Origin of the sequence: Methylobacter psychrophilus, from assembly GCF_025583945.1 — a bacterium.
In the GTDB taxonomy this organism is placed as follows: domain Bacteria; phylum Pseudomonadota; class Gammaproteobacteria; order Methylococcales; family Methylomonadaceae; genus Methylobacter_C; species Methylobacter_C psychrophilus.
On record NZ_JAOEGU010000021.1, the window covers coordinates 1 to 57,671 of the forward strand.

Below are 57,671 nucleotides of genomic sequence, written 5' to 3' on the forward strand. Positions count from 1 at the left end.
AAATAGAGGGAACCAACAAGGGCAGTATGCTGGATTTGAAAACCATCTTCAGAGCCCGAAAATACACGCAGCGGATTATTAATTCGCTGGACAAAAATGATGACACATTTTTAATCGACGACCGTATCTTCCAAGCCGCAGAAATTGGCAGGATTCATGCGAGAGCGGCTTAAATTTTGACGAAGGTATTGTTAGGTAACTCGCAATAAATAACCCCCACCCTATCGTTTCGACGCTCCGGCGTCACTGCCATTAAGTTAAGCGTTGAAATACCTTTTACATGGAGTACAAACCTAGGTTTGTACTCCAGCAGTCACTATATAATGGGGAGTCAAAAAACATGTTTTTTGATTCCTTATTTCTTAACTTAATGGCAGTGACTGCGGAGCGTGGGAACTAGGCGGATTCTGGGCGGGTATTTTCTGCGTACTGCCTTACGTCGTGAATTAATTCAGATTGGCAGTGTGCTATGAATAACTATTACACTGAATAGCCTGTAAGTTTCTTATATCATCGATATTTATTTTTGCTTCGATGAATTTCCTGAAAAATATTACCCTGACTTAGTAACTTATGCGTGTCTTTACCCTTTTTAATTTATTGGTGGCTGCGTTGTCGATGGTATTGATACCAATAACAGCAGTCGCTAATGAAGTCGATGGCGGTTATCGGCTGGGTACTGGCTATTCGGTGGGTGAAACCGGATTACGTGTTGGTGGTTATGCCAGTACACAAATCAACGTACCACGATCAGCTCCCTGGAGTTTCGAGGTGAGCGATCTTAGTTTGTTTCTGACCTGGGATAATGGCTCACGACTGCATTTTTTTTCGGAATTGGAAGCGGGCGAGTTACTGAGTGCAGGTAGCCATCAATCGTTGGGTGTACAGAATGCCCAATTCGATTTTGAACGGTTTTATCTCGACAGCTTGGTGAATAATAATCTGACTGTGCGACTGGGAAAGTTTCTTACTCCTGTCGGCGAATGGAACCTGATTCATGCAGCTCCATTGGTTTGGACTACCTTTCGCCCGGTTGCGACTCAAAATTTATTCTCCACCCATGCCTCAGGCCTCATGTTGCATGGCTCTGTTAATGTTGTTAATCGTCAATTTGAATATAGTGTTTATGGTGATGTCACTGATAACATTGATCCGCACCGATCAAAAAACTCTTTTGACAATGCACTGGGGGCACATTTACGTTACTTCTTGAATGACACGTTGCAGATCGGCGCTTCTGCTGCTGATTTTGTTCTGCATGATTTACAGTCTACCCGTTATTATTTGGCCGGACTTGATGTTGCGTGGTCTTATAAGAAATTTGAGCTTAGTAGTGAATTAGTTTACCGCACCAGTGATCATGCCAATATTCCAAGCACTGGGCAAGGTTTTGTCCAAAGCGTAGCTCCTATAAGCCAACATTGGTTTATAGTGGGGCGTTATGAATTTTTTGAACAAATACAGAATAAAACAGGACAAGTCGGATTGTTAGGATTGGCTTATAGACCTTTGCCTCCGATTATTTGGAAATTAGACTATCAGCTGGGCTCGCATAATGAAACACTAGCGCCCGACGGCTTCTCAGCGTCGTTTGCCATACTGTTTTGATGAACATGTGCATCGCCTACGCGCTACTTGTTACTATATTGAGTGCCTGGTTTCCGGTAGGCGCTGTGGAACCTATCGCGGTAATAACCGCTGTAAGTAACCCGCTTAATACACTTTCATTTGATGCATTAGGCCTCATTTATCTGCGTAAAAGTCAAATGGACATGGAAGGAAATCGTTGGGTTCCATTAAATTTGCCAGTCAATGATCCCTTGCGACGCAGCTTTTCATTAGCTCTTTTCTCAATGTTACCGGAAGAGCAGGACGATTATTGGAATATTCAATATTTTAACGGTATTAGTCCTCCTAAGGTAATGGCTTCTGAAGAAGCCATCTTGCGTTTTGTGGCATCAACCCCTGGATCTATAGGTTATGTGGGTAAACAAAAAGTGGATGGTCGGGTAAAAATGCTGCTACTCATTACTTCGCCACCTCCAAAATAAACACGGTCATATTAGTGTTATAGAGTCCTGGAATTAGTTAAGCAGAAAGGGCGTTGTGTGTCTTGGTTTTCAAGGCGTACACGGCACGCCTAAAGGGAATAATGTAGCTTAATCAACCAAGGTGTCTATAAACCAAAGACTTTCTATTATCTGTTCTTTAATTACCAACACGATTCGAGTTGCACCGGGGTTATTTCTGCATTTTATTATTAAATAGCGTATCCAGCTTTTTATTGGTTTGTTGGTTGTACTGATTTGAACGATCAACTATAGCGGTCTTTGGTGTTGTCGCTACAGGTGTTGGGGTTGGAGTTGCCTGTGTTATAGGGGGTTCTATAATCGATTGATCTGTTTTTTTTGTGTTATCGAGACGCAATACTTCACCGTAAGTTGTATCCATATCAAAATCATCCCAAATATAAACCGGGTGTGCAATCGGTTGGGTCGGTATTGGCAATGTTATTAAATCAGCAATGCCGCAACCTGCTCGTCCCAAGGTGTTAACCAGACCTTTTGTAAACCCGCCAAATACACCATAAAAAAAATTGCTTTGATTTATGGTGTTAATGATATCTTTGGGTATTTCCAATGGGCTGGTAGCTAAATTGGCAAAGGCATTTAGTGCTTTATTACCGATTTTTTCACCATAGCTTGATTGCTGTAAGCTGGCATCAGCTTGATTGCTATAGCTTTGTTGCGGGCTATCTGCCTGAGCTATTGGCATATGGGCCATAAACAGGGAGATGAAAGGAAGAAAAATGTAAAAGTGATTGAATTTAATCATATCAAATCCTGCGGGTATGTTAATAAGATTCAAGCTCTAGCAGAGCTATTGTTATTTACTTTTTAAATGCTTTTGCAAAGGCATTAGCCATTAAATTTTGCGCTGGCACTTGTTGTCGGGGTTTATTAACCGGTTTTTGGTTATTTCGTTCAGGTCTGGCTTCAACGGTATCGGTATTGGTTTTCATGGATAAGGAGATACGCTTGCGTTCGATATCCACTTCCAGTACTTTAACTTTCACCATATCACCGGTTTTTACGGCCTCTCTGGGATCCTTGATAAAAGTATCTGATAAGTGAGAGATATGTACCAAGCCATCCTGATGTACGCCAATATCAACAAAGGCTCCAAAGTTAGCGACATTGGTCACTACTCCATCCAGTCTCATACCCGGTTTAAGATCGGACATTTTCTCGATACCGGCTTTAAATTCTACGCTTTTAAATTCCGGCCGTGGATCGCGTCCCGGCTTTTCCAGTTCTTGTAGAATATCAGTAACAGTCGGTAGACCGAAATGCTCATTGGTATAGTTTGCAGGATTTAGTGTGCGTAAAAAACCGCTTTGGCCAATAAGGTCACGGATAGATTTACCCGTACCAGCTATGATGGCTTCAACAACCGGATAGGCTTCGGGATGGACTGAAGAGGCATCCAGCGGGTTATCCCCATTCATGACACGCAGAAATCCTGCGGCTTGTTCATAAGCTTTATCGCCCAGTCGGGGTACTTTTTTCAATTGCTTGCGGTTAATAAAAGGGCCGTTTTCATCGCGAAAAGCCACGATATTTTCACTCACACTGGCTGACAAACCGGAGACCTGTTTTAACAAAGCGATGGAGGCTGTGTTGACATCGACACCGACGGCATTAACACAATCCTCAACGACAACATCAAGCCCTCTGGCTAATTGAAACTGATTGACATCATGCTGATACTGACCAACACCGATGGATTTTGGATCAATTTTAACCAGTTCTGCCAGCGGATCCTGCAAGCGTCTGGCAATAGAAACTGCACCACGCAGTGACACATCCATATTGGGAAATTCTTTGGCAGCAAGTTCGGAGGCTGAATAAACCGAGGCACCGGCTTCTGAAACGGTTATTTTGGTAAACTTAAGTTGACTATGCTGTTTCATAACATCCGCAACCAGTTGATCCGTCTCTCTTGAACCCGTACCATTACCGATACTAACCAGATCAACACGGTATTTTTGGATCAGTTTTGCCAGGGTTGCCATTGCTCCATCCCAATCTTTACGTGGCGGGTGTGGGTAAATAGTCTCGGTGGCTAGCACTTTTCCGGTAGGATCAACAATGGCAACCTTAACACCGGTACGTATGCCTGGATCAAGTCCCATCGTGGCTTTGGGGCCGGCAGGGGCAGCCAACAACAAGTCTCTTAAATTACTGGCAAAAACGCGAATAGCTTCCAGTTCAGCGGCTTCACGGAGTCTGAGCTTTAAATCCAGATCAATGCGGGTAAATAGTTTAACTTTCCAGGCAAAGCGGGCCGTTTCTGCCAGCCAGGCATCAGCCGGTTTTGATGTGTCCTTAATCGCAAGATGTTTGGCAACAAACTGGGCGCAAAGTGTATGCTCTTCTTTATCTTCTGCACCGGGTTTGAGCGTTAGTGACAATAAGTCTTCATTACGTCCCCGGAATAAAGCCAATGCCCGGTGCGAAGGAATTTTATTGATAGCTTCCTGATAATCGAAATAATCCTTAAATTTTTCGGCAGCCTGTTCTTTACCCGTAACGACGGTGGCGTGAACAAGTCCTTTTTGCCAGACCCGTTCGCGTAGTTCAGCCAATAATTCGGCATTTTCAGAAATGCGTTCCATAATGATTTGTCTTGCGCCATCCAGAGCGGCAGCAGTCTCCGTTATCCCTTTGTCGGGATCAATATAAGCGATAGCGATGTCTTCCGGAATCAGGTTACGGTCGTTAAGAATGGCATCAGCCAGCGGCTCAAGCCCTGCTTCACGGGCGATTTGTGCTTTGGTGCGGCGTTTGGGTTTGTAGGGCAAATATAAATCTTCCAACAGTGTTTTGGTATCAGCCTCGGTAATGGCCTTTTCCAGTTCAGGTGTCAGTTTATCTTGCGAGCTAATACTGGCGAGAATAGATTTGCGCCGTTCGTTGAGTTCGCGTAAATAACGTAAACGTTCCTCCAGTTGCCTTAACTGAGTATCATCGAGTCCCCCGGTAATTTCCTTTCGATAGCGGGAAATAAAAGGCACGGTAGCGCCTTCATCAAGCAACGCAACGGCTGCTTTGACTTGTTTGCTATTAACAGATAATTCTTCGGCAATACGTTGGATGACGTCCATTTTTAACTTCTGGTCTGAGTTTAAATGGAGCTATTGTAGCCGGATACACCTTTTTTTAGAATTCTTGATTTTATGGTTATCAGATAGAATTAGCCTTTTCGCTTAAATAGTCGACAATTTACTTGAGGTATAGCTGTAACCAAACAGGCCTGAGTTTATAACATAGGGTCTTAAATACAAGGCAGGGCAGGAGTGGACAAGATAAATTTCAATAAGTATAGTAGGTTATGCTAATATTGTTTTTATTGCCGGTTGTAAACTTAACGACCTGGCAGACTTGATATTAACTTTTACTTTGAGATAGTCATGGAAAATTTTACGCCTTTTTCGGCATTAGGCGGCGGTGCATTGATTGGCATCAGCGTTACTTTACTTTTACTCTTTAATGGCCGTATAGGGGGAATTAGCGGTATCATGAACGGTGTCTTTTTTGCGCCAAAAAACGATCGGATGTGGCGATTGATTTTTTTGTTCGGACTGATTCTTGGCGCTGTTATTTTTCAACTGGTGATGCCTGATTTTAATGTACCCCGCCAAAATTATCCGCTGTTTTTATTGGGGGTAGGTGGTATTCTGATTGGTATTGGTACGCGTATGAGCGGAGGTTGTACGAGTGGACACGGTATTTGTGGTATTGCCAATTTATCGATTCGTTCATTAATCGCCACACTGACCTTTATGATGACAGGCATGATAACGGTTTATATTATTCGTCATAGCTTGGAGCTTACCCTATGAAGCAAAATCTAATCGCTTTACTCTGCGGCATACTATTCGGTATAGGCCTGTCACTTGCACAGATGATTAATCCAAATAAAATAATCAATTTTCTTGATATTACCGGTAACTGGGATCCCAGTCTTATATTTGTCATGGTGGGTGCATTGGCTGTTGCTTTTATTTCTTTCCGATGGATTCTTAAACGCCCAGCTCCATTATTGGCAGAGAGTTTTCACCTTTCAAAAAAATTGTCGGTTGATAAATCACTGGTATTCGGTACCGTCATTTTTGGCATTGGCTGGGGTATGAGCGGTTATTGCCCCGGCCCTGCTGTTACCGGACTTGGCTTATTGTCATTGGAGCCGGTTATACTGGTGGTGACAATTTATTTGGGTTTTTTTGTCTATAACTTGTTTGAACGAAAATAATTTATTGTTTTTTGATGTGAACCGGGTTGTTTTGTAAGTCTTGCTTTACCAAATCAGGCTATCATTGTCAGTCCGGATAGATAACATCCATCAAAGAGATGTTATCTATAACGTAACCTCATTTTTTATTCTCGGTATTTATGAAATGAAGTACGGACAAGACATTAGCTTTGGTCACTAAAGCGCTTTTTTAAGAAGACTTTCAACGTGGTTAACAGGTATTGCATAAGAAATTCCACTAGGCTTTGATAAGACGTTTTCTTTGCTTTCCTGTACGAAAACCTTATTAATGACGCCTATAACGAGTCCCGTATCAGGATCATAAAGAGGACTGCCACTATTTCCAGGATAAGCCGTTGCATCTAACTGAAAGACATTGTACGGATCTTGCAGTCGTTTGAGTATTTTTGCATTGATCTGTTCTGCTCTGATCATCGGTATCACATTGGGGGTGATTGCCGAAACTATGCCTCGATGAGTAACCGGATAAAGCCCTAAAACCATACCGATAGGAAAACCGGTAAAAGCATACAATTGTCCTTCGCGCACTGATGACACGGAGCCTAATTTAAGAGGCGACAAGCGCTCTTCAGTAATTTTTAAAATTGCCAGATCATGTTCTTTATCCATCGCTATCGCTACTGCCGTGATAGCTTTATCGTTATTATCTTTATGATAAAAAACCGCTAGTTGTTCCATATGCTCATTGTCAATCTTGTCTGGAACGACATGTGCGTTGGTAACAATCAGGCTGCCGTCACCTACTGCAAACCCCGTAGCCAGAAAAACTGCCTTGGGATTGCGTTTTGGCATATAGGTTCCCACTGCGACGATACCCGGTTTTAGGGCTGCCAAGGTATTTGCAAGAGAGGGTTCTCCACAGCTGTTTTTAGAAATACAAAAAGCCATAAAAGCTATTAAAGCCAGGTTGATTGGCAATTTATTAAGAAATTGAATAAATTTTTTGTTAAAACTCATTGGCAAAGCTACCTTGATTGTTGAGACAAATTTTAAACGATAAGACTGATATTACCGGGTTGATGTCAGTTTTTATGTACATGCTTATTTTTTATAAAAATATAAGGCTTAAGCATTATGTAAATCAAATTGCATGACCTTCTTTTGGTATTATTGTTTTTATCTGAAAATAAATGCTCTTTAGATGGGTTGTGATTTACTCTGTAAACCTTGTTGCTATAGTCTTTCAGAAATTAAATTTCCAATAAACGTCGCAGTAAGCTCTTACGGATACCATCCCTTCAAGGGATGGTATCCGTTAATATCGAAATTATTTATCTGAAAATCTGTACATAGCAAACGGTGCCTATAAAAATGTCTTTCTTATCGGTAACAATTTAGCCACTTGCACGGCAATCGTCTACTTACCTTTCCTTGCTGATCAAAAAGCAGGGTATAGTTGGCGTTGGAAATATAAAAAACAATACGTCATACAATATTTAATGTGGAAAATTTCAAGATCAATGAGAATAGCACCATTATTAATGGTGCTAAGTTTTATCGCACCTGCTATTTTTGCAGAAGTAAATATTTCGGGGCTTAAAGGTAACGTTAACGATAATGTTCGCCTTATGTTGTCCATGGAAAAGGAAAAGTGCGAGGCACCGGAATGGAAAATACGTCGCTTATATGTCAAAGCCAACCAAGAAATTGATCAAGGGTTACGGGCATTAGGTTATTACCATGCGGTAGTTAAAAAATCATTGGCTTTTGGTGAAGCGTGTTGGACTGCTGATTTTACTATAGATCCAGGTCCACAGGTTTATATTGCTGATGTTGATGTCATTATTAATGGCGCTGCCCATGACGCCCCTGAGTTTCAAAAATTGCGGGATAAACTTGTTAAAATAACAGGGAGTCCTCTTGATCATAGCCAATACGAAAAGATGAAAAGTCGTATTGAGGCATTGGCCCTGGAAAAAGGCTATTTGAAAGGGACGTTTACAGAAAAAAAATTGATCATTGATAAACAGCTCAATCAAGCGCAAATCAAGTTAGTATTTGACGCTGGACAACGCATGGCTTTTGGCAAGATTGTCATTAAACAGGATATTTTGAATCCTGAGTTTGTAGAAAAATACATTTCGATAAAAAGCGGAGAATTTTACACCAGCGAACAATTGGCTAAAACTCATAACAATCTGTCGAAAACCGGTTATTTTGAGATGGTAGACATAGATCCCGATACTGACACTATTGATGGACAAGTGCCGGTTACCATTAACCTGCAGCCTAAAAAGAAGCATCATTATTCATTTGGAGTCGGTTTTGATACCGACATCGGCCCGTTGTTGAGTGCGTCGTATATTAATCGACGCTTGAATCGTAAAGGCCATTTTCTTACCTCAGAGTTTGACCTTTCACCAGTATTATCGACTGCCAGCGTAGAATATAATGTACCTTTAAATGATCCGGTCAGCGATTTTTTCAGCTTTGGCGGCGGACTCAAGCGTGAAGATACTTCCAGTTTCAAGACAGCTTCAGTGATAATCTCGGGGCGTTTAAAAAATGCTCTGGACAGTGGCTGGAAGCAGACGCTTTTTCTCGATCTTGATTATGAAGACTTTACGATAGGGACAACAGCAACCCAGACACTATTATTGGTCCCCGGTGGTAGTTGGCTTAAGTCGGTCTCGAATAATTTGTTACGTCCAAATAAAGGTTATCGGGCAAAGTTTGATGTCAGTGGCAGTTATAAAAATCCATTGTCCGAGGTCAGCTTTTTTCAAGGCGATTTGTCTGCGGTATGGATGTACCCGTTACCCTGGCGTAGCACGTTTATTGGACGAACAGAATTGGGTGCAACACTGGTTGATCAGTTTGATAAATTGCCGACAACCTATCGGTTTTATGCCGGTGGTATTAACAGTATTCGCGGATATGGTTATAAAGAACTGGGGCCAAAGGATAGTCAGGGGTATGTCATTGGTGGCAAGTTTTTAACGGTACTCAGCCTTGAATATGAAAAGGCTGTTTTTGATGACTGGGGGGTTTCTGCTTTTGTCGATAGTGGTGATGCCTTTAATCTGGGTAATATCGTGTTAAAAACCGGTGTAGGCATCGGTGTGCGCTGGTATTCGCCCTTTGGCCCGGTTCGGGTTGATTTTGCCATGCCCATGAATGAATCGAATTCTTCCTTTCAGATCCATTTTGCGGCAGGTGCAAGAATATGAAAAAGCGCTTGGCTCTCTTGATGATTATCTGGATAGTACTGGTTGTTCCTGTTGGCTTATTGGGCTTGATGAGTAGTGAAGCTGGTACCAACTGGCTATTACGAAAGGTTTTTCTGGTTTTGCCTGCACAGGTTTCAGTTACAACAATAGCAGGCCGGTTGCTGGATCGTGTGTCGTTGACCGGTTTTAATTATCAGAGTGCTACGGAAACAGTCGCTATTGATAATTTTGTTTTTGCCTGGCAACCTGTCCAACTTTTTTCGGGTACTTTAAAAATTATTGATGTAGTAGTTACTGATGTAAATGTGAGTGTTACCGGAACAAAAGAGCCGCAAGAAAAAAGTACTTTTGATTTGAATGCCAAATGGCTGATACCGGTACAGATTATTGTCGATAATTTTCTGCTCACGGATATGCAGTTTCATCAAAATGATGCTGTGCAAAAACTTGAAAAGTTCCAGCTAGCGCTGGCGACTGAAGGTGATCAGCTTAAAATCAGTGCACTGACTGTTAATGCACAAGCTATTGCGGCAACAGTAAAAGGGCAGATGACGTTAGGTAAAGGTTTTCCTTTTGGCATAACGTCTGATTGGCAGGTTAATGCTCAGCAAAACGGCTTATGGCAAGGTTCAACAACGATTACTGGTGACATTAACAAGCTTTTGTTCGACAACCGGTTATCCTCGCCTTTTAAAGTGACTTTAAAAGGTCATTTGGATGATTTGCAAACCAGACCGCAAATAGCTGCGCGTGCCGATTGGAGTAAAGTTGCCTGGCCAATTACCGGTCCTGAACCCCAGATAAAAAGTGAACAGGGTAGTGTTGAGTTGGAGGGTTTGCTTGGCGATTACCAGGTGATCTTAAATGGGCAATTAACCCAGCAGTATTTACCTGAGGCCAGTGTGTCATTTAAGGGTAAAGGTAGCCAGACTGCTCTTGCCATTGAAAAATTGGCACTACAATCAAAGACCGGATTATTTCAAATCAGTGGCGATGTCTCCTGGCAGGATTCGCCCTTTTTTGATTTACTTGCAACGGGACAGGATTTTAATCCGGCAATATTACTTCCCGAATTGCCCGGAAACCTGACTTTCAATAGTCATGTTAAAGGTCAATTGGATGCCAAGGCGTTACAAATTGACGCCACTATAAACAAGCTGTCGGGGCAATTACGTGGCAAGCCGGTTAGCGCAAATGGCAATTTAGTTATAAATGGTGATGTGCTCAAGGTTGATGCGTTACACATTAATTCAGGTACCAATAAAATTGCTGTCAACGGCACCATGGGGCAAGAGCAGGCAAAGCTTGAACTGTCTATTGATACTCCGGATTTACAGGCGTTGTGGCCAACTCTCGGTGGTAGTCTGAAAGGTGATGGGCAATTTCAGGGGGTATGGCATAACCCGAATGTAAAATTTCAGGCTCAGGGCAAGCGCTTGCGTTTCGCTGAGCACAGTGCAGGGGAGCTAGCCATCAATATTGATTATTCTCAGGAACCGCAAAAAACGTCGAAAATTCTGTTGTCAGCAAGTGCCATAAAAAGTGGTGCAGTGCAGATTAGTTCAGTTCGGCTTGATGGTTTGGGTACACAGTTACAGCATAGTTTTAAAGCGGATATTAACTCTGTCGACGGAACATTATCGACAGTATTAACCGGGAGTCTTAAAGCGGGTAACTGGCATGGTGACTTTTCAAAGCTGGATTTAAATCCCCGGGATTTAGGTTCTTGGCGACTGAAAAAAAATCTGGTTGTTAATATGACTCAAAGTCCTTCAGGACTTGATGTGGTTTTTGATGAAGCCTGCCTGATTCAAAAAACTGCTTCACTTTGTACGCATGGAAGTTATCCCGGTAACGGCGATCTTAAACTTGCTCTTAAAGCCATGGCATTACCTACGACGCTAATGAAGGCTTATTTACCTGAGCAGATACAGCTAAATGGCACAATTAATGCCAATACGGAAATACAAAAACAAAAAGGTTTGTTGACCGGTGATTATCAACTTGAACTGTCACCGTCCCTGCTTTTATTTCAAGGTAAAGAACTCGCATTAAATGTATCGAGGCTGTCAGGAAAACTTAAAAATGATATTGTTTCCGCAGATATTGATTTGGCGCTGGCAGGCCAGGATTATGTACGTAGTCAGTTACAAGTGGATACCGGTAAAAGTCAGTCTGTTAGTGGTCAGATATCAGCATCACTACGTGAATTTGCCCTGTTGGAAGCGTTTGTTCCACAATTATCAGGGACTAAAGGCTTATTAACCGCAGATTTAAGCGTGAAAGGGTCTGTAAAAAAACCACTTATATCGGGCCAGATAGACCTTGCCAATGGATTTGTTGATATTACCGGGCAGGAGATTGGTCTTCGTGATATTAATCTTCATGCGATTGCCTCAGGCGGGCCAGTCAATCGCATTCAAATTAACGGTTCTGTATTACCTGCGTTACTAACGTCAGCCAATTCATCTGAACAATTGCAGTTAAACGGCCTGGTTAATATCAATGCAGATCTACAGCAGCAAGAAGGACTGCTTTCCGGAAATTATCGAATCGATAGTCCGCCGATGACGATTTTATCAGGCCCCCGTGGCGCGGTAACAAAAATTCCCTTAGGTGCATCATCTCTATCAGGGATTATTAATGGTGATAAGGTATCGGCAGATATCGATATGAAGCTGGTCGGTCAGGATTATTTACGAGCCCAAGTACAAATTGATACCGGCAAGACGCAAGCTTTGTCCGGTCACATAACGGCATCAATGCATGAATTTGCATTACTGAATCCTTTTGTACTCCAGTTATCGAATATTAAAGGACAACTGAATGCAGATTTGGCTTTACAAGGCACATTGAACAAACCGGGAGCCAGTGGCGCAATAAGTTTTACAGAGGGCGGTGCCGATGTTGATGATTTAGGTATCAGCCTTCGTGACGTTAAACTTGAGGTATTGGCATCGGGTGAAAGCAGTGACCGCATGCAGATAACCGGTACGGCAAAGTCGGGTGAAGGCTTAATTAATCTTGATGGTTTTGCAAATTTGCAGGCGCAAGCAGGCAGTCTTGTTGAGCTAATACTGAAAGGTGAAAAATTTGAGGTTGCCAAGTTGCCTGAAGCGCAAATAGCTGTTTCGCCGGATTTAAAACTGGTATTTGCTGATGGACAAGGGATGGTTAGCGGGAAATTAAAAGTACAAAAAGCAGTCATGTTGCTGGAGGATATTCCTGAAAATGCCGTAAAAGTCAGTCCGGATGAAATTATACTCGGGCAAAAAATAGTTGAAGGAAATGTACCTGTCGCTATCCGTATTGATACCAATATAGCTGTTGATCTTGGCAAGCAGGTCAGTTTTTCCGGACAGGGACTGGTAACCAACCTGACCGGTAATTTAAATATTGTAACGGCTGGCGAGAAAATGGCCATGCGCGGTAATGTTGATATGGTTAAAGGCCGGTACAAAAGTTATGGGCAGGATCTTACCGTACGCAAGGGCCGCTTTATATTTAACGGTCCTGTTGATAATCCCTGGCTGGATGTAGAAGCCATTCGTGTGTCTAAAAGTAAAACAGTGACTGCCATTCTTGAATTGACCGGTTCACTGAAAGCGCCGCAAACCCGAATATCTTCAGAGCCCGTATTACCGGAATCGGAAGCACTGGCTTATTTGGTTACCGGTGGGCCATTAAATCAGGTAAGCCAGTCAGAAGGGAATATGCTGGCTGCAGCGGCAATATCCTACGGTGGCGGGAAGGCTGCCTGGATTACCGATAAGCTGGGGATAGATGAGTTTGAAGTTCAAGAAGGCAAGACACTACAGGATACCTTGGTTGCTGTTGGTCAATATCTGACCCCAAAATTTTATGTGGGCGCCAAGGTAGGTTTGTTTAACAAACAGGGAGGCATGGTATCAAAATATAAAATTACCGAGGCCATAAATATTGAAACCCAAGCGGGTACCTCGCAACGAGTAAAAATAAATTACGACATTGATAGGGATTAAGTTGATGGTAGATATGACTTTCCAATTATTAGCCATCGTATTTTTTGTAAAAACCGTTAGCAGTAAGTAATCGGCATTAAAAAAGTATAATTTGGAATATCTTATCTATTGGCTTTCTGTATCCCAATTTACATCACACCAGCCTGTTTATTCTACTGGCTATAACTCATATGATAATTTAATCTTCCAAAACTACACAATCAAAACTGCCTATCTGCCTGTGTTCGGCTTGTGGATCAGGAGTGCTGTCTCTGGTTAACCATAAAGTTTGAAAGCCGGCGGCTTTGGCAGCATCCAACTCTTCTTTGATATCCGATAAAAATAATAGCTGATTTGTCGAAATACCTATCTGCTGGGCTATTTTTTCATAGGATTTCGTTTCTTTCTTACCACCAATATGGGTATCAAAGTAATCCGAAAACAAGGGTGTTAAATCGCCATATTCAGTATGCGCAAATAATAGTTTTTGCGCCTGCACGGAGCCGGATGAATAGATGTATAAATTTAGTCCCTTGGCTTTCCATATCTTGAGGCAAGCTGCGGCATCCTGATAAATATGGCCTTTGAAATCACCTTTTTGATAACCTGCTTCCCAGATTAAACCTTGCAACGATTTTAATGGCGTTACTTTTTTATCTTCATCGAGCCATTGTATAAGCTGTGCAATTATCTGTCCGGTATCAAGTTCTGTACCTGCTTCCCGGCAAGAATCTGCCAGCAATGCTTTAACCTTTGGCTCTTGTGCATGACGGTGGATATAATCAGCCAGGTTTGCCCGTGCATAAGGAAACAGTACTTCTTTGACAAAAGCCAATGATGAGGTTGTGCCTTCAATATCGGTGATGATGGCTTTAATCATAAGAGTTCGGCAACGTATTCGTCAAATGTCGGGAATGTTTTGGCGATTTCGCTACCGGTAAAATTGGCTACCCAGCCATCGGCTGTGGTGAACAGGCGTATACAGGTAAATCGAGGATTTTCACCCATATCAAACCAGTGAGTGGTATTGGCAGGTACGCTAATTAAATCACCTTGTTCGCACAATACGGCATAGACTTTATCTTCGCTGTGTAAATAAAATAGTCCACGGCCTTCGACAAAAAAACGCACTTCAAAGTCGTCATGGATGTGTTCGGGCAGAAATTTTTCTCGAAAGGCAATTTTTTCCGGGTGATCCGGCGTTAGCTTCATTACATCTACGGATTGGAAGCTGCACTGATGTTTTAATTTGTCTATGGAATCAGCGTAAGCTTCAAGTATGGACTTCTGATCGGCAGCGTCAGGTAGTGTAAACTTGGCTTCCCAGCGTTCAAATTGCACACCTATATTGCCAAGTTGTTTTTGGATAGAGTTAAAGTCGGTGTATTGTTCGCCGTATTGGGGCTGGTTATCAGGATAAATAGTTAATGCGCTCATCAGTTTTTGACTCCATGTAGTCGTAGTTCACAATCAAATAAAAAGTCCAGCGCCTCAAGATGACGAAGCGTTTCTTGTACCGAATTTCCCCAGGTATAAAGTCCATGTCCGGCAATGATATAGGCCTGGCAGTCTCCGTGGCTATCCAGGTAATGCTCTACAAGCTCTGCCAGGCGAGGTATGTTTTGGTCGTTAGGGAAAATCGGCACTACAAATCGGGATTCATGTGTGGTAATACCACGCAGCGCTTTTAATAGTTCATAATCTTCCAGGACGATTTCAGATGTAAAAATTCTTGAAATCAGGGTAGCATTCAGAGAATGCGGGTGCAATATTGACTGGATTTCTGGAAAACGTTTATATAAGGTGGTATGCAGTACCGTTTCTGCCGACGGTTTTTTCCCGTCCAAAGAATTGGCCTCGGTATCAATTTGCATAATATCTTCAGGTTTTAACTGGCCTTTATGTCTGCCGGAAACGGTAATCGCAATAGTCCCGTTAGGCAATCGCGCGGAAAAATTACCACTGGTTGCCGGAACCCAGCCTTTACTGTCAATAAAGCGTCCGGCATCAATCAATTGCAGGGTGGCGTAAATAAAAGCGTCGTTATCATTCATTAGGTTGATTTTCAGTTAAATAGTCTTATAGTTGCAGAACAAAAACACTAATCAAAAGGTATTTTATGCAGTATTTTCGTCTTTCTTTTATCGTAACAGCCATTTGTCTGGCTATAGCAGTTTATTGGGGTGGAATAATGGGCGCGTTAATCGCTCTTATTCTGGGAGTTCTTGAAGTGAGTTTATCATTTGATAACGCCGTTGTGAACGCTTCGATATTAAAGCGCATGGATGAGCGTTGGCAACAGTACTTTTTAACATGGGGGATTTTAATTGCCGTGTTTGGCATGCGCTTACTGTTTCCCATTTTAATTGTTGCCGTCGCTACAGGACTTGGTTTTTTTGGCGTAGCCGATATGGCGCTGCACGATCCTGTCACTTATGCGCAGCATTTAAATGAATCGCATGTACAAATTGCCGCATTTGGCGGGATGTTTTTGTTAATGGTCTTTTTCTCGTTTATTTTTGATGAAAACAGGGAATTGCATTGGCTGGGGTATATAGAAAAAAAAATGGCATCATTTGGCAAGCTTGAGTCGATTGAAATCATTCTGGCATTGGGCGTGCTGTTAATTACCCAAAACTGGTTGCCCGATGCGATTCGCCTGGATGCCTTGGTTGCCGGTATTTCAGGCGTTATTTTATATGTTATCGTTGATAGTTTGGCAACTTTATTTGAAGACGAAGAAGAAGGCGAAGAAGTTTCGGAAGTCATTAAAAAAGGCAGCGTGATGAGCTTTTTATATCTTGAAGTATTGGATGCCTCGTTTTCATTTGATGGCGTTATCGGTGCATTTGCGATTACCCAAGATGTTGTTATTATTATGCTGGGTTTGGCAATAGGCGCAATGTTTGTCAGAAGTTTGACAGTGTATCTGGTACGTAAAGGTACTCTGGATGAATATGTATTTTTGGAGCATGGTGCTCATTATGCGATTGGTTCACTGGCCGCTATTATGTTAATCAGCATGACCCATCATATTCCTGAAGTGATTACGGGACTGATCGGTGCCATTATGATTGGGTTGTCGGTTCTGTCATCCATTATTTATAAAAGAAAGCTCGCGAATTAGTCGCTGGTTGACTGATTCCCGAATGCCGCTTACGAATTAGTCAACTTGGGTGATATCCATGAATAAAAAAACCGGTAAGTCGGGTATATTATTCACAGAAAATCACCTTAACGGTTATGGATTTTTTATCGATGAATTGGCAAGCTATTTCTCAACAGATTGAGTCAGTGAGCAGGCAGCCATTTAACGTTGTCTCTGCTTACAGGCTTTCTGGTGGCGACATCAATTCCGCTTTTCGATTGCAAGGTGCAGATAGATCGTATTTTATTAAGCTGAATGGTGCTGATTTATTGGCCATGTTTGAAGCCGAATTTGCAGGATTACAGGAACTGGCAAAAACCCAATCAGTTCGTATTCCTGCGCCAGTTGTTTGCGGCAAAACAGGTGAGAATTCATTTTTGGTACTGGAATATCTTGAGTTTGGCTGCTCGAATAAAGGCTCTGAGCGTTTATTTGGGCAGCAACTTGCGCTCATGCATCAGCAACAACAGCCATATTTTGGCTGGCATCGGAATAATACCATTGGCAGTACCTTACAAATTAATAGTCAAAGCCATGACTGGCCAGATTTTTGGCGTGAACAGCGATTGGGGTTGCAATTAAAACTGGCGAAAAATAACGGTTATGGTGGCAGACTGCAAGCCAATGGTGAGCGTCTTTGCTGCGATATTTCGGCATTTTTTGAACATTATCAGCCACAACCTTCATTATTGCATGGCGATTTATGGGCAGGTAATACGGCTGTTGATAAGCAGGGGGTTCTGGTTATTTTTGATCCTGCCTGTTATTATGGTGACCGGGAAGCTGATCTGGCAATGACGGGATTGTTTGGTGGTTTTAGTGAGGATTTTTATGCAGCCTATCAGGCTGTTTGGCCGTTAGACGACGGTTATGTCGTTAGAAAAACATTCTACAATTTGTATCATGTTTTAAACCACCTGAATTTATTTGGTGGCAGTTATTTGCGACAAGCCGAGAGCATGACGGCAATGCTGTTATCTGAAATACGCTGATTATTTTGAGTGGACGCAGGTTAGTCAATTAACAGGCTGTTGCCGATGCTGCTGTAGTAGTTGTCGAAAAACAAGTGGGTCTTTTTGCTGGATTAGGTCACCTGAGCGAGGATAAATTTGGTGCTCCAATCGGGATAACCAGAAACGTAAGGCGGCGGCTCTGAGCATGGTTTGCCAATGTCGTCTTTCCATTACTTCCAACGGTTTCAGGCTTTCATAGGCAGAGAGCAAGGTGGTTAGTTTATCGGGATTAATCTTCCCGTTTTCACTGCACCAGTCATTAGCCGTTATTGCAATATCAAATAATCGTGTTCCCGTGTAGCTACTATAAAAATCCAGTATGCCGCTGAGTTGGTTATTAACGAACAGGACGTTATCCCTGAATAAATCAGCATGTATAAAGCCCTGAGGGAGATCTGCCGAACTATTTGCGACTTGAAAAAGTAGTTCGTCTTTAATCAAGGCACGGTCTGTAGTCGATAACCGGGCGTCGATTCTATGCAACAGTGTTTTACACCAGTCCAGATCGTTGTTATTTTTTACCGGGAAAATATAGTCTTGTGTACACTGATGTACCTTGGCCAAATGCCTGCCAATTTGCTGACATTGTTCGATTGATGGTGATAGTATTGCCATCCCGGATAATCGCTTGAATACTGCGGACGGTTTATTGTTAAGTTCATGCAATACCTTGCCTTGTCGGTCTGACTGATGTTCCGGACAGGGGATATTGTGTTTGACAAGATGAGATAGTAGTCGCATAAAATGCGCTAACTCATTGGCTGTTAGTGTTTCAAACAAGGTTAAAACAAAGTGGCCCTTTGTAGTTTCTACGAAATAATTGGTATTGTTAATGCCATCTTGTATGCCCTCAAAACTGATGACTTCACCGAGAGCGTAGTTACTAAAGAATAGTTCAAGTTGTGAGTGGCTTATTGGCGTATAAACGGACACTGATCAGATTAATTCCATTCAAAGATTTTCCACATATTAATGTTACTGCCTTTATCCAGTTCATTAGTTCGAACATCCATTTTGCCATCACCATCATTATCAATGAAATAATAAGGAGGGCCAATATCCGGTACTACTTTAATCATATAAAGTCTGCCGCCTCTGCGATATTCTTGTATGGTTTTTTTACCTTTACGAATAATGGTAATATCAGGTTCGAGTGTCTCTCCACTTTGTACCGGCAGAGGTAGTTCTGGAGTTTCTGGTACGGCTTCAAGAGTCGGAGGTTTCTCATCAATGGCAAATGCCGGAAAAGCAAGAAAACTCAATAGAATAAAACGACGCATGGTAATGGCTCTTTTGTGGTAAATACTGGCGCTATCTTATTATAGTTTTTGGCATATTGCTTGACTAAAATAATCGGACAGGATTTACTACTTTTTGCAGTGATTTTTAACCGGTTTTTTTCTACAAACAGCTACGTTGAAATCACCAAATTATGAGGTTTTAAATAACGTTAAGCTTAATAGTGTTCCGTAAAGAGTGGGTTATAATAACCCTTTTTTTAATGACATGTAGTAGATGAAAAGACTAATCGAAACTAAAATAGTAAACCCTTTGCTTGAAAAATACGGTATACCTGCTTATAAAACCGAAGGCTCTGCAGGAGTTGATCTGGTTGCCTGCATTGAAGAAGCAATAGTGATTGCCGGGGGCATGAGTCAATTGATTGGAACAGGTTTATCTGTCAATATTCAGGATCCTGGATTAGTCGCGGTGGTTGCAAGCAGAAGCGGACTTTGTCTGAATAGTCAGGTTCGTGTAGGACAAGGCCTGGGTATTATCGATTCAGATTACCTTGGTGAAATAGGCGTAATTCTGCACAATGACGGTATTAATGATTATATTGTTCAACCAGGCGAAAGGATTGCACAATTATTATTCATGCCGGTAGTTCAAGTCGCTTTTAAACTGGTAGCAGATTTTACGACGATGACCGATAGGGGTGAGGGTGGTTTTGGTCATACAGGTCGACATTAAATAACGTGTATAACAACGCTTGGGCAAATTGATCTTTTGACAAGGCTCTCCTGAGTATCGATTAAGGGCTTGGGATCAATGAAGCCGGTATTTCAAGTTGTTTAACTTATTTTATATGCGTTCTTAGGCTGATTTTTTTGATGGGGTAGGGTGATGAAGCGAGTATTTGTTTTGCTAACGACATTCGCGATATTGATGATTTTGATTGTTGGTGGCGGTGTTTATTGGTGGTCTGGCTCGAAGGTCGTTGAGGTTGAGCGAGATGCTGCGGCTACGGTTGTCAATGCTGTAGCATTAACTTTATCTGAGCAGATAGATCTGCTGAACAGAACACTGAATAAAATGGTTCAGGATCCGGACGTTTTGACTGCCGTTACCAGTGCTGACCCTGTTTTATTAATAACGGTAGCCGAAAAGCTTGAAAAGTATTTTCCGGATGCCTTAAAAATCAGATTGTTATTACCCGGAGTTAGTCAGCTTGATGAAAAGACCGCGCCCCGTATGGGATTTGCTGATCTTGATATGGTACGTGAAACGTTAACTAACAATCAGCCGCCCGGAATACAGGGTTATGCAGGTGCGGACCGACATCTTGCGATAACCCGTAGAATTATGGTCAACAATCAGGTCGTTGGTGTGATTCTGGCGAGTTTGAACTATGATTTTTTTAATAAAAGTATAGAGGCAGCGGCAGTCAACGACGGATATATAGAGCTAAGGCAAGCGAAACTGGTGTTAGGTTCGTCAGGAAAGCGAGTCGATACCTGGCAGAGTGAAAGCTTACAAATGAAGGTTGCCGGCACTAATTGGGATATTTATTACTATTATCCCGGCGGTGCAAACTTAGTCGAAATTATACTCATGACCAGTGCCATCTTTATTTCTCTATTATTGATTATTCTCGCTTCTTTTATTGGCTATCTACGAATTTCAGGGTTAATAGCCCAAGATTTAAGCATGGTTCTAACTGCCTTTGAAGATATGATGACACGTAAGCCACTGGGCAGTTATCCGGTGAACTTGACTGAAACCCGGGTCATTATTAACGCGTTGATCAAATTTAAACGGGTTCAGGTACACAATAACGATAAAGCTATAGTCAATGATGGCCGTGTTTTCGAGTTTGATGAGCGGGTCAGTGAAAAAAATCAATTTAAAGATTTGGTAACGGATACAGATGACCTCATCAAAGAACCCAAAAATACCGGTAATAAATGATAGTAAGAGTCCATCATGGTGGCGGTATTTTTTATTAAACGCTGAGTAGACAACAGTTCGGATGATTTTTATAAAATGACAGACTGTATAAAGATAAATATTTGAAAAGTCTTTAAAATGATTTGGTTACAAAAACTGCCCGAACTATTGGGTAGAAAGAGCAGTTTTTCAATAACGGGCGATAGCCAGTTGTTGTGTATTGCTTCCAAACAGTCCTGCAATACGTTAGTAGTCCCTTTTTAATAATGGAAAGCCAGAAAATGATGCAAAAAAGAACCGCTCACCAAATAGCTGATGTGCTAATCGAGGCGCTACCCTATATTCAGCGCTTTAAAGGCAAAACCGTCGTGGTTAAATTTGGCGGTAATGCGATGGTTGACGAAGCGCTTAAACAAAGTTTTGCCAGGGATATTGTCTTGATGAAGTTGGTTGGTATGAATCCAATTGTCGTTCATGGTGGCGGCCCTCAAATTGGCCAATTATTGGCGAGATTGGGGAAAACAACCGGTTTTGTTGATGGTATGCGCATCACCGACAGCGAAACTATGGATGTAGTTGAAATGGTATTAGGTGGCCTGGTCAATAAGGAAATTGTTAATTTAATTAACAGGAATGGTGGTAAAGCCGTGGGTTTAACCGGTAAAGACGGTGATTTTATCAGAGCAAAAAAAATTCATCTGAAAAAGTCGGCGCCGGAAGCAAATGTTTCGGAAATAATTGATTTGGGTTATGTCGGCGAAGTGACCAGCATCGATCCTGCGGTTGTTGATATGCTAGGACGCAGTGATTTTATTCCTGTTATTGCACCCATCGGTGTTGGTGATGATGGCCGATCTTACAATATTAATGCTGATCTGGTTGCCGGCAAGATTGCTGAAGTATTAAAAGCTGAAAAATTGATGTTATTAACCAATACCGCGGGTATCCTGGATAAGGAGGGAAATCTACTGACAGGTTTATCAATCAAGGATATTGACGATTTGGTTGAAGATGGCACCATATCGGGTGGTATGATTCCTAAAACCCGCTGCGCTACTGATGCGTTAAATGGGGGGGTAACCAGTGTTCATATTATCGATGGACGAGTAGAACATGCTGTATTACTTGAGCTTTTTACTAATCAGGGTGTCGGTACTTTACTGCTAAGGGCATCGCGCGATAAAGCATCGTTGACATAAGCCCTAAATGAAGAACGGATGTCTTTGATTTTCTGGCTGGCACATAATTGTTTGCCAGCCAGCGAGTCTCGGCAGCGGATGTCGAGAAAAAGTTGATAGTCATCTTCATTAATGGCTAGTTTGGATAGCGACAAACTAATATCTGAGTCGGTAGGTGGAGGGCGATTCATGATCAATTCTTCATTATAAACATCAGCTTCTGTAGTTGAGTGGGAATTGACAAAAATACGCCCAATCTCCCAAGCTTTTCTGCATTGATGATCGTTTTCGCAATAAAACAGGCCCAGTTCGTTGGCTTCTTTAATGCTGGGTATTTTTGCTCTGGGGGGCTTGTCTTGTGTCGATTGGGTTAGAAATAAAAACCGTGCGATATCTGCTTCATTAATTTTTTTGATTTGATTATGTTTTTCAATGTGGCTTTGTAATGCGCTTTGTGTGTAGTTAATTCGGTGTTGGGTTAATACAATTTCATCAAGTAGTTTTTTGGGGACCGGCTGTGCATTACGCTCGAATTCACCCGCTTCTTTTTGTTGTTTTTTAAGTTGTTCGATAAAGCGCTTTAAATTACCTTCAATAATATTTTTTTGCTTGTTAAGCGATTCTGTTTTTACTTGCATTGCCAGAAGCATATCTTCTTTGGAGCGGAACGTGCTTAATAATGCCTTATCGTAGGTTTTTTGATTGGCAATAAGCTTTCCCTGCTCTTTTCTAAGCTCCTCCAGGCGTTTATCCTGTTCCAGTTGCTCTGTTGTTTTTGCTTCTTCGGTGATTTCAAGAACCCTACCGGTTTTGCTCAGAGAGGCGCGGCTGTGTTTGGCTTGTCCCGGCGGTACCTGATCGGAGAAATAAGTATTACCCTTTTCATCTACCCATCGGTACATTTTTTTTGCCAAGATTGTTTGACTTCCCAGTAAGGAAATCAAACAGGCCAAAAAAATAATAGTTCGAAAAATACGTACTCGCATAGTTTTTAATAATTGTTAATCAATTTAAAAATTATAAAATAAAGGTAGCCGATATAAAATTTTTTGCTTTACGGATACGATTTTCGGATTTTGCAGGTTTGTAATACGATCACTTAGACAGATCATTTTTAAGCGCTACCATAAACCTAAAAACCAATGGCTTCAAGTACGGAATTTAGGTTGGTGCTTTAAGTTGAAAGCCTGCCTTGCAACGTAAAAATTTGAGGCTTAACCAATTAAATTGGCTAATTCGTTTAGGGGCGGCAAAATAACCATTTTTGCCAGTTGCAACAATAATAAAGCCGCTAACGGTGATAAGTCTATGCCGCCCAAGTCAGGAATAAATTTGCGAATAATATTAAGTAAAGGCTCTGTCAGAGTGGCCAAAATTGACGCGGCGGCATTAAAAGAGCCCTGATTTATCCAGCTAAGTAGTGCTCTGGCAAAGACAGCGAATACCAATACATTGATCATTAACGAAATTAACTGAGTAATGGATATGATTGCCAAGGCTCCGATATTAATCATACTGCCATTAAATAGTAACCGGATGGAAAAATCAGCAAGCATTTGTAAGGCAAGTACAAGAATTAGCGCTGATGTATCTATTTTTCCGATAGATGGCACAAATCGACGCAGGATTTTTAAAGGCGGATGAGTTATTTTGACCAAGAATTGGGAGATAGGATTATAAAAATCACCGCCATACCATTGTAATAAAAATCGTATTAATACCGCCAGAATATAAAGAGAAAACAGGGTGTCGATTAAAAAAATAATCGGATCGCTCATATAATTAGAACCCATCAGTTATTCTCCGATTGTTTGGACATTTCGATAGAGCGGTCTCGTGCCGCGTGTAATGCTTTTGAAACCAGTTTAGTAAATCCGCCTTTCTCAAATGTTTCTATGGCTTGTTGCGTGGTACCACCTGGTGAAGTGACGCGTTTGCGTAATTGTTCAGGCGATTCTGATGATTCCAATGCTATTTTTGCTGCGCCCAATGCGGTTTGTTGAACCAACAAACGTGCAGTCACTTCGTTTAAACCCAATTCCAAAGCGGCTTTTTCCATCGCTTCCATGAGCAGAAAATAATATGCAGGGCCACTACCGGAAACGGCGGTGACAGCATCTAATTCACTTTCATCATTAACCCACAGTGCAATACCAACAGAACGCATGATATTTTCTGCCAAATCATGTTGTTCAGCATTTACCTGAGCATTGGCATGGAGTGCCGTAGCGCCTGTTAGCACCAATGCAGGCGTGTTGGGCATGCAGCGAACAATGGCGGTATCTGCACCTAGCCATTGACTAAGGCTGTGTTGGCTAATACCTGCAGCAATAGAAACGACCAGCGATTTTTTTTGTTGAATTAAAGTGGCTGAACTTTTGGCTACCGAGCCGAGTGTCTGTGGTTTAACTGCCAGTACCACGACGTCAACGGCATTAATAAGCTCATCATTGCTTGCCGACGTATTAATATTAAGATTTTTTGCCAGCGTTTTCAGTGTCTCCGGATTAATATCAGAGACCCAAAGGTGCTGTGGAGAATGACCGCTGGCAATCAAGCCGCTAAGCAGACTGGACGCCATATTGCCGCCGCCGATAAAACCAATTTTTTGTATATTCATGTTCGTTATCTGTGGGTGAGGTTAAAAGTATTTTAACCTATATGAGGGCAGCGTAAACAATCACAAGACTTTTCCTATAAAATGCGCTGCTACGATACTTTTTTATCGGCAATAAACATAGCTTATGATTGAAACGATTTATATAGAAGAAGCGATTTTGCAACATCCTCGTGTTATCGAGATTATTACCCGTTTTCCGCAAGCAAAAAGAATTACCTGTGGACGGTATGGCGAAGTTTTTAATCCTAAAGCACAAAATTTTAGACTACAAAAACAAAAACCGGCATTAATATTGGCAGAAAAATACAAACATTTTGCGATGGCCGTACCTTCAGGTTATGGCATTGGGGCAAACAAAAATTATTATTTTTCCCACATGCTTAATTGTTTATACGATTGCCGATACTGTTTTTTACAAGGGATGTATCAATCAGCCAACTATGTGCTGTTTGTCAATTATGAAGATTTTCAGGATGAAATAAAACAACTGTGTACGGAGACACCGACTGAGGCGATGCATTTTTTCTCAGGCTATGATTGCGATAGCCTGGCTTTGGAACCGGTAACCCAGTTTGCCGAACAGTTTTTGCCATTTTTTGAGAAAATCCCGAATGCCTGGCTGGAACTAAGAACTAAAAGCACCCAGGTTAGAAGCCTGTTAAATCGTGAGCCATTTCCTCGCTGCATTGTCGCTTTTAGTTTGACGCCCAATGAAATAGCGATAAAAGTTGAGGCTAAAGCACCCTCATTGCAGCGTCGTCTTGATGCGTTGTGTAAATTACAGGAACAGGGTTGGCAGATAGGCTTACGATTTGATCCGATGATTTATCAGACCGGTTATCAGCAGCAGTACCAGCAATTATTTGAGCAGGTATTTTCGCTCATTAATTTGGATCAGTTGCATTCAGTCAGTCTTGGAGCCTTCAGGTTGCCGGAGAAATATTTTAAAAAAGTGCATAAACTTTATCCTGAGGAAAAATTATTTGCCAGCCCGTTAGAAAATCAGCAGGGGATGATTTCCTACAAACAGGAACTGGAACAGGAAATGATGCATTACTGCACCAAACAATTACTAACGTTTATTCCTGAGAGCAAGTTTTTCCCATGCATATTATAAAACGAACCGTTCTGGTGACCGGCGCCAGTTCCGGGATAGGTCGCGCCGTTGCTCAAAAATTATTGCAACAGGGGCACACTGTTATTGGTGTATCACGCGATTGTGATAAGTTTACCCGGCAAATGGAACATTTTAGTTCTGTGGAAATGGATTTAAGTCAGTTAGATGAATTGCCGCAAAAAATTCGCCAATTACAGCAAAGATTCCCGGATATTGATGCTGTGGTTTTTTCAGCCGGCATAGGCCAGTTCGGTTCAGTGGAAGAGTTTTCTTATCCACAAATTGAAGCGTTGATGACCATAAATTATACCAGTCAGGTCTTTCTAACGAAGGCTTTGTTGCCAGCTTTAAAGCGTAAAGCTAACAGTGATTTGATTTTTATTGGCTCTGAAGCGGCGTTGAAAGGTAGTCGAAAGGGAGCTATTTATTGTGCAAGTAAGTTTGCAGTACGGGGCTTTACCCAAGCGTTACGTGAAGAGTGTGGAAAAAGTAATGTGCGGGTTTGTTTGATTAACCCCGGGATGGTGAAAACAGCATTTTTTGATGAGTTGGCTTTTGAGCCGGGCGATCATGAAAGTAACGCTATTTTACCGGAAGATGTGGCAGCAGCAGTATCCTATGTGCTTGGCTCAGGGATACAGATGGTTATTGATGAAATTAATTTGAGCCCTTTAAATAAAGTTGTGAAATTTAAAAAAATTTAAATTAAAGAGCAGGGTGAAAGGTTACTTACAATCATTTTTGATAAAAATATTTTGAAACAAGAGATGCCCTGAAGGATATTCTTTCCGGTATCTACAGCATGCTTTATCTTCTGTTTCTGCATATTTAAAGCAATATCTTATATCGAGCCAATGTTAAGTTATCATCAAGAAAGTAGGGTGTTAATACCCTATATAGGTAATTAACACCCTACTGATAGGGTAATTATGATCAATTATTAGTCGCGTGAACCCAGGATTTTTCCAGTAATTAAGTGTTTATTTACTCATATTTTTTAAAATAATTATAAATTGTAAATAGTAAATCTATTTATTTTCATAGGGTTATTGAATTTTATATGAAAAAAATAAAAATTATTTTGTCTAAAAAACCGATACTGAGATTGCTTGGCGTACTGCTTGCTTTATTTTTGATATGCAATTCCATATTGCATAAAAACTAGCTGTATTTGTAATGTGGTAACACTTTTAGGAGATTCACCATGGCTAAAGTACAAAAATCAACCGACTCTTCCAGCTTGGCTGAAGTCGTAGACCGTATTCTTGACAAAGGTATTGTTATTGATGCTTGGGTTAAAGTTTCACTGGTCGGTATCGAATTGTTATCTATAGAAGCTCGCGTTGTTATTGCTTCTGTTGAAACTTATTTGAAATACGCAGAAGCAATTGGCCTTACCGCCAGCGCTGCTACTCCCGCGTAAATAATAAATTAACATTTTACAGGAGACGCCATCATGGCTAAAGTACAAAAATCAACCGACTCTTCCAGCTTGGCTGAAGTCGTAGACCGTATTCTTGATAAAGGTATCGTTATTGATGCTTGGGTTAAAGTTTCACTGGTCGGTATCGAATTGTTGTCTATAGAAGCTCGCGTTGTTATTGCTTCCGTAGAAACTTATTTGAAATACGCAGAAGCAATTGGCCTTACCGCCAGTGCAGCTACTCCCGCGTAAATAATAAATTAACATTTTACAGGAGACGCCATCATGGCTAAAGTACAAAAATCAACCGACTCTTCCAGCTTGGCTGAAGTCGTAGACCGTATTCTTGACAAAGGTATCGTTATTGATGCTTGGGTTAAAGTTTCACTGGTCGGTATCGAATTGTTGTCTATAGAAGCTCGCGTTGTTATTGCTTCCGTAGAAACTTATTTGAAATACGCAGAAGCAATTGGCCTTACCGCCAGCGCAGCTACACCAGCCTGATTAAGGTAAAGAGCAAAGAGTGCCCAATTGTTGTTTATTTAACAGCTTGGGCACTTTCCACCGCCTCAAGATAGCTAATTGAGGCATTGTTTAAAGTGATAACATAAGGAGAACACCTATGGGACGCTTAACAGATGATATGGGGCAATTGCGAAGAAACATTGATAATACTCGTGAAAATCGCTTGGCTCAACAAAATGCACGGATTTCAAGTGTCGGTGCTCAGATAGCTGACTTTGCTTCAACTCGTGCAAGAAATGGATTACAAGATGCCAATGCTCGGGCGACATTTGTCGCTGATAACGCGAATGATGTTAGTCGCTTACTAAATACTTTTCATCACCATCACCAAATGATGGGTCGGCAAGGCCGTGAAGAGCGTGCCGCTTTCGTGAATGATGTATCAAAGAAAACGCTAGGCTTACTAAATGACTTCCATGCTGCCCATAAAAGTATGGCTAAACATAGCGCTAAAGAAAGAGCCCATTTTGTTGCAACCAACAAGAAAAGTGTTGGAGCTTTTATTAACGAAGCTGCACAAGATAGAGCAGGTGCTCACGCTGTTTTTTTTGGAACAACTAAAAAAAAAGTGGCATTCCTAGTATAGCTATTCGTATTATTGATGAGACGCACACAAATGCATCCTTATCACATACCAAGGTCACCGATCAAAAAGTGGAAACTGCTGTTTTTGAGCATAAAGAAAGCAGTAAAATCAAAAAACCTAATAAACCACCTAAAAATTTTTTAGGCATGAAGAAAGGCAAATAGTGACTTGATGCAAATTGAGGACAATTGCCGATTAATGTTTATTTCATAGACCTTTAGTGTCTTCCATGTCGCTAAAGGTCTAGTCAGTAATGTTGCAGCGCTTTTAAGATGTTAGTGTTTTAATTAACCGTTCGTGGTTTTATAGGCATGTGTGTCGAGCAATTGCATTATTACTCTACCAAGATAATTCTGATGATTTTTTTATCCCTTGTTATCGGGATGGACAGAGGCCGTTTGGCACAGGAGCATTCATGATTAAGAATAAAACCGTTTCAAGTTCACATTATGAAGTAGAAGATGATCTTATCGTGCCAGAAGCGAGTGATCATTTTGTAGTAACTTCGTATGTGAAAGAGATTATAGAGCGCTCATTAGTTTACTTGAACGCAGGTTATCCCGTCCATTTTGCCGGGCCATCCGGAACGGGAAAAACGACTTTAGCCTTTCATCTTGCTGCACAATGGGGGCGGCCAGTTACTTTATTGCAAGGTAATGAAGAATTCGTCAGTTCCGATTTAACAGGAAAGGATATTGGTTATCGCAAAAGCAGTTTAGTTGATAATTACATTCATTCGGTGCTTAAAACTGAAGAACAAATGAACCGCATGTGGGTGGATAATCGTCTGACGACCGCCTGTCGAAATGGCGATACGCTAATTTATGATGAGTTTAATCGTTCCAAGGCAGATACTAATAACGTTTTGTTATCGGTATTATCAGAAGGTATTTTAAACTTACCTGGTTTACGTGGTGCGGGAGAAGGTTATATGGATGTGCATCCTGACTTTCGTGCCATTTTTACTTCTAATCCGGAAGAATATGCGGGTACACATAAAACTCAGGATGCCCTGATGAATCGCATGATTACTATCAATGTCGGTCTAGCAGATAGGGATACCGAGTTACAGATCCTTCACGCCCGTTCCGAATTAGACTTGAAAGAGTCCGCGTATATTGTAGATATAGTGAGAGAGCTGCGTGGTAACGATCACGAAACCAAGCACGGATTACGTGCGGGCATTGCTATTGCTCGTATTCTACAAATACAAGGTATGAAGCCGCGTTATGGCGACAAGTTATTTCATGCTATTTGCCAGGATGTTTTGAGTATGGAAACTGCCAAAATACAACATGCCGGACAGTCGATATTTCATAAAATGGTTGAGGATGTTATTCGTAAAATTTGTCCTCCAGTGGGTTCAGAGGCTGTTAAAGTGTCGACAAAAATAAAAGTAGTGGAGTAAAGTCATGACAATAATTACACGTCCTCCGCGATCAGTCTCAGATATAAAAACACATTCAGGACGAGCGAGTCGTGATCATCAAATATACCGTGACTATTTTCAGGTTGGCGCACTTGAGTTGGAGCGTTGGCGGAGAACACTCGAGCGTAATGTTGCTGCATCGCGTATTGCCAGCATTGATAGTCGTATCACGGATATTGATAAAGAAAAAGAGGAGCTGCTGGCAGATGCAGCAACAGCTTGTGCGACGATTTACAACAAAGGTAAATCGGAAGAATCAACTGAGAGTAAAAAGCCTTCCGGTTTGCGTATCAAGTATTGAGGTTGTCATCATGAACAAAATTTCTACCATCGCTCATATCCGTACACCGCGCATGCTAAAAGGTTTTCGTAGTTGTATCAACATGACGGGTAAGTCACAAATTCTTGCTGATTTCGGACGAATTTGTTCACAAGAATATCAGCGTTTAAATCGCCTTCAACAAGCCCGTGACAAATGTATTTTACTGAGGAGAGCATTGTGACCATTGATAAATCCAGAAGCGGTCGAGCTAAAGTGCTTTATGCTCTGTGTGCTTCCGATGATGCAAAGCCTAGATACGACATACGGGGACTGGAATCTGCACCGGTTTATGCGATTGATCAAAATGGTTTAAGAGCGGTGGTTAGTGATACGCTTAGCACCCGCTTACGTCCGGATCGACGTAATATCAGTGCGCATCAGGCTGTATTGCACTCGCTGACAGAAGATAAGACCGTACTACCCATGCGTTTTGGTGTCATTGCTCGCAGTGCTGAAGCTGTACAGAATTTACTGGCCGCTAATCAAGAAACTATTAGAGAACATTTTGAACGCCTGAATGGGTGTGTAGAAATGGGTTTACGTGTTTCTTGGGATGTCGCTAATATTTATGAATATTATGTTGCTTCGCATCCGGTTCTTAGAGATGCACGCGATGAAATATGGGATAGAAGCTCCAATAACGCTGATTATCGGGATGAAAAGATTCGGTTAGGTAATTTATATCAGTCATTACGTAATGCAGATAGAAAAGAATTTACCGAAAAAGTAAAAGACGTGTTGTTGGATTATTGCGAAGACATTGTTGAAACACCGGTTAAACGAGAAAAAGATGTAATGAATCTGGCATGCTTAGTGGAAAGGCAGCGTCTGGATGATTTTGCCAAAGGCGTTTTTGAAGCCTCCAAGTTATTTGATAATATCTATTTATTTGATTATACAGGGCCTTGGGCGCCGCATAATTTCATTACTTTGGATTTACATGCGCCAACAAAGAAGAAAGCGTTAGCCAGCAGTACTGGTCATTCTGGTTGAGGATAACAATGTTGCTGGTTGATGACATACTATTTTCTCCTATCACCGGCATTAATTGGATTTTTAAAAAAATTCATGAATTGGCGGAAGAGGAATTATCCGGAGAGGCAGATCGTATTCGTGAAAGTCTGACTGAGCTTTATATGCAACTGGAAACGGGTGAAATAACCGAAGAAGAATTTGAGAAAGAGGAAGCGGTGCTGTTAGACAGACTGGATGCATTAGATGAAGAGGATGATGTCATAGGTGATGCTAGTCCAGATGAAGATGAAGATGAAGATGAAGATGAAGATGAGGATGAAACAAAATGAAACTGATGGTTTATCCAAAATTTTTACAGGAAGGATCGCTGAAGCTGGTCTTCTTTGGTGGTAAGGGTGGTGTAGGAAAAAGCACCTGTGCAAGTGCAACTGCTTTAAAGTTGGCGCAAGAACAGCCACAGCATCTATTTTTATTGGTTTCTACCGATCCGGCGCATTCACTGAAAAATTTATTCTCTAATATAGCGGTACCCAAGAATTTGGAGGTACGGGAGTTAAATGCCGCTATTGCCTTGCATGATTTTAAATTACAGCATGATAAGCTCCTGAAAGAAATTGCTGATCGTGGTACTTTTCTTGATAAGGAAGACATTCAACGTTTAATGGATTCTGCGCTACCTGGTATGGATGAGCTGGCGGCTTATCTTGAAATCGCCAAATGGATTAAAGAAGATACCTACTATCGTATTATTATAGATACGGCTCCTACAGGCCATACATTGCGTCTTCTGGAAATGCCTGATTTAATTCATCGTTGGTTAATTGCACTGGATACGTTACTGGCTAAACACCGCTACATGCGCAGCCATTTTGGCGGTGATAAACGCCTGGATCATTTGGATTCTTTTCTGTTGGATATGAATGATTCCTTAAAAAACATGCAATCTCTAATGACCGATACCGAACGATGCAGTTTTATTGTAGTAATGCTGGCGGAAGCCATGATTGTGGAAGAAAGCATTGATCTTGTCACGGCTTTAAACCAAAAGCAGGTATCCATGCCTGATCTGATCGTTAATCAATTATTCCCCGAAAATGACTGTCTCATTTGTTGTACTGAACGTAGCAGGCAAATGCAAGCACTTAAAAACGTACTCAGGCGCTTACCTGGACAGGTTTTTTGGACGCTGCCTTTACTTGCCGACGAACCACGTGGCGAGTTGCTTAACGTATTGTGGTCCGAGTTAAATTTACTTGATGAAAGTAAGGTTAACATTACTAACGGTAGCCATAAATTACCTTTACATGTGGAAACGTCTATCCCGCTACCTGCTAATACTCTGAGATTATTGATTTTCGCAGGAAAAGGCGGCGTGGGAAAAACAACGTTGGCCTGTGCAACGGCATTGCGCTTGCACAAGGAATATCCACAATTAAGTATTTTATTATTTTCGACAGATCCTGCGCATTCGCTGAGCGATTGTCTGGGTTTGCGTGTACAAGCCTATCCTACAGCAGTCTCGCTTAAAATCGATGCACAAGAAATAAATGCACAAGCAGATTTTGATAAAATTCGGCGCGACTATCGGGCAGAACTAGAAAATTTTTTACAGGATATTTTACCTAATATAGACATTACTTTTGATCGTGAAGTGATGGAACACTTGCTCGATCTGGCTCCCCCCGGACTGGATGAAATTATGGCATTAACCTCGATTATGGATCATCTCGACAGTAGTCGCTATGACATGATAGTTGTAGATGGCGCGCCTAGCGGACATCTACTGCGTTTACTGGAGCTGCCTGAATTGATTCGAGATTGGCTAAAAATATTCTTTTCATTATTACTTAAATATCGTAAAGTTATGCGCGTACCTCATCTATCTGAACGCTTGGTAAAGCTCTCACGGGAATTAAAAAATCTACGTGCTCTTTTGCAAAATAGTGAACAAACAGAATTATATGCAGTGACTATCCCCACTCATTTGGCAATAGTAAAAACCTACGATATGACATGCGCCTTGCAGCGTCTGGATATAGCGGTTAAAGCGTTATTTATCAATCAGATTACTCCTGACAGCGATTGTCCGTTATGCAAGGCAATTACCATTCGCGAATCAGAGCAGCTTAAACAGGTGCACGACATTTTTCCTAACCAACCACAAGCATTTATTTTTCGACAAAACGCCCCTACTGGTGTGACTGAGCTAATGGCTTTGGGTTCGGTATTGTTTTTATAGACGGCAAGAGTAAATATTATGTCAATGAATACGCAGTATGAGGATGAACAGCAGCAAGTTTCCCTGTGCGAGGCGCTGGATCGCTTATTGAACAAAGGTGCGGTTGTCGTTGCTGATGTAACCATTTCTGTAGCTAATATTGATTTGATTTATTTAAGCCTGCAGGCTTTGGTAGCTTCTGTAGAAACCGGTAAACGTTTACGGGGTAGGGAGTAAAATAATGACAACGAATAAACAGTTACCACATGCTTCCATGAAGGATTTATCACCACCAATAACACAACGATTAGTTGCTCAGGGCACTCAGCACAAATTAGAAATCGATGGTGATCGCGTTCGTAATGGTTTGGCACAACTTGTCCTGACGCTGATCAAACTGTTGCACGAATTACTGGAGCGTCAGGCTATCAGACGTATGGATTCCGGATCACTTAGTGATGAAGAAATTGAACAGTTGGGGACGACGCTAATGCATCAAGCTGAGGAATTGGATAAATTGCGTGAGCTTTTTGGACTCAAAGACGAAGATTTGAATTTTAATTTAGGCCCTTTGGGCCGATTATTATAAAGGTGCATATAATGAACAAAAATATACCACTATTATGGATTACCCATAGGTGCACCGTTAGCACATTTCCGGTAGGGGAGGTGTTTCATGGCTAATACGGCTATTGACACAAGTTTGGCAACTCGCGGCTTTCTCTTGCGTATGGGTAACGCTTGGTTTGAACAAGATGAACTTCGGCAAGCCTTGGATGTTTATTTAAAAATTATTGAGGAATATCCTGGCAGTGAGGAAAGTCAAACGGCTCAAACTACGCTGTTAACCATCGCCCAACGTTACGAGCAGGAAGGCTTGTTACGTTTATCCATGGATGTGCTTGAGCGACTTGAGCAAGCGCTAGCGGTAGCTGTATAAGTTTTGGTTTACTGTAGTGCTTTGTTTAATCATGACTAAAGCTCGGCATTATGGCGTAAGGGACAGCATTTGCGTTGTTTTTTAGGACAACTACTTTAAGGATTTACACCGTGAACGACAATAAGAAATTAACCCACTCAACGAATTCAACTACCGTGGCCGATTTGTTGGAGCGACTACTGGATAAAGGTATCGTTATCAGCGGTGACATTCGCATTCGCTTGGTTGAGGTCGAATTGCTGACACTGGAAATCCGCCTGCTTATTTGCTCGGTAGACAAAGCTCTGGAAATGGGTTTGGATTGGTGGACGGGCAACCCGGCGTTTGATTCCAGAGCCAGAATAACCGCGCCATTGCCGACTATAGAGTTAGAGGATCGCTTGCAGCGCCTGGAAGCTCGTTTGGAAGCCGTATTGCCCGTCATCGAAGAAACACGTAAGTAAGGATTATTTTTTTCATGCGCGCGTTGATTTATTTTCCCATTATTCATAGCCCTGAGGATTTAGGGACGCTGGATAAAGCAGTCAGTGACTTGCGAACGGATAAACAAACGGACAATTATCTTGCTGCCGTTGAACATTTTTGGGTAATGATCGAAACTACCATTGAAAATTTTGGCCTGGATTATACAAGTTTGAAACTTTATCAGGATGGTCTGCCTGTGTGCGGAAAAGAGCAGGAAATAGTTGCTGATGTCGCTGAGTCTGGTAGTAAAAATTATAAATTACTGCAAACTTTAATGCAAAAAGGTGCCGTGCTTATGGGAACAGAATCGCCTGAGTTGCTGTTACAAGAACATGCTCTGGCGACGAAATTGCTACAGCCAGGAAAGGCAACCGAATCCTCTTTGGAAGCAGCGCAAGCATTATTGAATAAGAGAGATGAGTATATTGCGCAACGTATTGATAAAACACTACAAGATAATGAAATGGCTATGCTTTTTCTGGGGTTGATGCACAATATTGAAACAAAACTACCCAAAGATATTGTTCTTATTCAACCATTGGGCAAACGGATTAGTTGAAGAGATAATCTCTAATAACCTGGAAAGAAAACAACATATTCTTCTCGTAAACAGCATTTAACACCATAGGTAAATCAGTATCTTTTTTCTAACAGTTAGAGTCCGTTTTTATAGGTAATTAATTTATAATCTATGTCAAAATAATAAGCTCTTATTGTCCACCCCGGTATTTGTAAATTATTTGAGCAGGGTTGTGATGTTATTGTGAATAAATACTTAAAAGATAACCTTTATATAGCCACTGAAATTATAGTTCGTACACGCCATATATCTTTCAGGGAATGTATTACTATTGCTCGTAAGAATGCCATCAACACTTTCAATGAAAAAAATTAACAAAGGAATGTAGTCAATGAATGCTATTGATTCAGGTTATATTTTAATAATTGATGATGATAAAGATATTTGTGATGTGCTGGCACACCTGCTGGAGCGGGCTGGCTATCATACCCAACAAGGTTATGATGGTGCTACGGCGATAAAATTATTATCACAACGTGAACCTGATGTATTACTACTCGATAGCGTGATTCCTGAGCCTAATGGTATGGCCGTTTTAGCTAAGGCTCGAGTTTTGTATCCGCAACTTCGCGTAATCATTATTACCGGTACGGCTGGTATTCTGGGTGCGGTTTGTGCCATCAAGGCAGGTGCATGGGATTACCTTCCCAAACCATTTGATAATAATCGCGTATTGGAATTAGTGAATCGTGCTGTGCAAACACGCGAGAAACAATGCGCTCCGAATGACAAAGTTAGTAAAGATACTTCGGATCGTATTCTTGCCTTAATGGGAAATAGTTCAGAAACGCAAAGAATTATAAAAGATATTGTGCGTGTGGCGCATACAGATTTTTCCGTTATTATTCAAGGTGAAACAGGAACAGGTAAGGAATTAATCGCAAAAAATATTCACTTGGCCAGTCGTCGTGCTGCCGCTGATTTTATTCCAATTGATTGTGGAGCCATGTCTGAGTCGTTAATCGAAAACGAATTATTTGGTCATGAAAAAGGCTCATATACCGGTGCTGATCATGTGTGCGTAGGTAAATTTGAAGCTGCCAATGGCGGCACTTTGTTTTTGGATGAAATCGCCAACATGTCTTTATCGGCACAAGCCAAATTACTGCGCGTAATACAAGAGCGTGTTGTTTATCGTATTGGAGCAACTAAATCTATCCCCGTTAATGTACGTTTACTCGCGGCAAGTAATGAAGATTTACTGGAAGCAGTCGTCAACGGCACATTTCGTGAGGATTTGTACTATCGATTGAATGAATACGTCATTCGTCTTCAACCGTTACGTAACCGTCATGAGGATATTCTGTTCTTGGCTCATCGTTTTTTGACAGAAACTTGCATCGAATTAGGTAAAGTACCGCTTGATTTTTCAGTTGCCGCCAAAGATGCGTTGCTACGTTATCCTTGGCCGGGTAACGTGCGAGAGTTACGTACGGTTATTCGTCGTGCTGCCTTGGTTTCTGATATAGAGGTTGGTATTGATGATTTGGGCTTAATAATAAGAGAGAGTGCATTAACGTCGTCAACAAAAAAAAATTATCCCGGTTCTATGCAAAATTGCTACCCGGAAGGTGCAACTCTCAGAGAAATTACTCAGCTAAACATTGATGAAATAGAACGGATCATTATTCAGGATACGCTAAAAAAAACCGGGAACAACAAAGCGGAAGCTGCGCGGCGTTTAAATATTGACTATAAAACATTGCGCGCCAAACTCAAAAAAATTAATAACCTTGAGGTGAAATGATTATGAGCAGCAAAAAAGATAACGTAACAGGTAATGTCGAAGGCATTTTACGTGGCTTGGGCGATTTGGTACAAAAATTAGGTAATTTGGCAGAAAAAGGCGAACAATTGAAGCGTAGTGGGTCATTCGATATTGACACGGGGGATGGTAAAAATACCAAAGCAGTCTATGGTTTTTCTGTGAAAATGGGCTTGGATGGTGGCCAGGGAGTACGCGTAGAGCCTTTCGGCAATGTTCATCGTGACGAGAAAACAGGTGAAACAACTGTCCAAGAAGTTTCTGAGCCGCTGATTGATATTATTGAAGAGAGTGACCATCTTTTAATATTGGCAGAAATGCCGGGGGTTGCTGATGAGGATGTCCATTTAGAATTAAATGGCGATATTTTGGTATTAAATGCAGAAAAAGGCAGCAAGAAATATCATAAAGAAATTGTGTTGCCGCGTTCGTTTGACGGCAAGACGATGGAAAGTTCTTGCCATAACGGAATTTTGGAAATTAAATTAAAAATGTGAGGCGGTCATGTCTGAAGAACTTAAACTTAAAGTCGTTGAGGCTTTGCCAAAAGACATAGGACGGGGTTATGCCCGTTTAGATCCTGCTGATATGGCCAAATTAAATTTGTCAGTTGGTGATATTGTGCAATTAAGTAGTAACAAAGGTAAATGCATTGCTAAATTAATGCCAACTTATACTGACCTTCGCGGTAAAGGCGTTGTGCAGTTGGATGGATTGACCAGAAGTAATGCAGGTCTGAGTTTGGATGACAAAGCAGACATTAAACCGGTTCCCTGTAAACATGCGACGCGTATTACCCTTATTCCCACAACGATTACCCCGAGTCCTCGGGACATGGATTATATTGGTAGTCTACTTGATGGCATACCGGTACAAAAAGGCGACCTGTTACGTGCGCATTTATTTGGTAGTCGTTCTGCGGAATTTAAAGTTGACAGCACGACACCCGAAGGAGCTGTCCTGATTAATCCGACTACAACACTGGTGATTGGGAGTTCGGGGCAAGCCAAGGGGACGGGGCCTGGTAAACAACGATTGTCTTATGAAGATGTTGGTGGTCTTAAAGGTCAGGTACGACGTATTCGGGAAATGATTGAACTGCCTTTGCGTTATCCTGAGGTATTTGAACGTCTAGGTATAGATGCACCCAAAGGAGTGCTACTTAGCGGCCCTCCAGGTTGTGGTAAAACGCTGATAGCCCGAATTATTGCACAAGAAACTGATGCCCAGTTTTTCACTATCAGCGGTCCGGAGATTGTGCACAAGTTTTACGGTGAAAGTGAAGCGCATTTACGCAAAATTTTTGAGGAAGCAGGGAGTAAAGGCCCCAGTATTATTTTTCTGGATGAAATCGACTCCATCGCTCCGCATCGTGATAAGGTCGTCGGTGATGTAGAAAAACGTATTGTCGCTCAATTACTGGCATTAATGGATGGCTTGAAGAGCCGGGGCAAAGTTATCGTTATTGCTGCGACCAATCTTCCCAATGCCATTGATCCGGCTTTGCGCCGTCCAGGGCGTTTTGATCGGGAAATTACTATTCCTATTCCAGACCGGGAAGGCCGTCGTGAAATTATTGAAATTCATAGTAGAGGTATGCCGCTTAATGATGATGTTGATCTGAACATAGTTGCCGATGTCACCCACGGTTTTGTCGGTGCTGATTTGGAAGCCTTATGTCGTGAAGCTGCAATGAGTGCCTTGCGCCGATTGTTGCCTGAAATTGATTTTAGTGCTGCAGAAATACCTTATGAACGACTGGCAGCATTGACGGTAACGATGGATGATTTTCGTGCCGCCTTGTGTGAGGTTTCGCCGTCAGCCATTCGTGAGCTATTTGTTGATATTCCTGACGTGCGTTGGGAAGATGTCGGTGGTCTGGATGATTTACGTCGTCGCTTGATAGAATCTGTCCAATGGCCGATTAAATATCCTGAGCTTTATCAACAAGCTGGCGTTAAACCACCTAAAGGCTTGTTGTTGGCAGGCCCTCCAGGTGTCGGTAAAACCCTGATTGCTAAAGCCATTGCCAACGAAAGTGGCGTTAATGTTATCTCGGTTAAAGGTCCGGCCTTGATGTCACGTTATGTTGGCGATTCTGAACAAGGTGTGCGAGAACTGTTTCACAAAGCCCGTCAGGCTTCACCGTGCATTATTTTTCTGGATGAAGTCGATTCTGTAGTACCTGCAAGAGGTGAGGGCTCCACTGACTCTCATGTTGCCGAGCGTGTATTGAGTCAATTTTTATCGGAAATGGACGGCTTGGAAGAGCTCAAAGGGGTTTTTGTAATGGGTGCGACCAATCGCGCGGATTTGATAGATCCTGCGATGTTACGTCCAGGGCGTTTTGATGAAATCATTGAGCTGGGTTTACCCAATGAAGAGGCACGGCGACAAATTCTGGCAGTGCATCTACGTAATAAACCGTTGGGGGAAAATATTCATGTTGAAGACTTGGCGGCTCGCTGCATTGATGCCAGTGGTGCCGAATTAGCGGCGCTTTGTAATCGTGCAGCCCTTGCCGCATTACGTCGTACCGTACAACAAAACTACAATGATAATGAAGTGCCAATAAAACTTGATGTGCGTATAGAACAATATGATTTTAATACTGTGATTGCAGAGATGTTTGGCGATGAGGCCAGTCGGTGATCTCTGAGGCACAACCTGCACTGGCTATTTATTTGTATGGTTTTGCCTTGCCTGATTTAGTAGCCCCATCTATTTTAGGTATTGATGATGAGCATTTAGTTAGCGCTCACAAATACGCCAGCTTGAATGCAGTGATAAGTTCCGTGGTGTTAGACGATTTTACCGGTGAAGTTGGTGAAAATAATGTGCAGAATATCGCCTGGTTAACACCACGCGCCTGCCGTCATGCACTGGTCATCGATAAACTGATGGAGCAAGGTGCTGTGTATCCATTACCATTCGGTACCCTGTTTTCCAATTTGAGTGCATTGGAGCAGGAAATGAAGTGTCGTTCTACCCAAGTATTGGCAGTATTACAGCATATAGCTGGCTGCCAGGAATGGTCACTGGAGGCGACACTGGATCGTAAGCAGGCGGTTGATGCTTTGTTTTCTGAAGGTTTGCAGTCGGGGCGCTTTTGTTTGCCTGATGGTGCCGGTCGCCGCCATTTGGAAGAGCAGAAATTACGACGCACCCTAACTACTGACTTAAATCGCTGGTTGGCAGAATGTCTGACTTCCCTGCAAAACGAATTGAGCCCCTTGATGCGTGATTTTTGTTCGCGGCGGTTATCAGACGATAAAGTATTGCATTGGGCCTATTTACTGCCGGTGGAAAAAGTCGCGGTATTTCAACAGCAGGTCAGGGCCATTAGCCGGCATTATGAAGCTTACGGCTTTAATTTTCGGGTGACGGGGCCGTGGGCGGCTTATAGTTTTTCCCGGCTCACTGAATGATGAGCCTGTTACTGTATGGCATCATAGCTGACGATGATGCGCAGTTGGTTGTTGAGCCAACCATGCGACTAATTAAAGCGGCAGGCTTGGCCGCTATCGTTACTGTCTGCGAAGTAGAAATCAGTCGGGAGCCTGCTTTAGTGTTGGCTTTTGGTGATCAGGTAATGCATATTCATCAACAAACTACAGTAATTCCCATGCGCTATGGCAGTGTATTGGTAGATGAAGACTCGGTAATAAACCATTTACACGAACATGAGGCAGATTACCAAACCCGCTTGGCTGAACTGGATAATTGCGAAGAAATGGGTATACGAATAACGTTAGACTTGACTGCCGAGGATGAGGTTATTGCCAAGCCCCTACAAGTTAGCGGTTATAACTATTTACTGGCACGAAAACGTGCTTACGCCATACCTGAAAAGGCGGAGCGGCAAGCCATATTAATCAATAATGCCTTGTCAGGTCTTTATAGACAGCACTGCGCGGCCCTCAGTGTTTTTAATGGGCAGCATACTTATTTGTTGAGCTATCTGGTGCCACGCACCGTGTTACCAGAGTTTTGTGAACGCTTGAATGCCTTGGCTGAAAGCATAGCCGACCTGGGTTTTATTAGTGGACCTTGGCCACCTTATAATTTCGCCAGTTAACTGGCTAACTAATAAAATACCGTTATGTCAGATAATTCCCTTAAAAAGAACTTTGAAGTTCGCTACGATATGCTCTTGAACGCTATTCCGTCTTCCGTGTTGATGGTGGATAGAAAGCTACAGGTGCTGTCAGTAAATGATAATTTTTTATTAAAAAGTCAACGTAGCAAAGAGAATACCGTTGGTCGCCCTTTAGCAGAAGTATTTCCTATGGTTATTTTGCAAAGTACCGGAATTGAAGAAAGCATACGTAACGTATTTCGTAGTGGTTCGGCTATCAAGGGACAGAAAATGACTTATCGTGCTCCGGGTGTACCGCTGCGAATTTATTATTATTCCATTCTACCTATTCCCAATGATCAGGTGATGCTGATTATGGAAGATGTGACTGAGCAGGTTCGACTTTCTGAAGAAGTACGTCGTGTTGAGCGGCATCTGGCATCAGTAGTCGAAAGCGCCAGTGATATTGTGCTGTCGACTGATACTGAAGGGCGAATATTGACGTGGAATTCAGCGGCGGAAAAACTATCGGGTTTAAGTGTCCAGGAAGTTCATGGTCGCTATTTTTATGATCTCTGCGACGCTAATCAAAAACAAGTGGTACGGCTGATTTTTCAGCGGATGAAAACCAGTAATGAACCACATACCACAGAGTTTCATTTATTAACACCGAGTAAAGGCGGTAGCATTTTAATTTCCTGGGTATTTTCACCAATGCTGGATGATTATGGCAAAGCCGTAGGTACAGTAGTTGTGGGTCGTGATTTGGCGGAACGACGTAAGTTGGAATTACAACTACGCCAATCACAGAAATTAACGGCATTAGGTGTTATGGCCGGTGGGATTGCCCATGAAATTCGTAATCCGCTGGCGGTGTGTTCGTCATCGGCACAATTTTTATTGGAAAATAATATTACCGTTGAATTTCATAAAGAATGTGCACGAAAAATACAGGCCAATATACAAAAAGCCTCGGCGATTATTGAGAATCTGCTCCGTTTTGCCCGTTCGTCTCTGGATACTGAAATGGGCGAGGTCGATCTGGTCACTGTACTGAATGAAACCATCGAACTCGTCGCTAATCAAGCTAAAGTACAGAAAATCCAAATTCAGTTAACCTTACAAAAAACTATTATATTGGTGTCGGGGGTATCGGGTTTATTGCAGCAAGTATTCATGAATATTTTTCTTAATGCCATTAACGCGATGCCAAACGGTGGTGTATTAAGTATTACGGTTAATATGGTTGAGGATCGGGTTATTGTGCGTATTTCCGATACGGGTGTGGGAATTCCTGCCGGTGATTTGGATAAAATTTTTGATCCGTTTCATACTTCATCACCGGTAGGGCAAGGGACTGGTTTGGGTTTGTCTATTTGTTACAGTATTATTCGGCAGCATCTGGGGTCTATTCAGGCGGAAAGCCGCTACGGTCAAGGCGCTACCATTATTGTTACGTTACCATTGCTTTGACATTATGAACACGCCTATTTTAATCGTTGATGATGAGCCTGACATGTGTTGGGTTATTTCCCAGATCATTCAATCACAGGGCTTGAACGTCGTCACCGCTTACAGCGGCGAAGACGCCTGTTTTAAGTTGGCCAATGGCGATTTTTCTGTGGTATTTTTAGATGCCAAATTACCTGATATGGATGGTTTGGAAGTCGCCAGACGTGCAAGTACCATGATAAATAACAGACCTCGTGTAGTGTTGGTTTCGGGCTATCATTACCAGGATGATCCCGTGGTTCGTCATGCCATAGATGATGGCATTATTTGTAGTTTTTTGGCCAAACCCTTTACTAATGAAGAGTTATTGAAAATACTTAATTCTTTATTACCAACTGACAGGTAAACTTACCGCATTTCAGAAATGCGTATTTTATGCTGACTCGATTGATTGTTTGTTTTGCCTACTTCTTAAGAACATCTTCGCATTATAAAAATACCAAGCGTTTTTTTTATAATCTACTGGACAATCCGGATAGTAGAATTAAATCAAACTTTGATATTGTGATGATTTGCCTGGTTCTATTTAGTGTTATTTTACTAATTTACGAAGTAGATACTCAGTTGACCCGTTTTGAAAAATTGTTTGAACAGGCTATCGTCTTTTTATTTATCATTGAATATTTGCTGAGAGTCTGGCTTTATAATGACGCCCATGAAGTTGTTTTGGAGCATTACGAAAAGGCCAAGTATTTAAATAGTCCTTTTCGACTGGGTGAGGTTGCCAGGCTAATTTTTGCCAAGAAAATCGAGTATGTTTTTACGCCGTTGGCGGTGATTGATTTACTGGCTATTTTGCCGAGTTACCGACCAGTGAGCATGCTGCGTGTATTACTTATATTTCGATTATTTAAGTTATTACGGTATTTTACCCGTCTGAAATTATTTGCCGAAGTTTTAAACAGCAAGCGCTTTGAGCTTTATAATTTGGCGATTTTGTTGGGTTTTCTGATATTTATCGGTAGTTCCGGGATTTATTTTTTTGAACATCCAACTAATGCCGGGCAGGTCAGTAATTTGTTTGATGCGGCTTATTGGGCGATAGTGACGGTTTCATCGGTCGGTTATGGCGATATTGCACCGCAAACAACAGGCGGTCGACTGGTTGCCATGGCATTAATTTTGACCGGATTGGGTGTTTTATCTTTTTTTATCTCCATTGTTGTTTCGGCATTTAGTGAAAAAATGCAGGATTTGCGGGAAAACAGAACCTATGCTGAACTAAAAGGCTATCCGAGTTTCGTTATTATTTGCGGATTCGGCAGGGTCGGACGGCATATCGCCATGCAGCTTGAAAAGCATCAGCAACATTTCGTTATCATTGATAGCAAAGAAGTTAATGCCTCCAAGGCAAGACGGCTTGGCTACCTGGTTATTCATGCAGATGCCAGCAAAAATGAAGTTTTAATCAATGCCGGCATTAAAAATAAAGCGAGCGTAGTTTTATGCACTACCGGTGATGATGTGATCAATGTTTATATTACCCTGACCAGTCGGCATCTCAATCCGGCTATTCGCATTATTTCCAGAGCAAACAATCAGGAAAATGTTAAAAAACTCTATCAGGCGGGGGCTGACAATGTTATTCAGCCTTTTGAAATAGCGGCAATGGTTGTTGCCGAGTATATTGGTCAACCGGTTGCTTTTGAGGCTATTTTGGGTATTATTCGCGAAGAAAAACAGTTCATTATGGAAGCGTTGTGCGTCTATCCAGGTTCTGTCATTGATGGCATGAAAATTTCTGACGTTGACTTTGAGTGCAGAAAATTAATGCTGATCGGTGTCATCAGTGCCAATCCGGTACATCGTAAGCATAAAAATAGCTATAAATTGAAAAATGAACATTTCTATTTTAACCCTGACCCCTGCTTTGTCTTGCGGGCCGGTGATTTACTGGTGGTTTTAGGCAGAGAGATTGGTATTGATTACTTTCGGGACCAGATTGAAAAAAGCCAAGTAAAAGAAGGGCGTAAACAATGAAGCGAATTGCCGTATTTGGCTATAGTATTATGTCTTTAGAGGTAATGAGCCGGTTAAATGAAGATGAATACAGTCTTGTTTTTATCGGGAAAGATGAGTCCGAAGCAGATTTGGTCGCAGAAAAAGGTTTTGAAGTTAAAATTATTGATTTTCGTAATGATGACGAATTAAAATCAATTGGTATCGGTGCTGATGTTGATATTATTTTTTGTTTTTATCCGACAGATTCTGATAATGTGTTTTTAACAATCTCAGCGCGAGCAATAGATAAATCACTGACTATTGTTGCTATTGTTGATGACCCCGAGTCCGCAGAAAAACTGTTGGCGGCAGGTGCCAACAAGATTATAGATCCGTATGAAATTTGTGGCAGAAAAACCTATGACATGCTGGCCAAGCCGGATATTACCAACATCCTTGATGCCACGGTGTTTGGGCGACATGATTTACATATCGCCCAAATAGAAATTGGTAAAGGCTCTTGTCTGGAAAATACCGGAACCAGTGAATTAAGGTTAAATGAAAAACATAATTTAATTCTCATCGGCGTAGTGGACAGCGACTCAGGTGAAGCATTACATTTTGCCATTGGTGAAAAAGAGTATACCCTCAATGCAGGTGATGTTTTGATTGTGTTGGGGCCTTCCAGAGAAATCAGATCTTTTAAAGAAGAAGTTGAGGCCGTTTAGGAAAGAAAAAAATCTGAAAAATTGATATTTTTACAGGATTGCAGCAGTACCGCCTGTTAGTGGTGAAATATCAGGAGACTGTCCGGGAATAGGGACCGTAGCGAGGGGAAGCTATTTTGAGTCAGATTTTTTGATCATTTGAGGTAAATAGTTGTTTTATTAAACGAAAATGAACGGAAAATATGGCCAAAATAGCTTTTCCGCAGTAGATTTTCTATTCCCGGATAGTCTCCTGGTTGTCACAGAGTTAAATTGGCCCCGTCTTGGGTTGTAGATATTTTAAAAAAGAAGTTGACCATGTGTAGAGTGCTAAAATTTAATTCGAGAATCTGGTTTTTATTGGGCTTTACAGGTTGCATGAGCTTACTGGGTATGGGAGCTTATTTTCAACTGGTTAATGGTTTGGAGCCTTGTCCCTTATGTATTTCCCAGCGTCTGGCTATTTTATTGACGGGACTGGTTTTTTTGATTGCCGGGCTACATAATCCCGGACAGACAGGGGTGACACGTTATGCTGTTTTGGGCACTGTTACCGCATTATTAGGCGCTTCCATATCAACCCGACATGTTTGGTTACAACATTTACCGCCTGATGAAGTGCCGGAGTGCGGGCCTGGATTAGATTATATGTTTCAATATTTTCCCTTATTCGATACTCTTAAGTTAATGTTAAGCGGCACTGGCGATTGTGCCAAGATAGACTGGACGTTACTGGGTTTTAGTATGCCTGTCTGGACATTACTTGCATTTTTAATATTGGCAGCATTGAGTTTGTTGCAAATCTGGAATTGTGAAAAAAAATAATAAGGTTCAAGGTTCAAGGTTCAAGGTTCAAGGTTCAATGTTCAAGGTTCAAGGTTCAATGTATAGTATTTTTAACAAGTTGTTTTAACGTTTTTTAATTGAGATAGTTGAATGAAAAAATTTTTATGGGTATTGTTGCTGGCAATCAGTTGTTCATCTGTAAAGGCAGCAGAGGATTTAAGCTCTTTAGAGAGTGCAATTTCAGGAAAACAGCGATCTACTGAACATAAAGCTCGTGATAGCTATCGGCACCCATTACAAACGCTGGAATTTTTTGATGTTAAAGAAAATATGACCGTGGTTGAAATCTGGCCGGGTGAAGGTTGGTATACCGAAATTCTGGCACCTTATTTAAAAGATAAAGGCAAACTTTATGCGGCGCATTTTTCAGCGGGAGCAGAGCTGGCCTATCATAAAAAAGGCCTGGAAAAGTTTGTTGATAAAATGCACAAACAGCCCAAGGTATACGATAAAGTTGAGCTAACTGCACTAGAGCCGCCGAAATCATTACAAGTTGCGCCGGATGGCTCTGCAGATAGGGTTTTGACGTTTCGTAATGTCCATAACTGGATGAAAAATGATCAGGCCTCGGCGGTATTTAAAGCCATGTACAAAGCCTTAAAACCGGGAGGCATGTTGGGTGTTGTGGAGCATAGAAACAACCTGTTAAAGCCACAAGATACCAAAGCAGAGTCCGGTTATCTTAGTGAAGATTATGTTATTGCTTTGGCCAGAAATGCCGGTTTTGAATTTTTGGGGAAATCTGAAATTAATGCCAATAGCAAGGATACCAAAAATTATCCCGAAGGTGTTTGGACGTTGCCGCCGTCTTTAGCGCTAAAAGATAAAGACCGTGATAAATACCTTGCTATCGGTGAAAGCGACCGGATGACGATTAAATTTATCAAGCCTGAATAGAATACTACCAACTAAGTCGGGGCATATACAGTTTCTTGAAGGTCTGGTATCTGTAAAATCGTCCAAAAACTAATAGTGGTCGAATAAAGATAAAATTGAAATAGAGATTCTTAAGCTTTTATTTTTATATCATGCCCTTGCTTTATAAATGGAAGTGAATGTAGGGGCCTTCAGTTAGCCTTATCGTCATATAGTGCTGTCTAACATGTAGTATGGGCATCAGAAAAAAACGCTCTACGGCCTTTTCATGGTCGGTCTTATACACACATCAAGTCCTGTGAAAAATAATGATACAAGAAAACCGGTTTAGGTCGTTTTTCTGTCAACAATTATTTACTAACTGATTGAAAATAAAGTAAAAATAATTACTGGCTTAAAGTTGTTCAATGTAACAAAAATGTAATAAAAACCGATAGTAAGGCTGCTTAAAAACAAGTTATTCACAGAGTTATCCACAGCTTCTGTGGGTAACTCAAATAGTTTAGGTGGCATAGTCACTTAGCCATAAAACCTCAAAAATAATTTAACTCCTATGGCCAAGTTGCATCTCGGCGATTCACTGATTTTTAGAGTTGCCATACTAATATTGATAGATAGCGGTGCAATTATTATTGCCATCGATAAAATCGCTTGGCCGTTTACCCTTTGTCAGCTTTCTCTAAATCATTACCTTTCTGACTGCTGGCATGATTTAATCCAGTCAATAAATAATCGATAGAAAAATAATGTATATATTAAATCGCTTGATCCTTATCGATTCATATAAATCTGGTGAATTAGTCGAAGTTCGTCTGGATGGACATACCAATCTTAACGGCGTTAATGGCGCTGGAAAAACTACGTTACTGCGTTTGGTACCGTTGTTTTTTGGAGAAAGACCGGGGCGGTTAGTACCCAAAAGCCGGGTTACTGACAGTTTCGCCAAGCATTATCTGCCTAACGAGTCGTCTTATATTATTTTTGAATATCAGCGCCATGAACAAACCTGCATGGTGCTGATGTATGCATCGCCCAATGAAGAAGGGCTATGTTATCGCTTTGTCGATAAGGGTTTTGACAAGAGTGACTTTATTGATACTCATCGAGATGGTACGCACTATCCGGTGTCTTGCCGCGACCTGCGTACACATTTTCTCAAACGGCATATTAATTGTAGCGACCAGCTTACCGCCTGTAGCGATTACCGCACGGTGATCCAGAATTTGCCGCACAAGAAAGGCCAGGAATTGCGTAATTTGGTTGCGCGTTACAGCTTTTGTAACAGTAGCTCCGGACACAGATTGAAAGATATAGAAAAGATCGTTACCGGCATGTTTATGCGTTCCACCGATTTTGCCGACTTGCGCGAAATGTTGGTGAACTGTATTGAAGAAAACCGGGATTCCCTTGCTTTGGAATTGAAAATGGAAACCCTGGATGATTGGCATAAGGAATACCGTGCCTATCAGGAAGCTGAATCGGAGCGCGACAAAATTGAACGGCTCAATCAGCTGGAAAATGATTTGCTTCAAGTTGAGCAAAGTCTGGCTGAGCTCCAATATCGCCTGCAATGTTTGCGCGACCAAAACCAACAAAGTTTGCAGCACCAGCAGGAAGTGGGGAATGCCTGCAATGAGCAATTGGAACAGCTCAAAAAAAACTGGGAAGCACAAGAGGAGACACTTAAATCCGCACTGGCGACCGTTAAGGGCGAATTGGAGCAGGAGCAACGGCAAAAGAAATCCCTGGAAGATGAAAAGGCCAACTGGGAAAAACAGGATGTGCAGGAAAAAAAACAGTTGGTTGCCGGTCTTGGTCAAATAAAGGACAGCTTGGCTAGGGAGGGGGGTAACCATAAGCAGTTGATGTCCGATGTGCAGGACATCGAAGCCGAGTTTAAACGTCTGAAAGCGGAAAAGGAAAAACATTTTGCTGAACAGAAACACAGCTATGAAATCGGCATAAGAGACTTGAAACAACAGGTCGCCGAAGCCAAGTCCGCCGCCAATCAAGATGCGGAGCAATGCAGGGAGTCGCTCAGGCAGGCGAACCAGAAGCAGCAAGCTATTTTGCATGAAGAACAATTGAAGTTGCAGGGCGATTTGGGTGCGTTGAACAGCCAGATTGGCCAAATCCAACCGGATTCCGCCTTGATTGAAAGCCGGGAAGCCAAGATGGAGCTGCTTCAGTCTATCCGGCAGCAAAAGGATGAAGCCGGAAAAACCGTTAAGGCAATTGAAGCGGAAACTAAGAAAAATCAGGCGCTGATTGATGGAATATTTAGCGAAAAACGTCAACAAGCTGAACAAAAACAGCGCATCCAAGAGGCACTTGACCAACTGCAAAAGCAACTGGACGCCAACCCGGACACCTTGCTGGGCTTTTTGCGCGAACATCAGCCGGGCTGGATCAACAATATCGCCAAGGTGATTAACCCGGATTTGTTGTTAAGAGACGATTTGGAACCCGCATCACAGGCTTTGGAACAGACTTTTTATGGCTTGAGCTTGAATCTGGATAATTTGCAGGCCGACCATGCCGCCGATGAAGAAAAAATCCGCGCACTGTTGGCCGATGCCCGGAACCAATTGAGCCAGTTGAACGTTGCGGAGGCAAAAAGCGACGAACAGTTACAAGAATTAAAAAAGTTGGCCGAAGCTTTGGAAAAGCAAGTCAAAGCGGCGGCTTTTAGCGCCGGGCAATTGCAAACACAATTAAATGGGTTGGATGAAGAATTAAACTCGTTAAAGCAACAAATTGAGCGTAGCAAGAAAGAACGCAAGGCCAAGCTGGAACAGGAAAAAGCCACGGTGGAAGGGCAAATCGGCTTGAGCAATAACAGACTGCAAACGCTAAAACAACAGCTGGAAACCGAAATACAGCAATTAAATCTGGCGCTTATTACTAAAATCCAACAAATTTCCGGTGATACGTTGTTACAAGTCGAGCAAATGCAGCGACTCATCGATAAGGTCAATCAGCAAGAAGGCAGCGAATTTGCACAACTCGAGCAGCAACGGATTCAGAGTTTGCAGGAAAGAAAAGTCGATACCGCCACCTTAAAAGACCTTGAAGCAAAAATCGGTCAATTGGAAAATGAACTGAAAGCCGCAGAACAGGCGGGACAACTGGTTAAGGATTATCAGCGATGGCTGGATAAAGACTGGTCTTTATATGATAGCTTGGTGGTTAAAGCCCGAGAGACTGAGGCTAAACTAAAGCAGCAGCAAAACCAATATGAGACTGAAAAAGCCGATATGCAACTACGGCGTGATGCCTTAAAAAAGCAACTGGAGCAAATAACGATCAAGTGCCAAAAGCTTGATAAGGAAATCAAAGCTATTAATAACCTGCTGGCTGAATTAGCCACTTATGTAAAGCGCGCACCTGAACAGGCCCGTTTTGATAATGCCCATACCTTGGCGCTGTTGCAGACCGATTGCCGTAAATTAACCGAGCAACACAAGGCTCTGCGCAAGGAGTTGGCCGGTCTGATCCGGTATTTGAAACAGGTATTGGCGCGCTTTCCCGGCACCCATCCTGGCCGCTATTATGTCCGTGTCGAAGATGAATTAGGCTTTGATAGCGATGAACTGGCTTGGTTAAGCCGGATTCAGGCTTGGTATGCGACAGAAGCCGATACGGCCAGAAGCTGGTTAATGAGTCAGGCGAAACTTTTTGGCTACGCAATCAAAAATTATCAGCAGGCATTGGAGTGTTTTGACCGTGGCATCGATTCTTTGTCGCGTCGTTTGTCGACGAATATCGATGGCAATATTCGTTTTGAAAAAATCGAACGCATTGAAGGACGCTTAACATCCAAGGTTACGACACTGGGGTACTGGGAACAAATCGTCAGCTTTACCAGAAATTATGATGATTGGAGTCGGACTAATGACGGACAGTTACCGAGCAGGGAGTTTGCCGATATCGTCAGGTTGGTATCTGAACAATTGAAAGGTAAAGGCCGGGTAGAAATGAAGCTGGTTAATTTGCTGGAGCTGGAAATTATTGTTACCGAAAATGGCCGCAGTAAACGAGCGACCCATGCCGAGGAATTACGGCAAATTTCCAGTCATGGTTTGTCGTACTTGATTTTATGCGTGTTTTTTATTGCACTGGTGAATATGATTCGTAAAGACCAACCTTTAAATATCATCTGGCCGATGGATGAGCTGAAAGAATTGCATCAGATGAATATTGAAGTGTTGGTGGAAATGCTGACTAAAAACCGGATTACTTTATTTTCGGCTTTTCCCGATCCTGATCCCGAAGTGTTAAGGCTGTTTAAAAACCGTTATCAGGTGTTCGGCAATCGGGAGCTGATTGAAATGGAAGTGGATGAGGATTATTTGTCAACGCTTGAACCTTTGACGGCGGTTGAACATGTTTGATCAATTACTAAAACGCTTGTTGCAGGGCGAATTTATTTGTGAAGTCAGTGACGAAGTCGGTTTTCGTTATTTGCAAGAGCCTGAGAATGCAACTCAGGTGGATGCGTTTTTAACGCGACTGGATTATCGTTTGTCCAGCACCCAGAACCAGTTGGCATTTTATGCGGCTTACCGGACTATAGATAATAGTGCGCGTAGCGATATCCGTAAAGTTTTTCAGCAGTTTCGTATAGAGTTACAACCGGTGGTTGAGTGGCTTGATATGATGATGTCATGCTTAAATCGGGATACGGCCTTATCGCCCGGCGACACGCTGAGCTTTTCCAGTTTGTTACAGGTGATCGAACAAAATCAAGCCTTGGCTGACCGCTTACAAACATTTGCAAAATTCAAGGATTTCACCAGTGGTGACGATTCGGTAAAAGGGCGGCTGGAGAAGCTGTTAAATACCTTGCAAAAGTGGAATTACCTATGCTTAGCCAATCGCGAGACGCTTATTTATAAAGTTACCGGTAAGCTGGATTATTTTTATCAGGCTTTGCAGTTTATTCAGGAGCACGAGCAAATTCCCGTTGAGCAGGGCGAAACCGATGCGGTTCAGGAGAGTCTGTTTTGAGTCAGTCGCAACAGGGCTTGGAACGCTTATTTAAAGCCTTGGCTAACCATAGCGATTTAATTGCCGAGGCTTATTTTACCGGAGTGGTCTACAAGAATAATCAAAACCAGCGTGCGCTCAACCATCTAAAGCAATTGAAGGTGTTGGTCAATCATGACGCCGATTGTTACCGCATCGCCGGGCGTTTGACTCAATTTATAGACAGCGCCTTGAGCAGCGACCGAGTTCGGCGATTGGATACTGATCTGGCCAGCTGGATCGAAACCCTGGAACAACAGATCAGCCTGCATCAAGATGCTTATGATGAAAGCCGGTTGGACGATTGCGATAATTATTTTGCCGAAATCGAACGTCTGGTTTTCTATTTGTCCGATGCCCTGGAAGAGGATACCCGTTATTTATCGATGCTGGTTAACAGCCGCTTTGCCAATGTGCGTACTTTGGCGGAAAAACAAAAACAAAACGCCTTTTATATTTCCCGGCTGGAGAAATTGGTAAATGCAATAACCGTGTTGCAACCGGAATCTTTATTGGAAATGGTTGAAGATCAGCCACTTATTTATGACTTACTGAATCAGCACTTGATTCATAAGTTGCCTATTTATCAGCAGCGCCTACAGGATATTCTAGATACGTTAAAAGTCTTCTTGTTTGAACTCAGGCAAATCGAGGCTAGAGCTCAGTTGGTGCAAGGCTTTGCGTATTTTCTACAGCAAAACCAAAATTATCAGCCGCAGGACTGGAGCGAGCGCGACAGCATTCCCGAGCATTGGAACCAGATCAAGCCTTTGGCATTGTTGGCCTATGCTGATCCGCTGGATCATTCTTTGGAAGAAGATTTAATCGAGATTGCCCAAAAAATCCGTATTGATACGGAAGTCATGTTGGCAAAGCAAAAAAAACGTTCGTTAAACGCAGTGTCTTTAAGTCCACAAAACAAACAAACATTGGATTTACCGCTTTATCGAAGACAGTTAAGAATATATTTTGACAGGGTGCTGAAATATGAGGATCAGTCCATTTCAGCGGTGGCTTTTCAACAGGCTTTCGTGGATGACATCGAATCTTCAATCTGGTTGAGTTGTGTGCTCAATGAATGGTTACGACGGCAGCAACGCAATAAACGCTTGCAGATGGAATTGATTCAGTCTAATGATGGCCAGCGTTTTTCCGGTAACAAGATAGTCACGGATATTGTGCTTAACTTTCGGAGTGCAGAAAATTGAAGAAGCAGTTGCTTAAAGTGATAGAGAACGCGATTCACTCTGATAAACAGCTTTTTCCACTCAATCAGAGTTGGATTTTTCTGCATCAGGAATACAATATCGGCCACACTCAAGGCAATAATCTGCAAGTCACCTTGCAGGATAAAGATAACTTGATTGCGATAGTTAAATTTGCAACAGGCATTGATCTTGGGCAAATATCAGTTACAGATTTTGCAGCAATGAATCGTGAAGAGGCTTTGTTTTTTGCTTTGAATGAGAAAATAGCCGGACAGGCTGTTAAAAAAGACCGGTTGGCGATTAAAACGTTGGCGGGACACACTTTAAAAATAAATGATCACTCCTACTCGCTGCCGGGTTGCGGTTATCTGGATATGGCTTTAACAGACATAAGCAGCACGGCGCATCACTGTATTCTGCTGATTGAAAATTATCGTTGTTTTGATAATCTGGAGAATATACAACTGAATTTACCGGATCAATATGCTGATCCCTTAGTATTATATCGAGGCGATAACTTTTATAGCGAAAAGACTGTGCGGCAGCTTTTAGTTCAATTTAACTTATCCGTATTGGTGATGGCCGATCTTGATCCTCAAGGTCTTATTATTGCTCAATCTTTTTCCGGTATTGTTGGTTTAATAGCCCCTAGATTTGCCGATTTAGAAATTTTGTTTAAAGATAAACAAAAAGCCAATCCAAGTTTGTACGAAAAACAGATGGCCAGTTGCCAACATGCTTTATCACATAATCCCCATCCTTTAATTAGACAGCTTTGGAAAATGATGAAAGTGCATCAGGCGGGACTTGTTCAGGAATATTGGTTGCAGGCTGGCTATGAATTAGTGGTACATAGTTTGGATTTGTCATCTGATGAGTGAAGCAATTGCTGGCAGGTACTCTGATTCCGGGTGTTATCTGCGTGTATCAATCACTTAAATTATGAGTCTACTAATCCAAATACATCTGACAGTTAGGCTTAAAAAAGCGAGTCTCTACCAATAATGACTAAGTTACATCCCGGCGATTCACTGATTTTCAGGGTTGCCATTCCCATTCCGATATATCGTTTATTTGATTATCTGGCTCCTGATAATGTTGACCTGGATAACGTCAAGCCCGGACTGCGCGTGGAAGTGCCTTTTGGAAAAGGTAAAAAGATTGCCTTTCTGCTTGAAATTGTTGGTCACAGCGAAATTGAAACCGGTAAATTAAAACAGGTCTTGCGAATTTTGGATCACAAGTCGTTATTATCGGGCAAGGATTTACGGTTGTTGACGTGGGCCAGTCATTATTATCATCATCCCATGGGTGAAGTGATCAGCACGGCTTTTCCTGCGGCACTCCGGCAGGGAAAGTCAGTGGTCTTAAAAACAGAAAAACATTATGCACTGACGGATTTAGGCAAAGCGACAGTCAGTGACGAGTTGCTTCGGACACCCAAGCAGAAAAGTGTGTTGGAAAAATTTCAATCCTCTGCCGTTAGTCTGTCAGAAGCCGAGCTCTCGCTATGGAACGATAACTGGCGATCTGCCGTGAAACAGTTAATTTCCAGGCAATTACTTCAGTTTGAATTGGGCGATGCCAAGGTGAGTAGACCGGAAGTGTTAATCAAAAATACAGCCTTGCTGTGTAATCCACCTCAGCAAGCGGCGATAGACGCGGTTTGTAACAGTCTTGGGCAATTTGGGGTTTTTTTATTGGAGGGCGTTACCGGTAGCGGTAAAACAGAAGTCTATTTACAGATTATTCATAAGGTACTGGAACGGGGACAACAGATTTTGGTATTGGTACCGGAAATCACCCTGACTCCGCAGCTTGAAGAGCGGTTTAGGCAGCGCTTTGCCGTCAATATTGCTCTATCGCATTCCAAATTGACCGATATTCAACGACAAACAGCTTGGCTGCAAATGCAGAACGGCGAATGTTCGATCTTGCTGGGTACCCGTTCGGCATTGTTCACGCCATTAAAAAATCCGGGATTGATTATTCTTGACGAAGAGCATGATGGCTCATTCAAACAACAGGAAGGTTTTCGTTTTTCTGCCAGGGATATTGCCATTGTACGAGGCAAGATGTTACATCTTCCGGTGTTGTTGGGTTCCGCGACACCATCTCTGGAAAGTTTGCATAATGTTGATAAACAGCGTTATCAATTATTACATTTACCGGATCGGGCCGGAAATGCAATAGAGCCGGTTCTGCAATTAATGGATATCAGAAATAAAAGAATCCGGGAAGGCTTGTCTGAAGCGCTGGTTGAAGAAATGCGCAGAACCCTGGCAAAAAAAGAACAGGTCTTGCTGTTTCTAAATCGACGCGGTTTTGCACCCACGCTTATTTGTCATGGCTGCGGATGGGTTGCACGTTGTCAACGCTGTGATGCCAATTTGGTGATTCATTTCGATGAAGAGTGCTTGCGTTGCCATCATTGCGGTAAGGAGCAGCGCTTGATTAAACAGTGTCCTGCCTGCAAGGTCGGTGAGTTGACGCCGTTGGGGTTGGGTACCGAACGGGTCGAGAAAGTACTGGCAGAGCTTTTTAAAGATAAGGTAACGGTTCGGTTAGATCGTGATTCCACGCAGCGTAAAGGTTCGTTGGAAAATTATTTACAGCAAATAAACCAAGGTAAAGTCGATATTATTTTAGGGACGCAAATGTTGGCCAAGGGTCATCATTTTCCTAATGTAACTCTGGTGGCGATTCTTGATGTGGACAGCGGTTTATTCAGTATTGATTTTCATGCTCCCGAAAAACTGGCGCAAATGATTGTTCAGGTTTCAGGTCGTGCCGGACGCGCAGAAAAACCGGGTAAAGTCATTATGCAGACCCGTCAGCCTGAACATCCTTTGTTAATAACATTAATTAGACAAGGTTATCGCAGTTTTGCCAAAACAGCGCTGGCGGAGCGTAAAGAAGCATTGTTGCCACCGTTTAGTTATCAGGCCTTATTGCGTGTACAGGCGGGCAATGAGGATGCACCGCTGTTGTTTTTTGAAGCCGTCAGCGTATTGGTACAGAAATGTAATCCGGGTCATACCCAAGTTTTGGGCCCCGTACCGGCACCCATGGCCAGGCGTGCCGGGCTTTATCGTTATCAATTATTGCTGCAAAACAGTCGCCGCAAGGAGTTACATGTTTTACTGGCGTTATTAATACCGGAAATTGCCAAGCTCAAACAGGCAAAAAAAGTACGCTGGTCGCTGGATGTTGATCCGGTGGATTTGTACTGATGTTGTTTGAATGGATAATTAGGGTGTTTTAATGGATAATAGGTAACTATTTATCTGATTTAACTACGCAGTGAAGCAATGAAACAAAAAATAGAGGAACTGATTTTACAAGCCGTTGAAACTCTTAAGACTGAGGGTATTCTTGGCATGGAAATTATTCCGAATATATCGATAGAACGCACCCGTGACCCACAACATGGTGATTTTGCTTCAAATCTGGCTTTAATGCTGGCAAAACCAGCGAAAGCAAATCCTCGGGAACTGGCGATAAAAATCATCGCGGCATTGCCTCAGCATGAAGCCGTCATGAAAGTGGAGCTGGCAGGACCGGGATTTATTAATTTTTTTATTAACCCCAACTCCCAGTATCAGATTGTCAGTCAGATCCATGACCAGGGTCGGGAATTTGGTTTGAGCATTATAGGTGCTGGCAAAAAAGTTCAGGTTGAGTTTGTTTCAGCCAATCCTACCGGGCCTTTGCATGTAGGCCATGGTCGGGGAGCGGCTTATGGTTCTGCGGTAGCTGATTTATTAAAAGCGGTCGGTTTTGAAGTGCATCGTGAATATTATGTCAATGATGCCGGCCGGCAAATGGATATACTGGCTACCAGCGTATGGCTAAGATATCTGGAAGAATGCGGCGAGCTGGTACATTTTCCCAGTAATGGTTATCGCGGTGACTATGTGCGTGAAATTGCCAGGGATATTCATAAAAATACCAACAATGATTACCGCAGACCGATAGAGTTGGTATTAGAAAACATACCACCCGATGAGCCTCAAGGTGGCGATAAAGATACGCATATTGATGCGCTTATTAACAGGGCGAAAACCTTGTTGGGCTTGCCCTTGTATGATGATTTTTTTCAAATCGGGCTTAACAGTATTCTGGATGACATCAAGGTTGATTTGAAGGAATTTGGGGTTGATTACCAGCAATGGTTTTCAGAACGCGATTTAATGAATGACGGTTCGGTGGAAAAAGCCCTTGAACGCTTACGTCTTGGCGGGCATCTTTATCAGCAAGATGGCGCGACCTGGTTTGCGTCGAGCAAGTTAGGCGATGAAAAAGATCGTGTAGTGATTAGAGAGAACGGTCAATATACCTATTTTGCTTCAGATATTGCCTATCATATGAACAAGCTGGATCGCGGTTTTGATCTGGTAATTGATATTTGGGGCGCAGACCATCACGGCTATGTGCCAAGAGTCAGGGCAGCCATCCAGGCTCTGGGTGCTGACGAGTCCAAATTAAAAGTATTGTTGGTACAATTTGCAGTT

The 57,671-nt window shown here is 42.1% G+C and carries 56 protein-coding genes (1 of these 56 running past the window's edge); 45 read left to right on the forward strand and 11 right to left on the reverse strand.

Features of this window, described 5'->3' with window-relative positions:
* Positions 1-573 precede the first annotated feature (573 nt).
* Both N7974_RS11320 and N7974_RS11325 read left to right on the forward strand, forming a co-directional pair.
* Positions 574-1,608: a hypothetical protein gene (locus N7974_RS11320; RefSeq protein WP_262965723.1), complete on the forward strand. Its 1,035-nt coding sequence runs from the start codon at positions 574-576 to the stop codon at positions 1,606-1,608.
* A complete protein-coding gene (locus tag N7974_RS11325) occupies positions 1,608-2,051 on the forward strand; it encodes a type 2 periplasmic-binding domain-containing protein (RefSeq protein ID WP_262965724.1) in 444 nt (147 codons plus the stop codon). The genes N7974_RS11320 and N7974_RS11325 overlap by 1 nt, the downstream gene beginning before the upstream one ends.
* Before the next feature lie 190 nt (positions 2,052-2,241).
* Here the strand turns inward: N7974_RS11325 and N7974_RS11330 are convergent, their stop codons facing one another.
* A complete protein-coding gene (locus N7974_RS11330) occupies positions 2,242-2,835 on the reverse strand; it encodes an exosortase system-associated protein, TIGR04073 family (protein WP_262965725.1) in 594 nt (197 codons plus the stop codon).
* A 55-nt stretch (positions 2,836-2,890) separates the two neighbouring features.
* Positions 2,891-5,167: a Tex family protein gene (locus N7974_RS11335; RefSeq protein ID WP_262965726.1), complete on the reverse strand. Its 2,277-nt coding sequence runs from the start codon at positions 5,165-5,167 to the stop codon at positions 2,891-2,893.
* A 306-nt stretch (positions 5,168-5,473) separates the two neighbouring features.
* Here N7974_RS11335 and N7974_RS11340 point away from each other — a divergent pair, with 306 nt between their 5' ends.
* Together N7974_RS11340 and N7974_RS11345 are read left to right on the forward strand one after the other, a co-directional pair.
* Complete coding sequence (locus tag N7974_RS11340) at positions 5,474-5,905, forward strand: YeeE/YedE family protein (protein ID WP_262965727.1); 432 nt, start codon at positions 5,474-5,476, stop codon at positions 5,903-5,905.
* A complete protein-coding gene (locus N7974_RS11345) occupies positions 5,902-6,315 on the forward strand; it encodes a DUF6691 family protein (RefSeq protein ID WP_262965728.1) in 414 nt (137 codons plus the stop codon). Before N7974_RS11340 ends, N7974_RS11345 begins: the two co-directional genes overlap by 4 nt.
* A gap of 177 nt (positions 6,316-6,492) precedes the next feature.
* Here N7974_RS11345 and N7974_RS11350 read toward each other — a convergent pair whose 3' ends face one another.
* Positions 6,493-7,293: a S1 family peptidase gene (locus tag N7974_RS11350; protein WP_262965729.1), complete on the reverse strand. Its 801-nt coding sequence runs from the start codon at positions 7,291-7,293 to the stop codon at positions 6,493-6,495.
* 503 nt (positions 7,294-7,796) lie between these two features.
* On the opposite strand from N7974_RS11350, the gene N7974_RS11355 reads away from it, so the two are divergent.
* Together N7974_RS11355 and N7974_RS11360 are read left to right on the forward strand one after the other, a co-directional pair.
* On the forward strand, positions 7,797-9,506 hold the full coding sequence (locus N7974_RS11355; RefSeq protein WP_262965730.1) for an autotransporter assembly complex protein TamA: 1,710 nt from the start codon (positions 7,797-7,799) through the stop codon (positions 9,504-9,506).
* Complete coding sequence (locus N7974_RS11360; protein ID WP_262965731.1) at positions 9,503-13,507, forward strand: translocation/assembly module TamB domain-containing protein; 4,005 nt, start codon at positions 9,503-9,505, stop codon at positions 13,505-13,507. The genes N7974_RS11355 and N7974_RS11360 overlap by 4 nt, the downstream gene beginning before the upstream one ends.
* 178 nt (positions 13,508-13,685) lie before the next feature.
* Here N7974_RS11360 and mtnC read toward each other — a convergent pair whose 3' ends face one another.
* The 3 genes from mtnC to N7974_RS11375 are packed head-to-tail and all read right to left on the reverse strand — an operon-like array spanning position 13,686 to position 15,540.
* Positions 13,686-14,366 carry an acireductone synthase gene (mtnC, locus tag N7974_RS11365; protein ID WP_262965732.1) on the reverse strand — a complete coding sequence of 227 codons (681 nt, stop codon included), beginning with the start codon at positions 14,364-14,366 and terminating at the stop codon, positions 13,686-13,688.
* Complete coding sequence (locus N7974_RS11370) at positions 14,363-14,923, reverse strand: 1,2-dihydroxy-3-keto-5-methylthiopentene dioxygenase (RefSeq protein ID WP_262965733.1); 561 nt, start codon at positions 14,921-14,923, stop codon at positions 14,363-14,365. The genes mtnC and N7974_RS11370 overlap by 4 nt, the downstream gene beginning before the upstream one ends.
* Positions 14,923-15,540 carry a methylthioribulose 1-phosphate dehydratase gene (locus N7974_RS11375; protein WP_262965734.1) on the reverse strand — a complete coding sequence of 206 codons (618 nt, stop codon included), beginning with the start codon at positions 15,538-15,540 and terminating at the stop codon, positions 14,923-14,925. The genes N7974_RS11370 and N7974_RS11375 overlap by 1 nt, the downstream gene beginning before the upstream one ends.
* A gap of 65 nt (positions 15,541-15,605) precedes the next feature.
* On the opposite strand from N7974_RS11375, the gene N7974_RS11380 reads away from it, so the two are divergent.
* The gene (locus N7974_RS11380) at positions 15,606-16,613 is read left to right on the forward strand and encodes a DUF475 domain-containing protein (RefSeq protein WP_262965735.1); all 1,008 of its coding nucleotides are present in this window, start codon (positions 15,606-15,608) and stop codon (positions 16,611-16,613) included.
* A gap of 131 nt (positions 16,614-16,744) precedes the next feature.
* Positions 16,745-17,626 (forward strand): fructosamine kinase family protein, encoded by an 882-nt coding sequence (locus N7974_RS11385; protein WP_262965736.1) that lies wholly within the window; start codon positions 16,745-16,747, stop codon positions 17,624-17,626.
* 24 nt (positions 17,627-17,650) lie between these two features.
* Here the strand turns inward: N7974_RS11385 and N7974_RS11390 are convergent, their stop codons facing one another.
* Together N7974_RS11390 and N7974_RS11395 are read right to left on the reverse strand one after the other, a co-directional pair.
* Positions 17,651-18,580 (reverse strand): homoserine kinase, encoded by a 930-nt coding sequence (locus N7974_RS11390; protein ID WP_262965737.1) that lies wholly within the window; start codon positions 18,578-18,580, stop codon positions 17,651-17,653.
* An 8-nt stretch (positions 18,581-18,588) separates the two neighbouring features.
* Positions 18,589-18,927, reverse strand: coding sequence for a DUF2782 domain-containing protein (locus N7974_RS11395; RefSeq protein WP_262965738.1), 339 nt, complete (start codon positions 18,925-18,927; stop codon positions 18,589-18,591).
* Positions 18,928-19,162: 235 nt separating this feature from the next.
* Here N7974_RS11395 and dut point away from each other — a divergent pair, with 235 nt between their 5' ends.
* The 3 genes from dut (at position 19,163) to argB (ending at position 22,017) form a co-directional block, all read left to right on the forward strand.
* Positions 19,163-19,621 carry a dUTP diphosphatase gene (gene dut, locus N7974_RS11400; protein ID WP_262965739.1) on the forward strand — a complete coding sequence of 153 codons (459 nt, stop codon included), beginning with the start codon at positions 19,163-19,165 and terminating at the stop codon, positions 19,619-19,621.
* 153 nt (positions 19,622-19,774) lie between these two features.
* On the forward strand, positions 19,775-20,839 hold the full coding sequence (locus N7974_RS11405; RefSeq protein ID WP_262965740.1) for a hypothetical protein: 1,065 nt from the start codon (positions 19,775-19,777) through the stop codon (positions 20,837-20,839).
* A gap of 263 nt (positions 20,840-21,102) precedes the next feature.
* Positions 21,103-22,017 (forward strand): acetylglutamate kinase, encoded by a 915-nt coding sequence (gene argB, locus N7974_RS11410; protein WP_394813112.1) that lies wholly within the window; start codon positions 21,103-21,105, stop codon positions 22,015-22,017.
* On the opposite strand, the gene N7974_RS11415 is transcribed toward argB, so the two are convergent.
* The 3 genes from N7974_RS11415 to proC form a co-directional block, all read right to left on the reverse strand.
* Entirely contained in the window at positions 21,960-22,982 is a 1,023-nt protein-coding gene (locus N7974_RS11415; protein ID WP_262965742.1) for a DUF4124 domain-containing protein, read from the reverse strand. The genes argB and N7974_RS11415 overlap by 58 nt on opposite strands.
* Positions 22,983-23,210: 228 nt before the next feature.
* Positions 23,211-23,789, reverse strand: coding sequence for a YggT family protein (locus N7974_RS11420; protein WP_262965743.1), 579 nt, complete (start codon positions 23,787-23,789; stop codon positions 23,211-23,213).
* Entirely contained in the window at positions 23,789-24,616 is an 828-nt protein-coding gene (gene proC, locus N7974_RS11425) for a pyrroline-5-carboxylate reductase (RefSeq protein WP_262965744.1), read from the reverse strand. The genes N7974_RS11420 and proC overlap by 1 nt, the downstream gene beginning before the upstream one ends.
* A 124-nt stretch (positions 24,617-24,740) precedes the next feature.
* On the opposite strand from proC, the gene N7974_RS11430 reads away from it, so the two are divergent.
* The 34 genes from N7974_RS11430 to argS all read left to right on the forward strand — a co-directional run.
* On the forward strand, positions 24,741-25,733 hold the full coding sequence (locus N7974_RS11430; protein WP_262965745.1) for an SPL family radical SAM protein: 993 nt from the start codon (positions 24,741-24,743) through the stop codon (positions 25,731-25,733).
* Positions 25,721-26,437, forward strand: a complete 717-nt coding sequence (locus N7974_RS11435; RefSeq protein WP_262965746.1) for an SDR family NAD(P)-dependent oxidoreductase — start codon at positions 25,721-25,723, stop codon at positions 26,435-26,437. Before N7974_RS11430 ends, N7974_RS11435 begins: the two co-directional genes overlap by 13 nt.
* Before the next feature lie 500 nt (positions 26,438-26,937).
* The gene (gene gvpA / locus N7974_RS11440; RefSeq protein WP_021013972.1) at positions 26,938-27,156 is read left to right on the forward strand and encodes a gas vesicle structural protein GvpA; all 219 of its coding nucleotides are present in this window, start codon (positions 26,938-26,940) and stop codon (positions 27,154-27,156) included.
* A 33-nt stretch (positions 27,157-27,189) separates the two neighbouring features.
* Positions 27,190-27,408, forward strand: a complete 219-nt coding sequence (gvpA, locus tag N7974_RS11445; RefSeq protein ID WP_021013972.1) for a gas vesicle structural protein GvpA — start codon at positions 27,190-27,192, stop codon at positions 27,406-27,408.
* Positions 27,409-27,441: 33 nt separating this feature from the next.
* Positions 27,442-27,660: a gas vesicle structural protein GvpA gene (gvpA, locus tag N7974_RS11450; RefSeq protein ID WP_021013972.1), complete on the forward strand. Its 219-nt coding sequence runs from the start codon at positions 27,442-27,444 to the stop codon at positions 27,658-27,660.
* A gap of 118 nt (positions 27,661-27,778) precedes the next feature.
* Entirely contained in the window at positions 27,779-28,267 is a 489-nt protein-coding gene (locus tag N7974_RS11455; protein WP_262965747.1) for a hypothetical protein, read from the forward strand.
* Between the two features lie 415 nt (positions 28,268-28,682).
* Positions 28,683-29,675, forward strand: coding sequence for a gas vesicle protein GvpN (gvpN, locus tag N7974_RS11460; protein WP_262965748.1), 993 nt, complete (start codon positions 28,683-28,685; stop codon positions 29,673-29,675).
* 4 nt (positions 29,676-29,679) lie between these two features.
* Positions 29,680-29,997, forward strand: a complete 318-nt coding sequence (locus tag N7974_RS11465; protein ID WP_243220403.1) for a hypothetical protein — start codon at positions 29,680-29,682, stop codon at positions 29,995-29,997.
* A 10-nt stretch (positions 29,998-30,007) separates the two neighbouring features.
* Positions 30,008-30,199 carry a hypothetical protein gene (locus tag N7974_RS11470; RefSeq protein WP_243220402.1) on the forward strand — a complete coding sequence of 64 codons (192 nt, stop codon included), beginning with the start codon at positions 30,008-30,010 and terminating at the stop codon, positions 30,197-30,199.
* Positions 30,196-31,011: a GvpL/GvpF family gas vesicle protein gene (locus tag N7974_RS11475; protein WP_262965749.1), complete on the forward strand. Its 816-nt coding sequence runs from the start codon at positions 30,196-30,198 to the stop codon at positions 31,009-31,011. The genes N7974_RS11470 and N7974_RS11475 overlap by 4 nt, the downstream gene beginning before the upstream one ends.
* An 8-nt stretch (positions 31,012-31,019) precedes the next feature.
* Positions 31,020-31,322, forward strand: a complete 303-nt coding sequence (locus N7974_RS11480; RefSeq protein ID WP_262965750.1) for a gas vesicle protein GvpG — start codon at positions 31,020-31,022, stop codon at positions 31,320-31,322.
* Complete coding sequence (locus N7974_RS11485) at positions 31,319-33,232, forward strand: ArsA family ATPase (protein ID WP_262965751.1); 1,914 nt, start codon at positions 31,319-31,321, stop codon at positions 33,230-33,232. Before N7974_RS11480 ends, N7974_RS11485 begins: the two co-directional genes overlap by 4 nt.
* Positions 33,233-33,250: 18 nt before the next feature.
* Positions 33,251-33,448, forward strand: a complete 198-nt coding sequence (locus N7974_RS11490; RefSeq protein ID WP_262965752.1) for a gas vesicle protein — start codon at positions 33,251-33,253, stop codon at positions 33,446-33,448.
* Between the two features lie 4 nt (positions 33,449-33,452).
* Positions 33,453-33,800, forward strand: coding sequence for a gas vesicle protein K (locus N7974_RS11495; RefSeq protein WP_262965753.1), 348 nt, complete (start codon positions 33,453-33,455; stop codon positions 33,798-33,800).
* A gap of 87 nt (positions 33,801-33,887) precedes the next feature.
* Entirely contained in the window at positions 33,888-34,151 is a 264-nt protein-coding gene (locus N7974_RS11500; RefSeq protein WP_262965754.1) for a tetratricopeptide repeat protein, read from the forward strand.
* Positions 34,152-34,261: 110 nt separating this feature from the next.
* Positions 34,262-34,594 carry a gas vesicle protein gene (locus N7974_RS11505; RefSeq protein WP_262965755.1) on the forward strand — a complete coding sequence of 111 codons (333 nt, stop codon included), beginning with the start codon at positions 34,262-34,264 and terminating at the stop codon, positions 34,592-34,594.
* Positions 34,595-34,608: 14 nt separating this feature from the next.
* On the forward strand, positions 34,609-35,175 hold the full coding sequence (locus N7974_RS11510; RefSeq protein WP_262965756.1) for a hypothetical protein: 567 nt from the start codon (positions 34,609-34,611) through the stop codon (positions 35,173-35,175).
* Positions 35,176-35,527: 352 nt separating this feature from the next.
* The gene (locus N7974_RS11515) at positions 35,528-36,943 is read left to right on the forward strand and encodes a sigma-54-dependent transcriptional regulator (protein ID WP_262965757.1); all 1,416 of its coding nucleotides are present in this window, start codon (positions 35,528-35,530) and stop codon (positions 36,941-36,943) included.
* Positions 36,944-36,945: 2 nt separating this feature from the next.
* Positions 36,946-37,458, forward strand: coding sequence for an Hsp20/alpha crystallin family protein (locus tag N7974_RS11520; RefSeq protein ID WP_262965758.1), 513 nt, complete (start codon positions 36,946-36,948; stop codon positions 37,456-37,458).
* 7 nt (positions 37,459-37,465) lie between these two features.
* Complete coding sequence (locus N7974_RS11525) at positions 37,466-39,613, forward strand: CDC48 family AAA ATPase (protein WP_262965759.1); 2,148 nt, start codon at positions 37,466-37,468, stop codon at positions 39,611-39,613.
* Positions 39,610-40,389 carry a GvpL/GvpF family gas vesicle protein gene (locus N7974_RS11530; RefSeq protein ID WP_262965760.1) on the forward strand — a complete coding sequence of 260 codons (780 nt, stop codon included), beginning with the start codon at positions 39,610-39,612 and terminating at the stop codon, positions 40,387-40,389. Before N7974_RS11525 ends, N7974_RS11530 begins: the two co-directional genes overlap by 4 nt.
* A complete protein-coding gene (locus N7974_RS11535; RefSeq protein ID WP_262965761.1) occupies positions 40,386-41,039 on the forward strand; it encodes a GvpL/GvpF family gas vesicle protein in 654 nt (217 codons plus the stop codon). The genes N7974_RS11530 and N7974_RS11535 overlap by 4 nt, the downstream gene beginning before the upstream one ends.
* A 24-nt stretch (positions 41,040-41,063) precedes the next feature.
* The gene (locus tag N7974_RS11540; protein ID WP_262965762.1) at positions 41,064-42,512 is read left to right on the forward strand and encodes a PAS domain-containing sensor histidine kinase; all 1,449 of its coding nucleotides are present in this window, start codon (positions 41,064-41,066) and stop codon (positions 42,510-42,512) included.
* A 4-nt stretch (positions 42,513-42,516) separates the two neighbouring features.
* Positions 42,517-42,897 carry a response regulator gene (locus tag N7974_RS11545; RefSeq protein WP_262965763.1) on the forward strand — a complete coding sequence of 127 codons (381 nt, stop codon included), beginning with the start codon at positions 42,517-42,519 and terminating at the stop codon, positions 42,895-42,897.
* A gap of 29 nt (positions 42,898-42,926) precedes the next feature.
* Positions 42,927-44,531: an NAD-binding protein gene (locus tag N7974_RS11550; protein WP_262965764.1), complete on the forward strand. Its 1,605-nt coding sequence runs from the start codon at positions 42,927-42,929 to the stop codon at positions 44,529-44,531.
* Positions 44,528-45,220: a potassium channel family protein gene (locus N7974_RS11555; protein WP_262965765.1), complete on the forward strand. Its 693-nt coding sequence runs from the start codon at positions 44,528-44,530 to the stop codon at positions 45,218-45,220. Before N7974_RS11550 ends, N7974_RS11555 begins: the two co-directional genes overlap by 4 nt.
* 297 nt (positions 45,221-45,517) lie before the next feature.
* A complete protein-coding gene (locus tag N7974_RS11560) occupies positions 45,518-46,024 on the forward strand; it encodes a disulfide bond formation protein B (RefSeq protein WP_394813111.1) in 507 nt (168 codons plus the stop codon).
* A 111-nt stretch (positions 46,025-46,135) separates the two neighbouring features.
* Positions 46,136-46,942, forward strand: a complete 807-nt coding sequence (locus N7974_RS11565) for a class I SAM-dependent methyltransferase (RefSeq protein ID WP_262965766.1) — start codon at positions 46,136-46,138, stop codon at positions 46,940-46,942.
* A 725-nt stretch (positions 46,943-47,667) separates the two neighbouring features.
* Entirely contained in the window at positions 47,668-51,315 is a 3,648-nt protein-coding gene (locus N7974_RS11570; protein ID WP_262965767.1) for an ATP-binding protein, read from the forward strand.
* On the forward strand, positions 51,308-51,931 hold the full coding sequence (locus N7974_RS11575; RefSeq protein WP_262965768.1) for a condensin complex protein MksE: 624 nt from the start codon (positions 51,308-51,310) through the stop codon (positions 51,929-51,931). The genes N7974_RS11570 and N7974_RS11575 overlap by 8 nt, the downstream gene beginning before the upstream one ends.
* The gene (locus N7974_RS11580) at positions 51,928-53,157 is read left to right on the forward strand and encodes a hypothetical protein (protein WP_262965769.1); all 1,230 of its coding nucleotides are present in this window, start codon (positions 51,928-51,930) and stop codon (positions 53,155-53,157) included. Before N7974_RS11575 ends, N7974_RS11580 begins: the two co-directional genes overlap by 4 nt.
* A complete protein-coding gene (locus N7974_RS11585; RefSeq protein ID WP_262965770.1) occupies positions 53,154-54,038 on the forward strand; it encodes a DUF7281 domain-containing protein in 885 nt (294 codons plus the stop codon). The genes N7974_RS11580 and N7974_RS11585 overlap by 4 nt, the downstream gene beginning before the upstream one ends.
* 123 nt (positions 54,039-54,161) lie before the next feature.
* On the forward strand, positions 54,162-56,390 hold the full coding sequence (locus N7974_RS11590) for a primosomal protein N' (protein WP_262965771.1): 2,229 nt from the start codon (positions 54,162-54,164) through the stop codon (positions 56,388-56,390).
* 78 nt (positions 56,391-56,468) lie between these two features.
* Positions 56,469-57,671: the 5' portion of an arginine--tRNA ligase gene (gene argS, locus N7974_RS11595; RefSeq protein ID WP_262965772.1), read on the forward strand. It continues 558 nt past the right edge of the window; the window shows 1,203 of its 1,761 coding nt (coding positions 1-1,203); its start codon is at positions 56,469-56,471; the stop codon falls past the right edge of the window.

Bases quoted from the DNA above. Each gene is read 5' to 3' on its own strand.
- N7974_RS11320 (WP_262965723.1), top strand. From the start codon at position 574: ATGCGTGTCTTTACCCTTTTTAATTTATTGGTGGCTGCGTTGTCGATG.
- N7974_RS11325 (WP_262965724.1), top strand. From the start codon at position 1,608: ATGAACATGTGCATCGCCTACGCGCTACTTGTTACTATATTGAGTGCC.
- N7974_RS11330 (WP_262965725.1), bottom strand. From the start codon at position 2,835: ATGATTAAATTCAATCACTTTTACATTTTTCTTCCTTTCATCTCCCTG.
- N7974_RS11335 (WP_262965726.1), bottom strand. From the start codon at position 5,167: ATGGACGTCATCCAACGTATTGCCGAAGAATTATCTGTTAATAGCAAA.
- N7974_RS11340 (WP_262965727.1), top strand. From the start codon at position 5,474: ATGGAAAATTTTACGCCTTTTTCGGCATTAGGCGGCGGTGCATTGATT.
- N7974_RS11345 (WP_262965728.1), top strand. From the start codon at position 5,902: ATGAAGCAAAATCTAATCGCTTTACTCTGCGGCATACTATTCGGTATA.
- N7974_RS11350 (WP_262965729.1), bottom strand. From the start codon at position 7,293: ATGAGTTTTAACAAAAAATTTATTCAATTTCTTAATAAATTGCCAATC.
- N7974_RS11355 (WP_262965730.1), top strand. From the start codon at position 7,797: ATGAGAATAGCACCATTATTAATGGTGCTAAGTTTTATCGCACCTGCT.
- N7974_RS11360 (WP_262965731.1), top strand. From the start codon at position 9,503: ATGAAAAAGCGCTTGGCTCTCTTGATGATTATCTGGATAGTACTGGTT.
- mtnC (WP_262965732.1), bottom strand. From the start codon at position 14,366: ATGATTAAAGCCATCATCACCGATATTGAAGGCACAACCTCATCATTG.
- N7974_RS11370 (WP_262965733.1), bottom strand. From the start codon at position 14,923: ATGAGCGCATTAACTATTTATCCTGATAACCAGCCCCAATACGGCGAA.
- N7974_RS11375 (WP_262965734.1), bottom strand. From the start codon at position 15,540: ATGAATGATAACGACGCTTTTATTTACGCCACCCTGCAATTGATTGAT.
- N7974_RS11380 (WP_262965735.1), top strand. From the start codon at position 15,606: ATGCAGTATTTTCGTCTTTCTTTTATCGTAACAGCCATTTGTCTGGCT.
- N7974_RS11385 (WP_262965736.1), top strand. From the start codon at position 16,745: ATGAATTGGCAAGCTATTTCTCAACAGATTGAGTCAGTGAGCAGGCAG.
- N7974_RS11395 (WP_262965738.1), bottom strand. From the start codon at position 18,927: ATGCGTCGTTTTATTCTATTGAGTTTTCTTGCTTTTCCGGCATTTGCC.
- dut (WP_262965739.1), top strand. From the start codon at position 19,163: ATGAAAAGACTAATCGAAACTAAAATAGTAAACCCTTTGCTTGAAAAA.
- N7974_RS11405 (WP_262965740.1), top strand. From the start codon at position 19,775: ATGAAGCGAGTATTTGTTTTGCTAACGACATTCGCGATATTGATGATT.
- argB (WP_394813112.1), top strand. From the start codon at position 21,103: ATGCAAAAAAGAACCGCTCACCAAATAGCTGATGTGCTAATCGAGGCG.
- N7974_RS11415 (WP_262965742.1), bottom strand. From the start codon at position 22,982: ATGCGAGTACGTATTTTTCGAACTATTATTTTTTTGGCCTGTTTGATT.
- N7974_RS11420 (WP_262965743.1), bottom strand. From the start codon at position 23,789: ATGGGTTCTAATTATATGAGCGATCCGATTATTTTTTTAATCGACACC.
- proC (WP_262965744.1), bottom strand. From the start codon at position 24,616: ATGAATATACAAAAAATTGGTTTTATCGGCGGCGGCAATATGGCGTCC.
- N7974_RS11430 (WP_262965745.1), top strand. From the start codon at position 24,741: ATGATTGAAACGATTTATATAGAAGAAGCGATTTTGCAACATCCTCGT.
- N7974_RS11435 (WP_262965746.1), top strand. From the start codon at position 25,721: ATGCATATTATAAAACGAACCGTTCTGGTGACCGGCGCCAGTTCCGGG.
- gvpA (WP_021013972.1), top strand. From the start codon at position 26,938: ATGGCTAAAGTACAAAAATCAACCGACTCTTCCAGCTTGGCTGAAGTC.
- gvpA (WP_021013972.1), top strand. From the start codon at position 27,190: ATGGCTAAAGTACAAAAATCAACCGACTCTTCCAGCTTGGCTGAAGTC.
- gvpA (WP_021013972.1), top strand. From the start codon at position 27,442: ATGGCTAAAGTACAAAAATCAACCGACTCTTCCAGCTTGGCTGAAGTC.
- N7974_RS11455 (WP_262965747.1), top strand. From the start codon at position 27,779: ATGGGACGCTTAACAGATGATATGGGGCAATTGCGAAGAAACATTGAT.
- gvpN (WP_262965748.1), top strand. From the start codon at position 28,683: ATGATTAAGAATAAAACCGTTTCAAGTTCACATTATGAAGTAGAAGAT.
- N7974_RS11465 (WP_243220403.1), top strand. From the start codon at position 29,680: ATGACAATAATTACACGTCCTCCGCGATCAGTCTCAGATATAAAAACA.
- N7974_RS11470 (WP_243220402.1), top strand. From the start codon at position 30,008: ATGAACAAAATTTCTACCATCGCTCATATCCGTACACCGCGCATGCTA.
- N7974_RS11480 (WP_262965750.1), top strand. From the start codon at position 31,020: ATGTTGCTGGTTGATGACATACTATTTTCTCCTATCACCGGCATTAAT.
- N7974_RS11485 (WP_262965751.1), top strand. From the start codon at position 31,319: ATGAAACTGATGGTTTATCCAAAATTTTTACAGGAAGGATCGCTGAAG.
- N7974_RS11490 (WP_262965752.1), top strand. From the start codon at position 33,251: ATGTCAATGAATACGCAGTATGAGGATGAACAGCAGCAAGTTTCCCTG.
- N7974_RS11495 (WP_262965753.1), top strand. From the start codon at position 33,453: ATGACAACGAATAAACAGTTACCACATGCTTCCATGAAGGATTTATCA.
- N7974_RS11500 (WP_262965754.1), top strand. From the start codon at position 33,888: ATGGCTAATACGGCTATTGACACAAGTTTGGCAACTCGCGGCTTTCTC.
- N7974_RS11510 (WP_262965756.1), top strand. From the start codon at position 34,609: ATGCGCGCGTTGATTTATTTTCCCATTATTCATAGCCCTGAGGATTTA.
- N7974_RS11515 (WP_262965757.1), top strand. From the start codon at position 35,528: ATGAATGCTATTGATTCAGGTTATATTTTAATAATTGATGATGATAAA.
- N7974_RS11520 (WP_262965758.1), top strand. From the start codon at position 36,946: ATGAGCAGCAAAAAAGATAACGTAACAGGTAATGTCGAAGGCATTTTA.
- N7974_RS11525 (WP_262965759.1), top strand. From the start codon at position 37,466: ATGTCTGAAGAACTTAAACTTAAAGTCGTTGAGGCTTTGCCAAAAGAC.
- N7974_RS11535 (WP_262965761.1), top strand. From the start codon at position 40,386: ATGATGAGCCTGTTACTGTATGGCATCATAGCTGACGATGATGCGCAG.
- N7974_RS11540 (WP_262965762.1), top strand. From the start codon at position 41,064: ATGTCAGATAATTCCCTTAAAAAGAACTTTGAAGTTCGCTACGATATG.
- N7974_RS11545 (WP_262965763.1), top strand. From the start codon at position 42,517: ATGAACACGCCTATTTTAATCGTTGATGATGAGCCTGACATGTGTTGG.
- N7974_RS11550 (WP_262965764.1), top strand. From the start codon at position 42,927: ATGCTGACTCGATTGATTGTTTGTTTTGCCTACTTCTTAAGAACATCT.
- N7974_RS11555 (WP_262965765.1), top strand. From the start codon at position 44,528: ATGAAGCGAATTGCCGTATTTGGCTATAGTATTATGTCTTTAGAGGTA.
- N7974_RS11560 (WP_394813111.1), top strand. From the start codon at position 45,518: ATGTGTAGAGTGCTAAAATTTAATTCGAGAATCTGGTTTTTATTGGGC.
- N7974_RS11565 (WP_262965766.1), top strand. From the start codon at position 46,136: ATGAAAAAATTTTTATGGGTATTGTTGCTGGCAATCAGTTGTTCATCT.
- N7974_RS11570 (WP_262965767.1), top strand. From the start codon at position 47,668: ATGTATATATTAAATCGCTTGATCCTTATCGATTCATATAAATCTGGT.
- N7974_RS11575 (WP_262965768.1), top strand. From the start codon at position 51,308: ATGTTTGATCAATTACTAAAACGCTTGTTGCAGGGCGAATTTATTTGT.
- N7974_RS11590 (WP_262965771.1), top strand. From the start codon at position 54,162: ATGACTAAGTTACATCCCGGCGATTCACTGATTTTCAGGGTTGCCATT.